This window comes from Paraburkholderia sp. RL17-381-BIF-C (assembly GCF_046026435.1).
Lineage (GTDB): Bacteria > Pseudomonadota > Gammaproteobacteria > Burkholderiales > Burkholderiaceae > Paraburkholderia.
Genome location: NZ_JARESX010000060.1, coordinates 1 through 45,297, shown reverse-complemented (window position 1 = coordinate 45,297; position 45,297 = coordinate 1). Strand labels below are relative to the sequence as shown.

Below are 45,297 nucleotides of genomic sequence, written 5' to 3'. Positions count from 1 at the left end.
CCCCCCCGCGCCCAAATCCCTCAAATCACCTGCGTTATGCCCCCCTCACAACCCCGGGGGGCCCGGGCCTGGCGGCCCCCCCGGCGTCCGGCGAGACTGGTCCAACTTCAATGTGGCGTAGGGCAAATACAGTATGGGGGAGAGTGAAGCGCCGTGATTAACGATCACGCCAGGTCTTCACATCATCTCCATTTCCCGCATCTGCCCCAGGCCGAAAAAACGGCCTAACTCCTTGGCCAATTCATTCAACACGCTCATTTCTTTCTGTGAGATACGGCGTGGCTCCTGACTATGCGACCAGTCGCCGTATAAGAGCGCCACGGTCGTGTCGCTCTCATCGACGACGGGTAGCAGCACGAAGGCGCGGGCGTCGTCGAATGAGCGGCGGAACCATTCGGGTAGCCTCGCGACCATCTTCGGATCGCGCGCGTTCTCGATAAAGATGCCCACCGAGTTCGCGATCGCGAGATGAAACACGTCGGGCTCGAAGGCGGTATTGAAGGTCAGCCTGGGTAACGCCGCGTCGATCTTCGGTCCGAGTCCCAAACGCGCCTTGAACGTGCCGTTGCTGTGCTTGACGAACACCACCGTGCGCGCGAAGCCGAGACCCGCCAGCAGCGTTTCCGCGGCCATGGCCAAAGCCGGCGCGAGCGGGCTGCCCTCGGGCAGGCCGCGCAGATCCTTGACCCCCACCGCAATGCGCGCCTCGGGATTGAGCGCCTCGCGCGCGATCGCGTCCGCGTTGGCGCGCAACTCGACGATTTCGCGCATTACGCCGTCGCCGCCTTCCTCGCGGGCGAGCGCGACGCTCATGCCGAGCAACACTTCGGGATCGGTATTCAGCGCGCCGCTATATTCGCGCGCCAGTTCGGCGATGCGCTGCTCGCGCTCCCAGTCCGGCATGTTCTGCTGGGTGAGCACGTCGGCGACCGCCGTCGAGTAATTCGTGATGGCGCGCAGCCACTGCACCTGGCGCGGCTGCGTGACGTCCTGCGGGTCGAACTCGCCCATACCGGAGCGGATCATGTCGGGCAGGCGCCAGCGCACGGCGGCTTCGGCGCCGATCTCGTCGAACGTGACGCCGAGCACCAGCACGCAGGCATCGGCTTCGAGCGCGCCGTCGTCGATGTGACGGCGAATCTGGTCCCATTCGGCGTCGAGATAGAACACCACCAGCAGCTTGCCGATCTGGCGCATCAGCGTGCAGACCACGGCTTCCTCGCCAGCACGCAGATCGCCGCGCTCGGTCAGCTTGCGCGCGACGCAACCCGACAGCAGCGTGCGGTTCAGTTCAAGTTTCGCGTCGATGCGGCGCGGCGCGCTGTGATGAAAGTGATCGACGATCTTCAGGCCGACCACGAGGTGGCCGACCGCGTCCATGCCGAGCACCATCAGCGCGCGCGACACGGTCGTGATGTTGCCGCCGAACGCAATGTACATGGCCGAGTTGGCGAGCCGCAGCACCTTTTGCGTCAGGGCGAAATCGGACAACACCACCTGCACGAGGCCGGTGAAGTCGAGGTCGTCGTTATTCATCGCCGCCATGGTGGTGCGCAGCGACTGCGACAGCATGGGGAAATCGCCGCGCTCGCTCATTCGCGTCCAGAGCCGGTCGAGCACCGCCGCCTTTACCATGTGAGTCCCGCAAAAGCCATACGTGTTCCAATGAGTGCCACGCCGGCCCGAGGCCGGCTTGTTCCGCTGCTAATCCACGCAAATGAGCACACACATGAGCCCGCACATGAGCCCGCATATGAGCGGGCGCGTGAGCCGTTACATGAGCGCTTTGCCTGCATCGCTATGCGGTATGCAGATGAAGCGTGCGCGCTTCGAACCGCAGCGCGAGTTCGTCGGAGGGCAGCGCCTTGCAGACGAGCCACCCCTGGATGTGGTCGCATCCCATCTCGGTGAGCAGGGTTCGTTGCGCTTCCGTTTCGACGCCCTCGGCCACCAGTTCGAGATCGAGTGTCTGCGCGAGGCCCACGACGGCGCTAACGATTGCCTGATCGTTTCGTGAGGTTAGCAGATTCTCGACAAAACTCCTGTCGATCTTAAGCTTGGCGAGCGGGAAGCGTTGCAGGTATGCCAGGCTCGAATAGCCGGTGCCGAAGTCGTCGACCGCAAAACGGATGCCCATCGCCGTCAGGTCTTCGAGCAGGCCCTTGGCGTGCGCCGGGTCGTGCATCAGCAGGCTTTCGGTGATCTCGAATACGAGGCGGCGCGGATCGATGCCGGTCAACGCGATCGCCTCGCGCACGGAGTCCTTGAAGCGCGGGTCGCGGAACTGCTGCGGCGACACGTTCACTGCTACATATTGCAGGGCGATACCTTTGGCGTCCCACTGGATCAACTGCATGCAGGCCACCTTCAACACCCAGTTGCCGAGGAAGTTGATCAGGCCGATCGACTCCGCAAGCGGGATGAACATGGACGGCGGCACCAGCCCGTGCACCGGATGCGACCAGCGGATCAAGGCCTCCACGCCGACCACGCCGTGCGTGCGGCTGCTCGTGATCGGCTGGAAGTGCAGCGAGAATTCGCCGTTGCGCACGCCGTCGTAGAGATCGGCCTCCAGCTTGAGGCGCTCGGCGTCGGCTGGGTTGTCGTCGGGGACGTAAAAGGCGAGCGTATTGCCGCCGGCCGCCTTGGCCTGCAAGAGGGCATGGTCGGCCCAGCGCAGCAGATGGGTGTCGTGCGCGGCGGTGTCGTTGGCGTGACGCACGTCGGGATAGAGCGCAATGCCGATGCTCGCCGACAGGTGCACCTGCTGGCCGTTGAACACATACGGCTGCTGGATCGCGGTCAACAGGCGCCGCGCCAGCGCTTCGGCGGCGGCCGCCGCGTCGGTGCGGCTGGCAGCGGGCTTGATGAGAATCGCGAACTCGTCGCTCGCCACGCGCGCCACGGTCTCGCTCGGGCTCGTCATGTTCAGAATGCGGCGCGAGGTGTCGCGCAGCATTTCGTCGCCGGCGTCGTAGCCGAGCGCGCGGTTCACGCGCTGATAGTCGTCGAGGTCGAGCAGCAGCAGCGCGGCTGGCGTGCCGTGCGCGTCGGCTTGCTGCTGGGCTTCGAGCAGCGCCGGGATCAGTGCCGGCTGGTTGGCCAGATTGGTCAGGCGGTCCAGATGCAGCGCCTGGGTCAGACGTTCCTCGGTGGCGCGCCAGGCCGACACGTCGAAGCCGGCGATCGCATAGCCTTCGGTGCCGTCGTGAGTGCTGCGCACCACGCGCAACTCGACGGTGATCGGGTAGGTGAGCGACTTGATCAGGCCGAGCGTCGCCTTTTCGACATTGCCGGAGACGGCCGCGCGCGTGAGCAGGGCGTCGAGGCGCGGCACGTCGGCCGGCGCGACGAGATCGTGCAGCGTGATGGTCTCGAGGTACTCGCGGTGATAACCGATGAAGCGCAGGCTGGCGTCGGACACATAGAGGAAGCGCAACTCGTCGTCGACGTGCGCCAGCAGGTCGACGGCGCCGACCACCTGTTCCAGTTGCGCAGTGCGGCTTGCTCCCGCCTGCGGTTTGCCATGCTCGCGCCGGCCGAGCGCACGAAGCCGGTCGATGACCGTGCGCAAGGAGCCCCGGCGGGGCGCGGTGATCCTGTTCGCTTCCATGTTTATCGCTGGCAACCTGTATTCGTCTGCAGGCGGGGCGGCTGTTTCCGCCTGGGTCGGCGGTCGAGAGGGTATCAGGCCGCCCCATCAGATCGAGATAACGGCCCAGGCCGGAAAATCTTTAGCGCGTGCTGAGAAAAACATCCGGTAAGGGATGTATGTGCGCCAAAGCGTCGCCTGGAGACCGAATCAGTTAAAGTGCCACGGCCCGACGTCCGTTAATATGGGAAACCCGTTGTGCAGTGCCGGCTATGACGCCGCTGCTGCGTAGCTTTCCGAACACTTGCACCGATGCTCATGTCTGACCGCCATCAAGCCGGGGCCCTTGCCCGGCACAGCGAGGTGCTCGAGTCGACTGCCGAAGGCTGCGAACCGCCGCCTCCCGTGCAGTTCGTCTATCTGGGCCGCCAGCCGATCCTCGATCGCGACGGCGCGCTCAATGCTTACGAGCTGTTGTTTAGAGCCGGCGCGCATAACTACGCCGAAGTCACCGACGACGCCCAGGCTACGGCGCAGGTCGTGGCGCGCGCGATCGGCGGGATCGGCGTGCCGACCGTGCTGGGCCGGCATCGCGGCTTCGTCAATATCGACCGTGCGCTGCTCTTTAGCGACATCGTCCATGTGATGCCGCCCGAGCGCTTCGTGCTTGAGATTCTCGAGACGGTGCGATTCGATGCGCAATTGGGCCGCCGTCTGGGCGAGTTGCGCCGCGCCGGCTTCCAGGTGGCGCTCGACGACGTCAGCGAACTGTCGGACGAGTTGCTCGCCGCGCTGCCCTACGCGGACATGGTCAAGATCGACTTCATGCAGACCGACCGCGCGGTGCTGCCAAAGCTCGCATGCCTGTTGCGCGGGCAGGGCAAGACGCTGATCGCCGAGAAGGTGGAGACGCGCGAAGACTTCGCGCTGGCTCGCGACCTCGGGTTCGATCTGTTTCAAGGCTATTTTTTCGCGCGCCCTCAGGTGCTGGCCGCGCCGCGCAACCGCTCGCCGCGGCCGGGCCTGCTGCGCCTGCTCGCGTTGCTGTCGAGAGATGCCGGCATTACCGAACTCGAAGCCGAACTCAAGCTGAATCCGAGCGTGGTGGTGCAACTGCTGCGCCTCGTCAATTCGAGCGCATTCGGCTTGGGGCGCAATATCGCGTCGCTGCGCGAGGCGATCATCGCCACCGGCACGCGGCAGATCGCGCGCTGGGCGCAGCTGCTGCTCTATGCCGATAGCGGCGAGCTGCCGCTGCGCGCCGATCCGCTGGTGCAACTGGCGGGCACGCGCTCGCGTTTCATGGAGCTGGCCGCGGCCTGGCTGCATCCGTCCGATGACGAGTTTGCCGATGCCGCGTTCATGACCGGTATTTTTTCTCTGATTCACGTGGTGCTCGGCAGCTCGCCAGGCGCGGCGCTGGAGAAGCTCGGCCTCGCGCCGCAGATTCGCGAAGCGATCGTGTTGCGGCAAGGCGAGCTGGGCACCTTGCTGCGCCTTGCCGAGGCGGCCGGCGCGGGCGTCGATGCGGCGTCGATCGCGCTCGGCCCCGATGCGCCGGCCGGCTTCGTGGCCTTCACGCCTGAAGTGTTGGCGGAGCTGAACCTGTCGGCCGCGGCCTGGTTCGGCGCGCATATCGGAGAAGTGGTGACCTGACGGGCGGCCGGCCGGTCTCGCACTGCTTTCCGTGCGGAGCAACGGGTTGGCGCGGGTTGCCGTAGGTTGTCGTTGTCGGACTGACGGCAACGACTTGCGCATCCTTTCGGCGGGTTCTTACGTACCTTGTGAGTACGTGGTCCAATAGCGAAGTCGGCTGGCGTTCTGATGAACGCGGCGGCCCCGTTTTCATTGGATGAACCGCGTGCATCAACGCCTGGAGGAACAGACAGATGAAGAAGAAACTCATATCGGCGGCACTGGCCGCAGCCGTGTCGGTGGGATTCGCGCTGCATTCGCTGACGGCCTCGGCGACCCTCAAGCCGGGCGACGTGGCGCCGGCTTTCACTGCGCAGGCTTCGCTGGGCGGCAAGACCTACACGTATTCGCTCGCGGACGAACTGAAGAAAGGGCCGGTGGTGCTGTACTTCTATCCGGCCGCCTTCACCACGGGCTGCACGATCGAAGCGCACGAATTCGCGGAAGCCGTCGACGAATACAAGAAATATGGCGCGACGGTGATCGGCGTGTCGCACGACAATATCGACACCTTGACGAAGTTTTCGGTGAGCGAATGCCGCAGCAAATTCCCGGTCGCGGCCGACGCCGATTCGAAGGTGATCGGCGCGTATGACGCCGGCATGCCGATGCATGCGTCGATGGCCAATCGCGTGTCGTATGTGATCGCGCCGGACGGGAAGATCATCTATGAGTACACGAGCCTGTCGCCGGAGAAGCATGTCGAGAACACGCTGAAGGCGGTGAAAGACTGGGCCGCGACACACAAGCCGTAAAGTCGAAAGCGGGCGCTCACGCATTTCCCGCCATGGTTTCTTGCGGTGAGAGGTGAGTGCCGCGCGTGCCAGGCTGAGTTTTTCGTCTAGTGAGCTTGCGATGCCAATTATCGTTGCGTTGATGGCGCTGGTCGCGCTGGTGTACGGCGCGGTCCGCGCGTTTTATGCCCTGCAGGCAGCGTTCGGACTGGCCGTTGCGCTGGGCGTTGCCGCGCTGGCCGTTTTCCTGGTGATGGCCGCTCTGGCTTATTGGTGGCGCCGCCGCAAGGAAGTGGCGCCGAATGTCCGCAATGGTGACTGGACTCACGAACTCCAGGGCAGTTGGGGATCGGTCCGGCTCGCGGCCGGCAAGCGCCTGTGTGAGATTCGGCTCGGCGAGCAGCACGGTGCCTATATCTTCGCCGATCTGCTGGAGGCCGAAGCGCAAGGCCGCGAGGCGCAAGCGCAGGTCGCCCTGAAGGTCAAGGACGCGGCGCGCGAGGTGTGGGTATTGCCCATGTCGAGCGAGCGGCAGGCGAGGCAATGGCAGCGGATTTTTCTGCTTGCGAGAGAGCAGAAGCTGTGAGGCCTCGCGTGCTCTAGCGCGTGCCTTGGGGGTGTTGGTCGTCAGTGCACAGCCCCATGGCGCCGCGTTGGCAAACCCTCAGGAAGAAGGCGCCACTCCCGTTCTGCGAGCCTTGCGCGACTCCCACCTGACGCGGATCCGGTCCATGTAGAGATACACCACCGGTGTCGTATAAAGCGTGAGCATCTGACTGACAATCAACCCACCGACAATCGCGATCCCGAGCGGCGCGCGCAGTTCCGCGCCTTCGCCGCGGCCGAACGCGAGCGGCAACGCGCCGAGCAGCGCAGCGAAAGTCGTCATCATGATCGGCCTGAAGCGCAGCACACATGCCTGAAAAATCGCATCGCGCGAGGACAGTCCTTGCCGCGATGCTTCGATCGCGAAGTCCACCATCATGATCGCGTTCTTCTTCACGATACCGATCAGCAGAATCACGCCGATCAGCGCGATGATGCTGAACTCGGTCCGGAAAAGCAGCAACGCCAGCAAAGCGCCCACGCCCGCTGAAGGGAGCGTCGACAGAATCGTGAGCGGGTGGATATAGCTCTCGTACAGCATTCCCAGCACGATATAGACGGCGGCCAACGCGGCCAGAATCAGGATCGGCTGATCGGACATGGACTGCTGGAACGCCTGCGCCGTGCCCTGGAAACTGCCGTGGATCGTGCCCGGCATGCCGATCTGCGCCATCGTGTCGTAGATCGCCTGGGTCGCTGTCGACAGGGAGACGCCCGGAGGCAGGTTGAACGAAATCGTCGAGGCCACGAACTGGCTCTGGTGATTCACGGAGAGCGGCGTATTGCCTGGTCCGAAGCTCGCGATCGCCGATAGCGGCACCATGGTTTCCTTCGAGGTCGAGACCGCCGCGCCCGACGAAGCGCTCGACTTGCCGCTCGCCGCGATCGAGTTGATCGCCTGGTTGCGCGCGGAGTCGGCGGCGATGCTCGCCGCGCTCGATGTGGTCGTGCCCGCCGTGCCGCCCGTCGTTGCGCTGGTGGACGAGGTCGTGGTGGCGGCGCTCGTCGCTGTCACCGTGCCCGCGGGCGCGTTGGTGGTCTGCGCGCCGCTCGCGCTGCCGCCCGAGGTGCTGATGTAGATCTGCTTCAGCATGTCCGGGCTCTGCCAGTACTTCGGCGCGACTTCCATCACCACGTGATACTGATTCAGCGGGTTGTAGATCGTCGACACCTGGCGCTGGCCGAACGCGTCGTACAAGGTGTTGTCGATCTGCGCCGGCTTGATGCCGAGGCGCGCGGCGGTGGCGCGGTCGATCGTCACCATCGCTTCCAGGCCGCCTTGCTGCTGGTCGGAATTGACGTCCGCCAGTTCGGGGCGCGCCTGCAACGCTTCGGTGAGCTTCGGCCCCCACAGGTACAGGTCGGGCGTCGAATCGGCCAGCAGCGTGAACTGGTACTGCGCGTTCGATTGCCGTCCGCCGACGCGAATGTCCTGCACCGCCTGCAGGAAGGTCCGCGCGCCGGCCACGTCGCCGAGCGGCGCGCGCAGTTGCTGGATCACCTGATCGGCGGAGGCTTTGCGCTCGGACTTCGGTTTCAGCGTCACGAACATGAAGCCGGAGTTGGTCTGCCGCCCGCCGGTGAAGCCGGCCACGCTGTCCACCGCCGGATTCTTGCCGACAATCTCCATCATCTGCGCGAACTTGCCTTTCATGGCCTGGAACGAGGTGCTCTGATCGGCCTGAATGCCGCCGATCAGTCGCCCCGTGTCCTGCTGCGGAAAGAAGCCTTTCGGCACGATGATGTACAGCCAGACGTTCAGGCCGATTGTCAGCAGAAGAGTCGTCACGATCAGGCGCGGATGCAGCAGCGCCCAGCCGAGCGTGCGCTCGTAGCCGCGCTGCATCGACGCGAAGCCGCGTTCGAGCCAGCGGCCAAAGCGGCCTTCTTCCTTCTGCTCGTGCGGCTCGCGCAAGAGGCGCGAGCACATCATCGGCGTGAGTGTGAGGGAGACGATCAGCGAAACACCGATCGCGAGCGAGAGCGTCAGCGCGAATTCGCGGAACAGGCGCCCGACAATGCCGCCCATCAGCAGAATCGGCAGAAACACGGCGACCAGCGAAATACTGATCGACAGCACGGTGAAGCCGACCTCGCGCGCGCCGAGAAAGGCGGCCTTCATGCGCGGCACGCCGTTCTCGATATGTCGGGAGATGTTCTCCAGCACCACGATCGCGTCATCCACCACGAAGCCGGTCGCGATGGTCAAGGCCATTAGCGAGAGGTTGTCGATCGAGAACCCCAGCATGTACATCGCGCCGAACGTGCCGATGATCGAGATCGGCACGGCCACGCTCGGAATCAGCGTGGCGCGCCAGTTGCGCAGGAACAGGAACACCACCATCACCACCAGCGCGACCGCGATCACCAGCGTGCGCTCGGTGTCTTTCAGCGAGGCGCGGATCGTGGTGGAGCGGTCGGCGGCCGGCGCGATGTCGACATCCGCGGGCAGCGACGCGTGCAGTTGCGGCAGCATTGCCGTCACCCGGTCGATGGTGTCGATGATGTTCGCGCCCGGCTGGCGATACAGGATGACCAGCACCGAATGCTTGCCGTTGAAGAGGCCGAGATTGCGCAGGTCTTCGACTGAATCGACCACCTCGGCCACGTCGGAGAGCTTCACCGCCGAGCCGTTGCGATAGGCGATGACCAGGTCCCGGTATTGCGACGCCTTGCTGGCCTGGTCGTTGGTGTAGATCTGCACCCGGTTCGGGCCGAATTCGATCGAGCCTTTCGGGCTGTTTGCGTTGGCCGCGGCGAGCGCCGCGCGCACGTCTTCGAGACCGATGCCGTAGTGCGACAGCGCGTTGGGCTCCAGCTCGACGCGCACCGCTGGATTGGCCGAGCCGCTCACATCCACTTCGCCGACGCCGTCCACCTGCGACAGCGACTGCTGCAGCACGGTGGCCGCGGAGTCGTACAACTGGCCGGCGGTGAGCGTTTTCGACGTGAGCGCCAGAATCAGGATCGGCGCGTCGGCCGGATTGACCTTGTGGTAGGTCGGGTTGCTGCGCAAGCTCGCCGGCAGATCGGCGCGCGCCGCGTTGATGGCGGCCTGCACGTCGCGCGCGGCGCCGTCGATGTCGCGGTTCAGGCCGAACTGCATGGTGATGCGCGTCGAGCCGACCGAGCTCATCGAGGTCATTTCGGTGACGTCCGCGATCGAGCCGAGATGCCGTTCGAGCGGGCTGGCGACGCTGGTCGCCACGGTATCGGGACTCGCGCCCGGCAGCGTGGCCTGCACCGAAATGGTCGGGAAGTCGACCTGCGGCAGCGGCGCCACCGGCAGCTTCGTGAACGCGAAGATGCCGGCCAGCGCGATGCCGACCGCGAGCAGCGTGGTGGCGACCGGGCGGGAGATAAACGGACGCGACAGGTTCATCGGTCAGGTCCCTGCATCGGTGGCGGGCGGCGTCGAGTCGCTGGACGAGCCGCCCCGATTGAAGCGCTCACGCGCGCGGCGGCCGAGCGAGTCGAACGCGAGGTAGATCACCGGCGTGGTGAACAGCGTCAGCAACTGGCTGACGATCAGGCCGCCCGCGATCGCGATACCGAGCGGGCGGCGCAATTCCGAGCCGGCGCCGGTGCCGAGCATGAGCGGCAGCGCGCCGAGCAGGGCGGCGAGCGTGGTCATCAGGATCGGCCGGAAGCGCAACAGACACGCCTGGTAGATCGCCTCGCGCGGGGGCTTGCCTTCCTCGCGCTCGGCATAGAGCGCGAAGTCGATCATCATGATCGCGTTCTTCTTCACGATACCGATCAGCAGCACGATGCCGATGATGCCGATGATGTCCAGATCATGCCCGGTGATGAGCAGCGCCAGCAACGCGCCGACACCGGCCGAGGGCAGCGTCGAGAGAATCGTGATCGGGTGAATGAAGCTCTCGTACAGCACGCCCAGCACGATATACATCGTGACGATCGCCGCGAGGATCAGGAACAGTTCGTTCGAGAGCGACGCCTGGAAGGCCAGCGCCGCGCCCTGATAGCGCGTCTGGAACGACGCGGGCAAACCGATGTCCTTCTCCGCCTGATCGATCGCCTTGACCGCCGCGCCGAGCGACGAACCCGGTGCGAGGTTGAACGACACGGTGGTGGCCGGGAACTGGCTCAGGTGCGTGACCAGCAGCGGCGCGGGCTTCTCGATGAAACGCGCGATCGAGGAGAGCGGCACTTGCCCGCCCGAGGACGTGGAAGAGGGCAGATAGATCGACTTCAGCGATTCGGTGTAATGCTGCATCTGCGGCTGCGCTTCCAGAATCACGCGGTACTGGTTCGACTGCGTGAAGATGGTCGAGATGATCCGCTGGCCGAACGCGTCGTACAGCGCGCTGTCCACGGTGGCCGGCGTGATGCCGTAACGCGATGCGGTGGCGCGGTCGATCTCGATGTAGACCGACTGGCCGTTGTCCTGCAGGTCGGTGGCGACGTCCGCCAGTTCGGGCGACTGCCGCAGGCGCTCGACGAGCTTCGGCACCCACGTCGTGAATTCGCCGATATTCGGATCGGTCAGCATGAACTGATACTGCGTCGGGCTCACCGTCGAATCGATTGTCAGGTCCTGAACCGGCTGCATGTATAGCGACGCGCCGGGAATATGCGCGACGTCGCGTTGCAACTGGCGGATCACTTCGCTTGCGGTGCTGCTGCGGTCGTCGCGCGGCTTCAGGTTGATCAGCATGCGGCCGCTGTTCAGCGTGATATTGCTGCCGTCCACGCCGATGAACGAAGTCAGGCTTTCCACGTCCGGATTCTTCAGGATCTGCGCGGCGAGTTCCTGTTGACGCTCGGCCATCGACGCATACGACACCGACTGCGGCGCCTGCGTGATCGCCTGGATCACGCCGGTGTCCTGTACCGGGAAGAAGCCCTTCGGAATGTACACGTACAGCAGTCCGGTCAGCACCAGCGTGAGGAGTGCGACGACCAGCGTGGAGCGCTGCCGGTTCAGCACCCACGTGAGCGCGACCGCGTAGCGCGCGATCACCCAGTCGATCGCGCGGTGCGCCTTGGCCTCGAAACGGTGGCTCTCGTGCGGTGGCGTGTGGCGCAGCAGCTTCGCGCACATCATCGGCACGAGCGTGAGCGACACGATCGCTGAGATCACGATCGTCACGGCGAGCGTAATGGCGAACTCGTGGAACAGGCGGCCGACCACGTCGCCCATGAAGAGCAGCGGAATCAGCACGGCGATCAGCGAGACCGTCAGCGAAATGATCGTGAAGCCGATCTGTTTCGAACCCTTGAGCGCGGCTTCGAGCGGCGACTCGCCTTCTTCCACGTAACGCGCGATGTTCTCGATCATCACGATCGCGTCGTCCACCACGAAGCCGGTCGCGATGGTCAGCGCCATTAAAGACAGGTTGTCGAGCGAGAAGCCGCACAGGTACATCACGGCGAGCGTGCCGATCAGCGACAGCGGCACCGAGAGACTCGGAATGATGGTCGCGTAGACGTTGGCGAGGAACAGGTACATCACCAGCACCACCAGCACGACCGACATGGCCAGTTCGAACTGCACGTCGCGCACGGAAGCGCGGATCGTGGTGGTGCGGTCGGTGACGATTTCCACGTCGAGCGCGGCGGGCAGCGACTGCTGCAATTGCGGCAGCAGCTTCTTGATGTTGTCCACCACCTGAATCACGTTCGCGCCCGGCTGGCGCTGCACGTTCAGAATGATCGCGGGCGTGCCGTTCACCCATGCGCCGAGCTTGGTATTTTCCGCGCCCTGCACGATGGTGGCGACGTCGGTCAGCATCACCGGACGGCCGTTCTTGTATGCGACCACCGCGCTCTTGTACGCCTCGGCGTCGGTCAACTGGTCGTTCGCGTTGATCGTGTAGTTGCGCGTGGGGCCGTCGAAGTTACCCTTCGGCGTGTTGACGTTCAGGTTCGAGATGGTGGTGCGCAGGTCGTCGAGATTCAGGCCATACGCGGCGAGCGCGCGGGGATTCGCCTGAATGCGCACGGCCGGACGCTGGCCCCCCGACAGGCTCACCAGACCCACACCCGCCACCTGCGAGATTTTCTGCGCGAGACGCGTATCGGCCAGATCCTGCACCTGCGTGAGCGGCAGCGTCTTCGAGGTGATCGCGAGCGTGATGATCGGCGCGTCGGCCGGATTGACCTTGGCGTAGATCGGCGGCGCGGGCAGGTCCGAAGGCAGCAGGTTGCCCGCCGCGTTGATGGCGGCCTGGACTTCCTGCTCGGCGATGTCGAGCGGCAGATCGAGGCTGAATTGCAGCGTGATGATCGACGAGCCGGCCGAGCTTTGCGACGACATCTGATTGAGCGACGGCATCTGCCCGAACTGGCGCTCGAGCGGCGCGGTGACCGACGAGGTCATCACATCCGGGCTCGCGCCCGGATAGAAGGTCTGCACCTGGATGGTCGGATAGTCGACTTCGGGCAGCGCGGAGAGCGGCAAAAAGCGCAGCGCGACGAGACCGACCAGCATGATCGCCGCCATCAGCAGCGCGGTGCCGACGGGGCGCAGAATAAAGGCGCGGGATGGATTCATGCGGTAGGTGCCGTGCCTTTATTGCGAGGCTTGCGCCGCGTGTTTGCCATGATGCCCGTGCGCGCCCGAGGCGCCCGAGGCCGCGGCCGCGCCGCGCGCACCCGAGGCGCTTGAAGCACCTGACGCACCTGAAGCGCCCCGAGGCTTGTCCGCCGGAATCGTGATTTTCGCGCCTTCCTTCAGGCGGTCCGAGCCGTCGATCACGACGCGCTCGCCCACCGCCAGTCCGGATTTGATACTGGTGCGCTCGCCATCCACGGGGCCGACCTTGACCGGACGCACGGTGACAGTGTTGTCCGCCTTCACGACGTACACGAACGGTCCCATCGAGCCGTTGAGCACGGCTGGCGTCGGCACGATCACGGCGTCCTTGATCGTGTCGACCAGCAGCCGCGTATTCACGAACTGATTCGGGAACAGCAGGTTCTTGCTGTTCTGGAAGATCGCGCGCAGCTTGACCGTGCCGGTGGTGGTGTCGATCTGGTTGTCCAGCGTTTCGAGCATGCCGCCTTCGAGCGAGGTGGTGTTGCTGCGGTCATACGCGGTGACCGAGAGCTTGGCGCCCGCCTGGGTCTGCTGGATGATTTGTTGCAGATTGTCTTCGGAGGTGGTGAAAATCACGCTGATCGGCTGCAGTTGCGTGATCACGACGATGCCGTTGGTCAGGCTCGGCGTCACGTAGTTGCCGGGATCGACCTGGCGCAGACCGACGCGCCCCGACACGGGTGCGGTGATGCGCGCGTAGATGAGGTCGAGCTTGTAGGTATCGATATTGGCCTTGTCGGACTTCACCGTGCCTTCGTATTGCCGCACGAGCGACGCCTGCGTATCGACCTGCTGGCTGGCAATGGAGTCTTGCGAGAGCAGCGTCTGATAACGCTTCAGGTCGAGGCGGGCGGTTTGCAGCAGCGCCTCGTCGCGCGCGAGCGTGCCTTGCGCGTTATCGAGCGAGATCTGATAGGGGCGCGGGTCGATCTGGGCCAGCACGTCGCCCTTCTTGACCATCTGGCCTTCCTTGAAATACACGTCCTGCAGCGTCCCGCTCAGCTGCGGCAGCACGGTGACGTTGGCAAGCGGCGTGACCGTGCCGAGGGCGGTCAGCACCACCGGCATCTCGCCCTGCGTGGCGGTCGCCACATGAACGGGTTGCGCCATATTGGCCATGCCGCCGGGACCGCCGCGGCCGGGCCGTCCGCCGCTCGCCGCGCTGGCGCCGGACGCGCCGCTTGCGCCGCCGCCGGGGCCGCCCCACGGATGCCAGCGCCACAGCACGAACCCGAGGATGACGAGCGCCGCGATGATCAGCGCGAGATTGCGGCCGCGGTGCCGCTTCACCATGCCGGGCGCGCTGGTCGGTGTGCCGGCCGGGCCGCCGCGGGAGGTCGGTTGGGAAGCCGGAGGGATGGGGCGTGTGGTTTCCGAATGCTTTTGTTGTTCGTCCATCGGTTCGGTCAGGTGACTGGCTTGGATGTGAGCCGCTCGCGCGTTCCTGCCGTTTCGACAGTTCGGCGGACCGGCATGCGAGTGGCGCGGCAGGCGGTTTCGACAACGGCTGCACCGCGCGCGTTCAGCGCGATGCTACCGGAGACGCGGGACAAGGATGCTAACGCAAGGCGGCATCCTGGCAGGCGGGCGCAACGTCGTTCAAAAGGAAGACGGCAAGCCGGGCGTGTGTCCCGCGACGGGAAGGCATGATCCTACGTCGCGGGCTCTGTAACAGTCCACCCGCGTATTTTTCTTTTGATTACGAAGGTTACAGGATGGGTTGCCATGGCCATGGCCGCCGACCGGCGAGCCGTTGACCGCTTCAGGTATCGAGGCGGCGCCCGGGTGTGCCGCCGATTTCGAGCACGATGTTGGCCACGCACTCGAGCAGCGCGGGGGCGGCGCGCGTGATCAGCCAGTCGCGCGGGCACTGGTCGGCCGAGCCGCCGCAGTTGACCGCGTAGCGTTCGCCCGACGGGCCGGTAAAGCCCAGCGCGATCGCGTTCAGGCCGTCGTACCATTCGCCGGTGGCGATGGCGAAGCCGCGCTCGATGGTTTCCTGCAACGCGCTCTCAAGCCGGCTGCCGACATGGCCCCAATCGTCGCCTTCCGCGGCTTGCAAGCCGATCAGCAATTTTTCCCGTTCCGGCGCTTCGAGCGCGGCGAGATAGGCACGGCCGATGGCGGTGCGGCTCAGATTCATGCGCGAGCCGATCTCGAGACGCGACACCAGCACAGCCGAGCGCGGCCGGATCGCGTCGATCACCACCATGTCGAGGCGGTCGCGCACGGCCAGATGCACGGACAACGCAGTGCGTTCCGCGAGTTCGATCAGGAACGGCCGCGCGCGAGCGCGAATGTCGAAGTTGCGCAGAAAACCGTTGCTCAACTCCAGTACCGACGAGGTCAGCACGAAACGCTCGCTATCGGGCAAGCGGAACAGGAAGCCCGCGCCGACGAGCGTGGCGGTGATTCGCGAAACGGTGGGCTTGGGAATGCCGGTCATTTCGGTCAGCTCGCGGTTGCTAAGCGGCGCGTCGGCAGCGGCCACGGCGCGCAGCACCGTCAAGCCGCGTGCGAGGGCGGTCACTTCCTCGCCGGAGCCGTCTTTTTCTTTGGCCGGATCAGCTGCGGTTCGCAAGGGGGTGGGTTGGGTCATGGAAATTTTTTGGAACTTTATTTCAGTTTTCTGCCCCCAGCCTTACTGGAGGCTGTCTCTCTCAGTGCCGCCGCAGGCCCCGAAGTGGGGCATGGATATGCTTTCCATCAGAAGATTTATTGTATCGGAACATTTTGCCGCAACGACTGATGTCCTTTATATTTTGCTTGACTTAGTCAGCATAACCATAAAAAATGGAATCCTATTTCGAAAGACGGTTTCAGGTTCAGTATTTTGAAGTTTTCTGAACCTGCCGTGGCCCGCGCAAAGTCTGGTCGAGTGTCTTCTCATAGTCCTCCGCAACAGTCCATGTCGTGCACCTTAACGGCGCCGCATCGCAGGCCAAACTTTCGAATACCGTCTCTCAGGTTCTAGCACGGCCCTCGGAATGGCTAGAACTTTTTAAGGCGTCACGGAAACGTGACGCCTTTTTTTTCGACTTTTTCGTCGAGTGGTCTCTCGCGCGCGATCCCGCGTTCCGCGACGCAATGCGTGAATCATGCGTGGCTATTCATACGACGCAACCCGCAATCATCAGACTGACGCAGCGAAACTTCCATTCGAACGCGCTATGTATCGTGCTATTTTTTCCTAAATTGCGCACAAAATACGAGACATGAAATCGATCCTGGACCTTCCCGGCAACGCTGCCGGTTTGCAGGCGCTCTTCGGAGCGCTCGAGGGTCCGCATGTCCTCGTGGGCGTGTACGATCCGGCCGATCGGCTCGACTTTGCAAACAGTACGTTCAGGACCGCGTTTCAGATCGACGAAGGCGGACGCGATATGACCTTCGCCGACGTCATTCTGCACGGCGTGCTCAAACAGTGCGGCGCACGCATCGATCGCGGCGATGCGCTGGAGTTCATCGCGGAAACCCAGGCGGCGCGGCGCGGCCAGCCGGGTCAGCGCAATTTCGCCGCCGATCTCGTGGACGGGCGCTGGTACTGGATGACCGAGACGCTGCTCGAATCCGGCTGGCTCGTCGTGATCGGCACGGAAATCTCGACGTTGCGCCACGGCGAACAGGCGTTGATCGCGTCACGCGACCGCGCCATTCAGGAGGCGCGCACCGACGCGTTGACGGGCCTCGCCAACCGGCGGCACGCCTTATCGTATCTGCAGCTGGCGATTTCGGCGTTCATGCATGCCACCGTGCCGCTTACGCTCGCGCTGGTCGACCTGGACCATTTCAAGAGCATCAACGACACCTACGGGCACGCTGCCGGCGACGCCGTGTTGCGCGACTTCGCCGAGCTAAGCCGCAAGGCGATGCGGCAGTCGGATCTGATCGGCCGGATCGGCGGGGAGGAGTTCCTGATGGTGTTTCCGGGCACCTCTGTCGACGAAGCCGTGGCGGCGGTCGAGCGAATCCGCTGCAGTTTGACCGGGCGGCGCGTGGCGATCGGCGCGGAGATTTCGATCGGCTACTCGTTTTCGTCCGGTGTATGCGGCGTGGAGTTGACCGACGACATCAACATCGCGCTCGAGCGCGCCGACCGTGCGTTGTACACGGCAAAACGCGCGGGCAGGAATCGCGTCGTGTCGCGACGGCAGGGACACGCCTGATGACCAACGCGTGAGCGGCAGGCGCGCCGGCGGCAGCCGCCCGCCGCGCTTTCAGCGTGACAGCAACGACACGGTCGCGATGCCGAGAATGGTCATGACGAGCGACGCACCCACGTGAATCACGATCTCGCCCGCGGCCCAGCCGAGCCGGCCGTCCTGCAGCCGCTGCACGACCTCTGCTGAAAAAGTCGAGAAGGTCGACAGGCCGCCCATCAAGCCGGTGATGACGAAGAGCCGCCATTCCGGCGCGATCTGCGGCGCCCGCGCGAACCCCGCGACGGCGACGCCGATGACATACCCTGCAATGACGTTGGCGGCGAAGGTGCCGAGCGGCAAGCCACTGAAGAGGCCGTTCAGGCGGATGCCAAGAAACCAGCGAAACAGCGAACCGAGCGCGCCGCCGATACCGACAGCGAGAATGGACCAATACATGGGGAGGCCTGACAAAACCGGAGTGTCGACAAACCGGGCTGAGTGTGGCGCGCGACGCCGCGTCCGCAATCATCCGGGCGAAGCAGGCATCATCAGCCACAGGGGCGGTTAATGGAGAATGCCATCTCCAGCGCAGAAGTCTAACACCGCCAGTTCATGTGGGGACAGTTCGGTGCCGGCGCGCGGAAGCAGGCTGGCCCGCGCCCGGCGCTCGAATCCGGCGCGCCCGCTGACAACGCGCAAGCGCCGGATGCAGCGCCGCCAGTGCGCTTGCGCGCGGCAAGACGGCCGTTGAAGCGTGCTTACTCGGACGTCGCCGAAATCTTGTGGATCGACAGATCGGCGCCGTTGTACTCGTCTTCCTGATCGAGTCGCAGGCCCACGGTCAGACGGATCGCGCCATATACGAGCGTGCCGCCGAGCGTCGCCACCACGATCCCGCCCAGAGTGCCGACCAGTTGCGCACCGAACGACACGCCACCCATGCCGCCGAGCGCGCGCAGGCCGAAAATGCCCGCCGCGAGCCCGCCCCACGCGCCGCACAGACCGTGCAAGGGCCATACGCCCAGCACGTCGTCGATACGCCAGCGGTTCTGCACGCAGGTGAACATGTAGACAAACAGCACGCCGGCGATGCCACCCGTCACCAGGGCGCCGAGCGGATGCATGATGTCGGAGCCGGCGCAGACCGCCACCAGTCCGGCAAGCGGGCCGTTATAGGTGAAGCCGGGGTCGTTGCGGCCGGCGAGCCACGCGGTCAGCGTGCCGCCGACCATCGCCATCAGCGAATTGACGGCGACGAGGCCGCTGATCTTGTCGATGGTCTGCGCGCTCATCACGTTAAAGCCGAACCAGCCCACCGCCAGCACCCAGGCACCCAGCGCGAGGAACGGAATATTCGACGGCGGATGCGCGGCGATGCCGCCGTCGCGGTGGTAGCGGCCGTGGCGCGCGCCTAGCAATAGCACAGCCGGCAGGGCGACCCAACCGCCGAACGCATGCACGACGACCGAACCGGCGAAGTCGTGGAACTGCGCGCCGAACACCTGGACCAGCCAGTTCTGGACGCCGAAGCGGCCATTCCAGGCAATCCCTTCGAAGAACGGATAGATGAAGCCGACCAGCACGAACGTCGCGAACAGTTGCGGATTGAATTTCGAACGTTCGGCGATGCCGCCCGACACGATCGCCGGAATCGCGGCGGCGAAGGTCAGCAGGAAGAAGAAGCGCACCAGTGCATAGCCGTTGTGCGCCGCCAGCGATTCGGCGCTGCCGAAAAACTGCACGCCGTATGCAATCGTGTAGCCGATAAAGAAGTACGCGATCGTCGAGACCGAGAAATCCACCAGAATCTTGACCAGCGCATTGACCTGATTCTTCTTGCGCACGGTACCGAGTTCGAGAAAGGCGAACCCTGCATGCATCGCCAGCACCATGGCGGCGCCGAGCAGAAGGAAGAGGGTATCGGTGCCCGTTTTCAGACTTTCCATCGATATGTCCTGCTTATGCCAAAAAAGCGGGCAATGGATGCAAGAAGCGGGCCAAATTTGTGCCGAGCCGCATCGAACCAGTGCAATTCGGCACCGGAATGGGATTCTGCGCGGGTTTCGTCCACTATCATCAGAATGGGTCTGCACAATCGAGTGGCGCGTAACAGCACAATAAATGTGCATGACGTTTCGATTACGGGCTGGTCGACCCAAATAGGGGCGAAATATTCGATTTGATTTACGTTTAATTCAAAATGCTGACGATTAATTGGCACTCGTTGCTTCCGTTCGACGCCGCCCGCCGGCGAATGGGCGGCCAATGCCGTGCCCTCTTTGTTTTCCCACGCAATCGCCGACATAATGTGCCGTCCCCGAGCATGATCTGCCGGCCACCGACCTCCAATGCGCATGCATGAGACTGACCACTAAAGGCCTGTTGCTGATCGCAATTCCGGCTGTCTTTGAACTGGCGCTCCTGTCCGGGTTGGTCAAGGCGCAGTCGGATGCGGCTCAGGCGGAACGCTGGGCCATCCATAGCGAAGACGTGCTGCGGCAGACCACCGCGATTCTCGATCCGGTGCTGGGCGAGTCCGTGGCGTTGCGCGGCGCGGTGCTCGCCAACGACACCCGCTTCGCCACCCCCGTGACGGTGTGGATGGATGTGGACCGGCGTATCGATCAACTGGCCGAACTGGTCGCGGACAACCCTGCGCAGGTCGAACGCGTGGTTCAGGTGCGTCAGTCGGTGCAAGGCTACCGGCAATGGTCCGATCGCATTCAGGACATGCTGCACTCGGGCCGACACCGCGATGTGCTGACGCGATTCCGCGACCTCGCCTCGACCGATGTGCTCGACCGCTTTCGTCAGCAGCTCGCCGCGTTCCAGGCCGAAGAGCGCCGTCTCGACACGCTGCGTTCCAATGCCGCCGACGCCGCGCGCGAGCGGCAGCAGACGTTGGTGGTCGCGGCCGTGTTCGGCTCGTTGCTATTCGTCGCGCTGGCTGTCTGGTTGTTCACGCGCGGCGTGCGTGGCCGGCTCGCGCTCCTCGCCGACAACGCCGGGCGCCTTGCGGGCAACGAGCCGCTGGCGCCGATCGGCCCCGGCGGCGATGAAATCGCGCGCCTCGATCTGACCTTGCACGAGACCAGTCGTCGCCTGCTCGAAGCCGAGCGCATCCAGGCGCGCTTCCGGGCGGACCTGGCGCGCCGCACCAGCGAGCTTGCGCGGATCAACGAGACCTTGCGCCAGCAGACCCAGGAAAACGAAATGTTCATTTACAGCGTGTCGCACGATCTGCGTGCGCCGCTCGTGAACCTGCAAGGCTTTTCGAAGGAACTGATCCGCGCGTGCGACGAACTGCGCGTCGCGGTGCGCGAGTCGTCGCTTACGGTCGAGACGCGACAGCGCATCGAACGGGTGGTCGATGAGGATATCGGCGAAGCGTTGCACTATCTGCAGACGGCGGTGCTGCGCGCCTCGCATATCATCGACGCGCTGTTGCGGCTGTCGCGCGTCGGCCGGGTGGAGTACCGGCAGCAGAAGGTCGAGGTGCGCGATATCGTGCCGCGCGTGATCGACGCGATGCAAGGCTCGATCCGGGCTCGGCATGCTCATGTCGACGTGCACGAATTACCCGCGGTATGGGGCGATCCCACCGCGCTTGAGCAGGTGTTCGCGAACCTGATTGGCAACGCGGTGAACTACCTGGATCCGTCGCGTGAGGGCAGGATCGAGATCGGTACCACGCCGGCGCCGCCGGGCGTGCACTCGCTACGGATCTTCTATGTGAGGGACAACGGTCTGGGCATTCCGGCGGTTGCGTTGCCGCGGCTATTCAATGCGTTTCAGCGGCTGCACGGCAATGTGGCGGCGGGCGAGGGCATCGGCCTCGCGCTCGTGCGCCGCGTGGTGGAGCGGCATGGCGGACGCGTGTGGGCGGAATCGAAAGAAGGGGCGGGCACGACGTTCTATCTGTCGTTGCCTGAGGCTGAGGTGCGGATCGCCCAATTGGCTGCCGGTACGCACGGGTCGCCGGCGGCGGGCAGTGTTCACGCCGTTCGCCATGGCCGCACGGGCCTGGAAGCTCTTGAACGAAAGAGCGGAAGTGGAAGGGGCAACGCAAGCGGCGGCGGCCCTGCCGCGCATACCGCGGATGCCGAACCCGGCGTCAGTGCGCCATAGCCGTCAGGCGGTAAAGAGACGGCGCGGTTTGAGCAACTGGCTGCCGCGAATCGACCAGTAGCAGCCGCAGGCGATGAGCACGGCGGAACTGGCCATGAATTGCATGGGCGTGGCCCGCAAGCCCGGCAGGCCGTCCAGCGCAAAGAGGCCGCGCGCGACGATCAGCAGCGCAGCCCATACCGAACACGCGGCCTGAACCAGCATGCGCATACCTGCGAGGCGCCGCGCGCGATTTTCCCGCGACCAGTTGGCGGGTGTGCGTCCGCAGAAAAAGGCAATTGCCATCAGCACGACGGCGAGAATGACGATCCAGTCGATCAGTTCCATCGAAAAACACTCCCAAGTCAGCCGGCGACTATAGGAAAGCCTTTCGTTGCAAACTATCGGACGAGTCTCAAATGCGGGGAGTTTTAGCGAGCGCGGGTTGCCGAAGCGGCGGCGCGCTCGCCGGTGGATCAGGCAAAAAGATCAAAGTTCGATGCGGGTGCCGAGCAGCACGAGGAATTGGCGCAGCCACTCGGGATGCGCGGGCCATGCCGGCGCGGTGACGAAATTGGCGTCCGTGATCGCGGCGTCGACCGGAATGTCGGCGTATTCGCCGCCCGCCATTTTCACTTCGGGTGCACAGGCCGGATAGGCCGAAATGCGCTTGCCGCGGATCACGTCGGCGGCGGCCAGCAGTTGCGCGGCATGGCAGATCGCGGCGATCGGCTTGCCCGCTTCGGCAAATTGCCGCACGACTTCGATCACCTTGTGATTCAACCTGAGATATTCCGGCGCGCGGCCGCCCGCGATCGCGAGCGCGTCGTACTGGCGCGGATCGGCGTCGTCGAAGGTGGCGTTGAGCGTGAATTGATGGCCGGGTTTTTCGGTATAGGTTTGATCGCCTTCGAAATCGTGAATCGCGGTCTTGATCCGGTCACCCGCCTTCTTGTTCGGGCAGACCGCGTCGACCACGTGGCCGACTGCCTGCAGCGCCTGAAACGGCACCATCGTTTCGTAATCCTCGGCGAAGTCGCCGGTCAGAAACAGAATCTTCTTTGCCGCCATCGTATGCCTCCAATTGATCAACGGAACACAGCGAATGCTCATTTGACGCTCGTATAAGCTCAAGCAGTCTACTCCACTACGTTTGACAGAACCGCGACGGATCACGCAATGCACATGTTCGAATGGCACACCTTTCGCGCCGGGGATGCGGCGCCGCTCGCCATGTTATTTCGCGCCGCGGTCACCGGGCTTGCCGCACCTCACTATGACGAGGGCGCGCGCCGCAGCTTCGAACGAGCGGGCTTCCAGATGCTCGTTGAGGAGCGGGTGCAGCGCAACGGCGTATCATTGGCGCGTTTTCGCATGCGGAAGCCGCTCGACGCGGCTCATACTCAAACATGACTTTATCTATTCGTTCATCCTTGCTGCGCCGTGCGGCGTTCGTGGCCGTCGTATTCGGCGGCCTCGCCGCCTGTCAGAAGAACGACGCGTCCGCGGGCCAGGTCGCCGGCAAGCTCAACGACGCCGCCCAGGTTGCCGGTCAGAAGCTCGATCAGGCGGCCAGCTATGTCGGCCAGCAGGTCGACGCGACCAGGTCCGCCGCGCAGCAGAACCTCGAATCGGCCTCCGCGCCGTCCATCAACATCGATCCCAACGCGCTTGCCTCGACCGCGCAAGCCAACCTGCAAAGCGCCGCGAGCGCGACCAATGCGCAACTCGGCAAGGCTGCTTCGCTGACCGGCCAGAGCCTCGAATCGGCGGGGCGCAAGCTGCAGGAGTGGTCGGCGCAAAGCTCGGCGTCTTCGGCGAATGCGGCGGCTTCGACCTCATCGGGCGAATCGGGCGATGCCCAAAAACAGATGGACAAGTGACATGCCGGCCGCACGACAAGGGCATTTGACAGCCGGATTAAATGTAATTACCATGGTTACACATTGTCGTCGCCGGGCGGATTTGTTGTGAACACGAGTAGCCGGTTTGCATTTGCGGTGCATGTGCTCGCGCTGCTGTCGTTGCAGGAGGGCGTGCCGCTTTCTTCGGAAATGATCGCGGGCAGCGTCAACACGAATCCCGCGCTGATCCGGCGGCTTCTCACCATGCTGGCGGAGGCGGGCCTGACCACGTCACAGCTTGGCGCGGGCGGCGGCGCGCTGCTGGCGCGGGCGCCCGAACAGATCACCTTGCTCGAGGTGTATCGTGCGGTGGACGACGCGCAGTTGTTCGCGCTGCATCGCGAGGAGCCGAATCCGGCGTGCATGGTCGGGCGCAACATTCAGGGCGTGCTGCGCGGCATCATCGACGAAGCGCAGCAGGCCATGGAGGCCTCGCTCGGCGCGCGCACGCTGGCCGACGCCACGGCCGACGTAGTGCGGGCCGAGAAGCTGCGCGAACGCAAGCGGCGCTCGCACGGGTGATTTGGCAGTAAAGCAGAACGGAAGGGCGCGTATCGGTTATTCGAAGCGCGTCTTTAGACAAACGGGGGCTCATGCCCCTCTTTTTTCCTCGTTATATGTAATCAATGTGGTTACATATATGTTAATGACAGGAGCAGTGAAAATGAGCAAACAGTTGAAGATCGCGTTGTTCGGCGCCACCGGCATGATCGGTTCGCGGGTCGCTGCGGAAGCCGCCCGCCGCGGGCATCAGGTTACAGCGCTGGCGCGCAATCCGGCGCGCGTGCCGGCCGACGTGGCGAATCTGAAAGCGGCGCAAGCCGATCTGCTCGACGCCGCGAGCGTGAGCGCCGCGGTGCGCGGTCACGACGTGGTGGCGAGCGCCTATGCGCCGCCGCAGGACGATCTCGCGGCGCTTGGCAAGGCGACGCGTGCGCTCGTCGAAGGCGTGCGCGCGGCGGGCCTGAAGCGCCTCGTCGTGGTGGGCGGCGCGGGTTCGCTGGAGGTGGCGCCGGGCAAGCAACTGGTCGATACGGAAGGCTTCCCGGACGCCTACAAGGCGATCGCGCTCGCGCACCGCGAGGCGTTCGAGTACTACCGTGGCGTCACCGACCTCGACTGGACTTTCTTCGCGCCGGCCGCGCTGATCGCGCCGGGCGAGCGCACAGGCAAATTCCGCACGGGTGCGAACACGCTGATTGCCGACGCCGAGGGCAATAGCCGCATTTCCGCGGAAGATTACGCGATTGCCTTCGTCGATGAACTCGAGCAGGGCCATTTCGTCCGTCAGATCGCGACGGTTGCCTATTGAGGGTGAAATGAGCCGGAAATGAGGCCTGAGCGAGGTTGAACAGGGCGCGCGCGGTGCTCGCCGCATGAAGTCCGCGCAAGCGTCCTAACATTCGGTTACGCATGTCAGGTTGCTCCTCGCGAAACTGCGGCTACACTGGCGTCTCCCGTTTTCCTACGGATTGCCATGCAGTCATGCCCGTTGCGGCGTGAGTCCGAGGCTGCGCCGTTCAACGGCGGGCAGCCGGCGACCCACGCCGCCGTTCACTTTTCTTCTGGCCGTAGCGGGCGCGATGTCCGCCGCGGCGTGCGCCCGCGGCTCGCGGCTTGGCTCGGCGCCTGGCTGGCCGCGGCCTGCTTTGCGCTGATTCTGTGCGTCGGCTGGATGCCCACGGCGGCTGTCGCGGCTGGCACCGCCACCGGCGCGCCGGTCATCCCGGCTTTGCAGAGCCTGATCAACAGCGCGACGGTGAGCGCGTCCCCCGCTTCCGGCGCCTCGGCGGCTGAGGCGGCGTCCGCACCCTCGCCGGCGAGCCAGGCGGAACTGACGCGCTCGCTCGACAGTGTGATCTCCACGCTCGACAACGACCGGCAGCGCAGCGCGCTCGTCGCCCAGCTCAAAAAGCTGCGCGACGTGTCGCAAAACGTCGCGCCGGCCGCACCCGCGCAACCGAGCCCCGGTTTGCTCGGCGCGATCGCGTCGGGCATCGCATCGTTCGAATCCGACGTGCATCAGGGCCGCACGCCGGTCCGCTATTGGGGCGGACGCTTCAATGCCGCCGGCAACGAGCTCTACACGATCATTTCAGGGCAGGGGCACGAGAGCTTCGGCCGCGTTCTGTTTTCGATGATCGCGATGCTGGTGGGCTGGGGCGCGTGCGCCGCCGCGCTGATCTATGTGCAGCACCGGCTGTACCGGCGTTTCGGCATCGTCATGGGGCTCAATCCGAATCCCACCACGCGCGAGCTGCTGATCTTCGCGCTGCGCCGTGTCGGGCCGTGGATCATCGCCTTTCTCGCCGCGCTGCTGTTCGTGCGCGCCATGCCCGATGCGCTCGGCCGCACGCTCGGCATGGTGGTCGCGTATGCGATCGTGGCGGGCGCGGTGTTCTCCGCGATCTGTCTGATCATGTTTTCACTGTTCGGCTCGGGGCATCGGCGGATCGCGGTGCGCCTGCTGATCGATCACGCGCGGCGCGTGCTGTTCGTGGTCGGCGTGTGCGGCGCGCTCGGCGACGCCGCCGTCAATTACGACGTCGCGCATCAGCTCGGACCGAACCTCGCCGCGCTGATTTCGACCGCTGCCAACATGACGGCCGCGGTCCTCACCGGCTATTTCGCGCTCGCGTTTCGCCGGCCGGTCGCGCATCTGATCCGCAACCGGCCTTACGAGCAGCGCACCCATCACAAAGCCGCGACCGACGCCTTCGACGTGCTCGCCGCGCTGTGGCACGTGCCTGTGCTGGTGCTCGCCACCGCGTCGGTGGTCGCCACGCTCGGCGGCTCGGGGTCGAACGAAAACGTGCTGCAGATTTCCGTGGTGACCGCGCTGCTGCTGGTGCTGGCCTTTTTCGTCTCGGCCATCGTGTTGCGCCTGACGCGTCCGCGCAGCGCGCGCACGCGTCGCCGCTCGCCGTATCTCACGCGCCTGCTGCGTTTTTCCGGCACCTTGCTGACGCTCTTCGTGTGGCTGTTCTTCTTTGAACTAGCGGCGCGTTTGTGGGGCGTCTCGCTTGCGGCCGTGGTCGAGGAAAACGTCGCGGCGCGTGGCATCGCGCACGCGGTGACGGCGATCATCGCCACCGTGTTCATCGCCTGGCTGCTGTGGATTCTGGTCGATACCGCGATCACTGAAGCGCTCAATCCGGGTGGCCCGCGCAACAAGGCGCGCGCGCCGAGCATGCGCGCCCGCACGATGCTGCCGCTCCTGCGCAACGTGCTGCTCGTCACGATCATGACGATCGCCGGCATCGTGACGGCGGCCAATCTCGGCATTAATGTCACGCCGCTGCTGGCGGGCGCCGGCGTGATTGGTCTTGCGATCGGTTTCGGCGCGCAGTCGCTCGTGACCGACCTGATCACGGGGCTTTTCATCATCATCGAAGATACGATTTCGGTGGGCGACTGGATCGATGTGGACGGCGGCCACGCGGGCACGGTCGAGCATCTGTCGATCCGCACGGTGCGCCTGCGCGACGGCCAAGGCGCGATTCACGCGATTCCGTTTTCGCAGATCAAGATCGTCAAGAACCTGTCGCGCGATTTCGCGTATGCGGTGTTCGAGGTGCGCATGTCGTTCTCCACCGACGTCGATGAAATCACGCAACTGATCCGTGAAGTCGGCGCCGATCTGATGGCCGACTTCCGCTACCGTCGCGAGATGCTCGGGCCGATCGAAGTGTGGGGGCTGGACCGTTTCGATCCGAACTGGATGGTCGTGAAAGGGCAGATCAAGACGCGGCCGCTACAGCAGTGGAGCGTGGCGCGCGCCTTCAATCTACGTCTCAAACGCAAGATGGACGAAGCGGGCATCGAGATTCCGGTGCCGCAGATGCGTGTGTATACGTCGTCGAAGGATAGCGAAGGTCAGCCTTTGCAGGACGACGAAGTGTCGGGGATGGGGCCGCATGGGCATGCGGAGGCGCCAGCAGCGTCATTGTCGGGGGCCGCGGCGGCGCGGACCGCGCATGCGCCTCTCGCCGTGGCGCGCGATGTTTCGCACGAACCGCGGCCGGCGCCGCCGCCCACCGGGCAGACAGCGCCGATTCCGCCGCAGATTCCTACGGCAGGCGAGGCGGGCGGGAAGAGTTGATGGCGCTCATGATCGCGACCGGAAGCCGGCAGGATCGGCTTTGGCGCGAGTCGATTTCCGGAGCAGGCGGATTGCCGGCGAGACGCGGGGTTTGGAATGCGCGCGTGAGATGGGGTGGTGTGTCGTCAGCTCGGCGAGCGGGGGTGCGAGGCACCCGTAACACGTCGTTTCAGGCCAGTGCAGATGTCTGCGCCACGCGCAAGACCTCGTTGACGTGCGTCGCGATCTGCGCGCCCGCAACGCCATAGATATGCAGCGACACGGCAGGCTCGGTGCTGCGATTGCCCAGTTGATGAATCCCGCCGCGGCCACCTCGCACGAACGACACGGCGCCCTGATTGCGCGCCTGGGTCCGTGTGGCGCTCGCGCAGTGCTGCGCGCCGTTCCATTCGAATATCGTTTCGCTCAGCGCTCCATCCACCACCGCGTAGCCGCACCACGTGTGATGCGCGTGCACGGGGCTCGCCTGCTGCGGCAGCCACACCAGCGCGGCGATCGCATAGCGGCCGTGCGGATCCGCAGCCAACAGATGACGCCGGTACTTCTCGACCGAGCCTTCGCGTTGCGCTGCCGTGAGCAAGTCGGGGTTCGCCGCCGCCTGGGCGAGCGCAATCCGCATGCTGCGCGCAAAGAAGGTCGAATCGGACGGTTCGGGGAAATGGGCGCAGGCTTCGAACATCGCGTCCAGGCTATCGCATAGTCGCGCGAGCGGCGCGTTGCGCCCGGCGCACGAGGGCGGGTCCGCAGGCTCGCGCGGCGCTGCCGGAGTCGCACCGGCAGGTTGCACACGTTGGACGGTGGCACGTTCCAGGGACGCTGATTGAAACTCTTGGCTCATGATCGTTGGGCAGCGGCGCGGGCTGCTTATCGTTAATTTCGGATAGCGATATTTATACCGGTTTGCCCGGAGAAAGAGTTTCCATATAATTCCCCCTGGAATCTGAAAAGTAGAATAATTTCCTATGGGGGTGTCATGGTGGGAATGGATATCATCGACCGGAAGCTGCTGGAACTGCTGCAGGAGGACGCGACCATGCCGATCGCCGAACTGGCGCAACGCGTGAATCTGTCGCAAACGCCTTGCTGGAAGCGGCTGCAGCGCCTGAAGGAGGCGGGCGTGATCCGCGCGCAGGTCGCCCTTTGCGATGCGCGCAAGCTCGGGGTGGGCACGACTGTGTTCGTCGCGGTACGCACCAATCAGCACACGGAGGAATGGGCGCAGACCTTCACGCGTGCGGTGCAGGATATTCCTGAGGTCGTGGAGGTGTACCGGATGAGCGGCGAAACCGATTACCTGTTGCGCGTGGTGGTGTCCGATATCGACGACTATGACCGCGTCTACAAGCTGCTGATCGCGGCCGTGCCGCTGTATGACGTGAGTTCGAGCTTCGCGATGGAGCAGATCAAGTATTCGACGGCGCTGCCGGTGCGGCCCGCCATGGTGAGGTAGGGCGAAAGGCCGCAGGTGCGTTGTTTGCTTTTCTGTTGTTTGCGTGTCTTCAGTCAGCGAATCGTGCAACGCGCAGGGGCCGGTGATGCTACGCGGCAACCTTGCGCGCCCGCGCTTACTGCCAGCCCGCTGCTCGCTCGTTCGTTGCGTCCATTGCAAGCCGCGTGCAAGCTCAGTGGGCGTAGAATGCCGCCTTCCCAGCCATCATCCGCGACTGCTTCGCGAACCGAGCCCGCCTCATGAACAAACCGCCGCGCAAGAAGAACCCGACCTTTGGCATTGCTGTCTTCATCGTGGTCGCGGTACTGCTGGTGATCGCCACGCTGTTCTATAACGCCATCAAGGAAAAGCACGATTTCGACAGCCAGAACGCAGCGGCGCCGTCGATTTCATCGGACGCGGCGGCAGCGGCCAATGCCGTGAAGCCGGCAAGCGGCGCGGCTCAGTAATACTGGGCGCAGCCCCGGTTCGAGCGTCACGCCCGATCTTTCGGCGACGCTCGCCGCCACGCAAAACGCTGGCGCACCCAACAGCGAGAAACACAACGCGCGCGCCACGCACAATGTCGGCCCACGCCGCCTCACTCGTCCGGCAGGCGAATCACACTCGCGTCCTTGCGAATCAACGCTGCCGCCGACAGCATCTGCTTGCATTGATGAGCAAGCAGTTTCATGTCGTGCACGGCGTCCGTCGAATAGTCGGGCGACTTTTCCGTCTCGACCACCATCGCATCGAGCTCACGGCCCAACTGCTTGATCTGCTCGCCCTGATCGGCGGGCGGCGGGGTGCCGGTTTCGGCCTCGGTGAGATTGTCACGCACCACGCTCAACGCGCGTTGCAGCGGCTGTAGCGAAACGCCGTCGGCCTGCTGTTGCGCCGAGGTGCGCAGCAGCGGCGCGGCCGCCGTGATCTGCGAGGCGAGCACGTGGCTGCGCACCAGCAGGCCGTTCAGTTCCGGCACGAACTTTTGCGCGGACTTCGGCTCCAGCATCATCCGCTGAAACGCCTGGCCCAGATTCGCGAACGCCACGTGAACATTCTTGCGGGCGAGCCGGTAGCGGTAATCGCGATCGAGCGCTGTCGCCGCGGCTGCGGCGGCAGCGGAGGCGCCCGAAGCCGGCCTCGCGGTCGGATTGCTGACCGTTGTGGTGCCGGCGCCGGCGTCGGCAACCGGTGGTGTCGTTGACGCGCCGGGACCTGCGGCGGCTTGAGCGCTTGCGCCGGCACTTACGCCACTACGTACGCCACTATTTGCACCGCCGCGTTGAGTAGCACCTGTGCCGCTGTCTGCAGCGCTTGCGCCACCATCAGCCGCCGCGAGCACCGGTTTGCCGAAGTCGAGCGCCGGATCGGCCATGGCCGCGGCCGGGGCGCGCGCACCGGCCTCGGTCACGGTGGCGACCACTGCGGCGGCCGGTTTGCCGCTCCACCACCAGCTTGCTTCGAGATACTGACGCGTCGCGTTGATCATGTTGTTGACGAGCTTGCCCATCAAACGATATTCCCAATACGGGAACAGGTGGCTTGCCGCAATCGCGATCGCGCAGCCCACCACGGTATCGATCGCACGCTCACCGATGATGCGCATGCTGCCCGGTGCGAGCAGATGGAACATCAGCAGCACATACGACGAGGTGAACACCACGCTCGCCGTGTAATTGAACAGCAGCAGACTGTAGCTCATGACCATCGAAGCGAACATCACGACCAGCAGGAAGTGCGGCTCCTTGACGAACATGATCAGCGCGATGCTCGCCGCACAGCCGATCAGCGTGCCGACGATCCGCTGCCCGTTGCGCTGTTTGGTGAGCGAATAGCCGGGCTTCAGAATGATGACGGTGGTCATCACGATCCAGTAGGCGTTGGTGAGCGGCAGCAAACGGCCGAGCCAGAAGCCCACGGCGACCGCGATCGTGACGCGCAACGCATGACGGAAGCTCGGCGAGGCCATCGTCAGGTTCGAGAAAATCTGCCCGAACGGCACGCGGCGGCTCGACACGAAACGCGTGAGCGCCTGGTCGAGGCGCAATTCGGTCTCGGTCGTGCTGGGTTCGCTCGAGAGACTCTTGCGCATCTTGTCGATCAGGCGCGTGGCGCTCCAGACGCGGCGGAAAGTCGACGAGATCGCCGAATAGGCCTCGTGGTTTTTGGCCGGCAGGTTCTGCTTGCGCATCAACTCGATTTCGAACTCGATAGCGCGCAGTTCCGCCTTGACGTTCACGCGCGTGCGCGGCGCCTGGTTCTGCAGCACCGCGAGCCCGATCTCCTCGAGGTCGGCGGCCGCCTTGCGAATCAGGTCGCGGTAGAACACGAGCAGATCGGAACCGCCGAAAGTGGTGCGTACCAGCGGGTAATCGGTGTGCGCGCCCACGAACAGTTCGTGCAGATCGACCGTGTTGATGAACAGATTGAACAGCATGGCGCGGCGCGGCTCGAGCTTGCCGCTCTTGAGCTTGGGCAGATTGCGCAGCACGATGTCGCGCGCGGCGTCCTGGCGATCCACCGCGGCGATCTGCTTGTCGACCAGGTTGCGATAACACTCGTCGAGGTCGTTATCCAGATCGTAGAACTCGGCGCGCGCGAGCAGATAGTCGGCGCACGCGAACACGCTTTCGGCCAGCGCCTGCTGTTCGATGCGGTGCATCATCCAGCGGCTGACGAAGGTCGACCAGTAGGTGTACCAGAGACCGCCCACCAGAATCCACGACGCGTTGACGAGCGCCTGCATTGGCGTGAAGCGCTCCTCCAGCGTCATGATCATCATGAACAGCGTGGCAAAGCTGATCTGCGGCCAGCGGTTGCCATACACGACGATCAGGGACAGCAGGAACGTAAGCGGCACGACGGTGCACCACAGCGCCACCGCGTTGACCGTGGCGAGTCCGGTGGCGAGCGCGGAGAGGAACCCGATCACCGTGCACGCCAGCATTTCGTTGTGCTTGTACTTGAGCGGGCCCGGCATGTCGACCACACATGCGCCGAGCGCGCCGGTCGCGATCGTGAAGCCGAGCTCGCGATCGTGAAACACGATCAGGCACAGTACGGCCGATAACGACACGCCGACCGCGATGCGCAGGCCGCCATAAAAGTACTGGCTATAGAGGAATTTTTTTATTTCGACCGAATAGCGCATCGACTGCCTGGATTCCGTTCACTGAGATAAACGCGGTTGAAGAGACAGACCCAAACTGCCGTCGAGTCTAACTGATTTTATGGGTGATCTGACCTCGTCCGTTTGGCCAGGTTCTGCGCGAGGGATGCGTTTGTTATGCTGTCGCTTCACTGTCTGTCGCGGCTTTGGCGTTCCGCTCCCACCGCGCGCAAACCCCAGGATCCATGCTCCAGCTCTTCTACTCGAACCGCTATGAAACCCTTGTCGGCGCGCTGCTCGACGACCTCGCGCAGGCGCCGTCCGACCCCTGGACCGCGCAGCCCGTGATCGTCTCGAGCGCGGCGGTGCGGCGTCGTCTCGAGCTCGATATCGCTGCGCGCCAGGGCATCTGCGCAAATGTCAACTTTGGTTATCTAGCGCAATGGCTGTGGGCGCAGATCGGCGGTGTGATCGAGGTGCCGAGGCACTCGCCGTTCGCGCCGGACCGGCTCGTGTGGCGCTGCTACCGGCTGCTGGGCCAGGTGAACGAAGGGGACGAAGCGCCGCCGTGGAATGCGTCGCCGCGTCTGCGCACGTATCTCGACGCGGCGGACGCGTCGATGCGCTACGAACTTGCGCGCCGCGTGGCGACCGTGCTCGACCACTATCTGACTTATCGCCCGGAATGGCTGCTGCAATGGCAGAAGGGCGGCTCGATTTTCGCGAGCGGTGCGGCTGACGACAGCGGGCCGCGTCTGGTCGGCGCGAGCGAAGCGGCGCGCGAGGACGAGCGCTGGCAAGCGGCATTGTGGCGCGCGGTGCTCACGGAGCTGTCGGGCAACGCGCAAACGCCCGCGGCCGCGTTGCCGCCTGCCTACCGTTTTCTGGACGAGATCGGCACGCTCGACCTCGAGGCCATCTCGAACGCGCAGTGGCCCGAAGCGGTCAGCGTATTCGCGCTGCCCACCATGCCGCCGTTGCACGTGGCATTGCTGCGGGCACTCTCGCGCTGGGTGGACGTGCGTCTGTACGTAATGAACCCGTGCCGCGAGTTCTGGTTCGACGTCGTCAGCGAAGGACGTGTCGAGGCGCTCGACGCCGCCGGCCAGCTCGACTATCAGCAAGTCGGCCATCCGCTGCTCGCCGAGTGGGGCCGTCAGACCCAGGCGCAGTTGCACATGCTGCACGAGCTGACCGAGAGCGCGGCCTCCGGCGAGACCGGCGATTTCACCGAGAACCCGGAACCGAGCTGGCTCGCCGCCGTGCAGAACGGCATCCTCGATCTGCGAACAGAAACCGACACCGACGAACTGCCCATCGAGCATGGCATTGAAGTCCACGTCTGCCACAGCCTGTCGCGCCAGCTCGAAGTGCTGCACGATCGCCTGCTCGGCTGGTTCGACGAGTTCGACGACCTGCAGCCGTCCGACGTGCTGGTCGCCGTGTCCGATCTCGCGGCGGCCGGTCCCCTGATCGACGCCGTGTTCGGCACCACGCCGCCAGGCGACACGCGCCGCATTCCGTATCGGATCACCGGCTTGCCGCCCTCGCAGGCCAATCCGGTCGCGCGTTTGCTGCTCGACTGGCTGGCCTTGCCCGAGCGCAGCGTGGGTGCGCCGGATCTGATCGAATGGTTGCGCGTCGACGCGATCGCCGTGCGCTACGGGATCGACGCGAGCTCGCTGGAAGCCGCGCAGGAGTGGCTGGCCGCGGCCGGCGCGCGTCGCGGGCTCGCACCGGTCGGGCCCACGGGCGAACATGTGCCGATCGCCCGTCATACCTTCGCGGATGCGCTCACGCGTCTCTACCTCGGCTATGCGATGCCGGACGGCGGCGAGCCGGTCGACGCCTGGCTGCCGGTCGAAGGCGCTGACGGCTCGGACGCGGAATTGCTCGGCCGCCTGTCGCGCTTCGTCGACGACATCGACAGCTTCGCGGCGAATTGCGTGATCGAGCGCACGCCCGTCGAGTGGACGCAACTGCTGCTCGATACGCTCGCGCAATGTTTCGACGGCGGCGTCGAGTTTGCCGATTCGCTCGCCGCCGTGCGCGACGCGATCGACAAGATGGGCGACGCGATGCAAGCCGGCGCACAAGAGATCGTGATGCCCGCCGCAGTGGTGCGCAGCGCGCTTACCGAAGCGCTCGACGACCCCGCGCGCGGCGGCGTGCCCTGGGGCAGCGTGACGTTTTCTTCGTTGACCAGCTTGCGCGGATTGCCGTATCGCGTCGTCTGCCTGCTCGGCATGGACGACGGTGTCCTGCCGAGTCTCGCGCGCGCGGACGAATTCGATCTGATGGCCGCGTTTGGCAAAGCCGGCGACCGCCAGCGCCGCGACGACGAACGCAATCTGTTCCTCGATCTGCTGCTCGCCGCGCGCGATCGTCTCTTCATCGCTTATACGGGCCGCAGCATTCGCGACAACGCGCCGTTGCCGCCGGCCGCGCTGGTCGACGAATTGCTCGACCATCTCGCGCGGGTGTCCGCGGGCGAGGGCGCGAGTCCGGCAGAAGTGGAGCGCGCGCGGCATGCGTTCGTCGTCGATCATCCGTTGCAGGCATTCGCATCGGACTATTTCTCGCCGCAATCCGGGCTGTTCAGCTACGACGCGGATCGCGCGGAGCTGGCGACATTACTCGCCGCGCCCACGCATTCCGTTGCCGCGCCCTTCTTCGATCAGCCGTTGCCTCCGGAAGATCCGGCGCCGATCGCCTTCGACGAGTTCGTGCGTTTCTGGCGCCATCCCGCGCGGGCATTGTTGCGCGACCGTCTGGGCATCGTGTTGTCGGACGTACAGGGCGAGTTGCTCGACACCGAACCGTTCGACCTGGATTACTCAGGGCGCGATGCATTGGCGGATCGTCTTTTGCCAGTGTTGCTCGACGCCGATACGGACGACGACGTCATTTTCGAACGCGTGCGCCGCGTGGCGGCAGCGAGCCCGGAACTGCCGGGCGGCGCGACCGGCGCGGTGTGGCGCGCACGCGAGCTCGGCGCGTTGCGCCAGCTCGCCGACAGCGTGCGCCGCGAAGTGGCTTCGGGTGTCGAGCGTTTGCCGTTCGTGCTCGACATCGCGCCGCGCTGGCCGGATAGCGCGGACATGGCCGGGGCGTTCTTTGGCCCCTACGACGCGCTGCTGCGGCAAGCGGCCGAAACGCCGCTGCAACTGCACGGCAGTCTGAATCTGCTCACCGAAACAGGACAAGTGATTTTCCGTTACGCCAAACCTACCGCACGCGACTATCTGTCGGCGTGGCTTGCGCACCTGGTGTATTGCGCCGCGCGACCGCAGGGTCCGCGCCGCACCGTATGGCATGGCAGCGGCGAGAGCTTCGAGCTCACGCCGGTCGCCGCGCCGCTCGACCAGCTCGCGCCGCTTGCCGCGTTGTTCAAGGCCGGGCGCAGGCTGCCGCTGCGCTTTTTCCCGAAGAGCGCGTGGACCAAAGTCAGCGAAAGCGATTCAGCGGCGCTCGGTGTCTGGATCAACGACCGCGTGCGCGGCGAGTCCGACGACCCCGCCTTGCGTATTGCCTTGCGCGGCACGCCGCTTACGCTCGACGAACCGTTCGGCAGTCTTGCCGCGATCGTGTTCAAGCCGCTCATCCAGCATCTGCGGAGCGCGTCATGAGCGGGGGCAAGCACAGTTACGCGCTGGTGGCGGAAGAGCTCGACGTCTTCGCCTGTTCGCTCGACGGCGTGAATCAGATCGAGGCCTCCGCGGGGACCGGTAAGACCTGGAATATTTGCGCCTTGTACGTGCGGCTGCTGCTCGAAAAAAATCTGAATGCGGATCAGATTCTCGTCGTCACGTTCACAAAGGCGGCGACCGCGGAACTGCATGAGCGCATTCGCGGCCGTCTCGCCGAACTGGACCGTGCAATCGAAATGGATGACGACGGCGGCGATCCGTTCATCCGCCGTCTCTTTGAAACGACGCTCGCGCCGGAGCGGGGCATCGAGCGCGAGGCCGCCTTGAAGGTGGTGCGGCGCGCGCTGCGCACCTTCGACCAGGCGGCGATCCACACCATTCACGCGTTCTGTCAGCGCGCGTTGCAGGAGGCGCCGTTCGCCGCTGCCATGCCGTTCGCGTTTGAAATGGAAGCCGACGACGCGGCCTTGCGCTTCGAAATGGCCGCTGATTTCTGGCGTGAACAGGTGGAGCCAGTGGCGCATGCGCATCCAGCGTTCGCCGCGTGGCTGGTGGGCAAACGCGCCGGTCCCGCTTCACTCGACGAGCAACTCGCGCGGCGTCTGAAAAAACCGCTGGCGCAGTTGCGCTGGGGCAAGCTCGACGCAACCGGCAATGGCGCCGATCCGCAAGCCGGTTTCGACGCAGCCTGCGACCTCTGGCATGCGGAACGAGACAGGATCGTCACTTTGCTCGCCGAGGCGCAAGACCGTCTGAGCAAGACGTCGCACAAGCCCGACCATGTGAGCGCCGCCATCGCCGCATGGACCGAGTACTTCGCGCAGGGCGACTGCCATGCGCCGCCGCCGAAAGCCGCGTTGAAGCTCACGGTTTCAGCTTTGAAGAAAGCCACCAAGGTCAAGTTCGAACCGCCTGAGCATCCGTTCTTCGAGCACGCCGAAGCGCTGGCCGCGGCCGTGGTCGCGGCCGAAGCCGCGCAACGCGCGCGCTGGCTTTCGCTCGTGCAAAGCTGGCTCGACTACGCACCCGCGGAGCTGGTGGCGCGCAAGCGCACGCGCCGGGTCGTGTCGTTCGACGATCTGCTGTCCAACCTGTACCGCGCGCTCGCCGCGCACCCCTGGCTTGCCGATGCTTTGCGCACACGTTATCCCGCAGCGCTGATCGACGAGTTTCAGGACACCGATCCGCTGCAGTTCGCGATCTTCAGCCGCATCTTCGCGCCGGCCGGTCCGCTGTTTCTGGTCGGCGATCCCAAGCAGGCGATCTACAGTTTCCGCGCGGCGGATCTGCATACCTATCTGAAGGCGCGCGAGGCGGCATCCGCGCGCTACACGCTGGCCGTCAATCAGCGCTCGACCGCGCCTATCGTTCAGGCGTGCAACCGGCTCTTCGAAGCCAATCGTCAGGCATTCGTGCTGGAGGGGCTCGACTATCAGCCGGTGCGTGCGGGCGAACGGCGCCGGCCACCGTTCGCCGATCCGGGCACGAGCACGGGCGACTTCCGTATCTGGACCTTGCCGCAAGGCGACGCCGCCTTGACCAAGCGCGAGGCCCAGCGCGAAGCGAGCGAGGCGTGCGCCGCCGAGATCGTGCGCCTGCTGCGCGGCGCGCGCGAAGGCGCGGTGACGATCGGCGACGCGCCGCTCGCGCCGGGCAACATCGCGGTGCTGGTGCAAACGCATAAGCAAGGCAGTCTGATCAAACGCGTGCTGGCCGCATGGGGTGTCGGCAGCGTGGAACTGGCGCAGGCGTCGGTATTCGCGACGCTCGACGCCGAGCAGATCGAACGCGTACTGGCCGCAGTCGATACGCCGGGCGATCTGCGCCGTTTGCGCGCCGCGCTGGCAACCGACTGGTTGGGTCTCGACGCCGCGGCGCTGTGGCGCCTCGAGCAGGTCGCCGACGCGCCGTCGGCCGCCGACGATCCCGCGCACGCCGCCGATGCGATGGGTTGGGTCGAGCGTTTTTCACGCTACCGCACGCTGTGGCATGAGCGCGGCTTCGCGGTGATGTGGCGCACGCTGATGCGCGAGCTGCGCGTCGCGCAACGGCTGGTTGCCGGGCAGGACGGCGAGCGTCGTTTGACGAACGTGAACCACCTGGCCGAACTCGTGCAGGCGCGTGCCGCGACGCAGCCGGGCATCGCGCCCACCTTGCGCTGGCTCGCCGCGCAACGCGCGCAGGGCGGCGGCGAAGACGCGCAATTGCGGCTCGAATCGGATCGCAATCTCGTGCAGATCGTCACGGTCCACAAATCGAAAGGGCTCGAATATGCGGTGGTGTTCTGTCCGTTCCTGAACGACGGCGCGTTGCGTGAGCCACCGTCGTCCGGTTTGCCGGATGCGCGCGAGTACCACGACGAAGCAGGCGCCGCGGTGCTGCACTACGGTTGCGACGACGAAGAGGCCGAGCATGCGTCGCGTTACGCGGTGCGCGAGCAGGCCGCGGAGCGGGCGCGGCTCGTCTACGTGGCGTTGACGCGCGCGGTGTACCGCTGCTATCTCGTCGCCGGCACGTACCTGTCGTCGCGCTCCACCAAGGAGTCGCGCCGCAGCGTGTTGAACTGGCTCGTGGGCGGCGACGGCCATAGCTTCGACGGCTGGCTCGCCGAGCCGCCCGACGAGGCGGCGTTGTCGGCGCGCTGGCAAGCGCTGGCGGGCGGCCCGATCACGCTGCAGACACTGCCGCGGCCCGAACGTCGCGTGCCGCTGGAAAGCCTTCAGGACCGCGAGGCGCACATGCAGGCGCGGGCCAATCGCAGGCCGCTGCGCGATCAATGGCGCATGGCGAGTTTCAGTGGGCTGATTGCCGCGGGCAGTAAAGCCGAGGCAGCGCACACGCCGGTCGAAGAGGTGCGCCCGGATCATGACGAGATTGCCGATGCGCTCGTCGTCACGCCGGTGCCCGCGCCGCACGCCGAGGCCCATGCGGAAGACGACATTCTCGCGTTCCCGCGCGGCGCGGCGGCCGGCGACTGTCTGCATCGTATGTTCGAACTCGCCGACTTCACCGACCCGCATACTTGGAGCGACGCCATTCGCGGTGCGCTGCGCGAGCGTCCGGCGCCGGCAGTGCCCGAACTCGCCGCACGCCTGCCCGCGATGATGCACAACCTGCTCAAGGACGTGGTCACCACCGAACTGCAGCCCGGCATGAGGCTGGCCAATCTGAATCCGCGCCGGCGTCTGAACGAACTCGAGTTTCTGTTCGCGGCACCGTCGCTCGATTTTCCCGCGTTGCGCGAGTTGCTGATCGAATACGGCTATCCCGACGTTGCACTGGAACCCGGCGTATTGCGCGGGTTCGTCAAAGGATTCATCGACATGATCGTCGAGCACGACGGACGTTTCTGGATCGTCGACTGGAAGTCGAACCATCTGGGCGCCACGGCCGCCGACTACGCCGCCGCGCCGCTCGAAGCGGCCATGGCGAGTCATGCCTATCACCTGCAGGCGCTGCTTTATACGGTCGCGCTGCATCGCTATCTGAAAACGCGGGTGCGTGATTATTCGTACCACACGCATATTGGCGGCTATCTGTATCTGTTCGTGCGAGGCGTGCGTCCGCACTGGCACGACGCCGATGGACCGGCGGGCGTGCATATGCGGCGGCCCGCATTCGAACTGGTCGCGCTGCTCGATGCGGCCATGATCGGAGGTGTCGCATGAGCACGTTCGAACAGAGCGCATCGGCGCCGCCGGAGTTCGACGATATCGGCGTGAGTTTGCCCGCGCCGGCCGATTTCAGCATCGCGCTCGCGGAAGGTTTCGCGCGTCGCATCGGCACGCTGGCGCGGCGCGGCGGCGCATCGGCGGAAGCAGTCAAGTGGGCGGCGCGAGCCGCGTTCGCGGCGAGCCGCGCGACGGCTGAAGGCCACGTGTGTGTGCCGCTTGCATTGCTGGCCAGACGCTTCGCGGCATCGAGCGCCGAGGCGCGTGCGGCGCTGTTCGCCAGCGGCATGGCGAGCGACGGTTCGCAAAGCGCGGCGGCGTTGCGGCCGTTGGTGGTCGATGGGCAAGGGCGGCTGTATCTGGCTCGCTACTACGACTACGAGCGGCGGCTTGCGCGCGCGTTGGTCGCGCATGCTGAAGTGGCTGCGGTGGCTGCGGTGGCTGCGGGCGCTGATGCCACTGCTGGAGCTGAAGCGGGCGTCGGCGCCCAAACGCTGCGCGAGCGTCTGCTGCGCTACTTCGGGGCGCCGAAGGATAATGAGGTCGACTGGCAGCGTGTCGCGGCGGTCATGGCGTTGTCGGGGCAACTCACCATCGTCAGCGGCGGACCCGGCACCGGCAAGACCACTACCGTGGTCGGCGTGCTTGCCTGCCTGCTCGATGCGCGCGCGGACTTGCGAATCGCGCTGGCGGCGCCCACCGGCAAAGCGGCGCAGCGCATGCAGGAAGCCTTGCTCGCGCGCGCCGGCGATCTGCCGCCCGAACTCGCCGCGCGTTTGCCGCAGACGTCGTACACGTTGCACCGTTTGCTCGGGTCCGGGCCGGGAGGGCGCTTCCGGCATCATCGGGACAATCCGTTGCCTTACGACGTCGTGGTGATCGACGAGGCTTCCATGATCGACGTCGCCATGGCAGCGCACCTGCTCGATGCCATTGCACCGCAGACGCGTCTCGTGATGCTCGGCGACAAGGACCAACTCGCCGCAGTCGAAGCCGGCGCGGTGTTCGCCGAACTCAGCGCTCGTCCGGCTTTTACGCAAGAGGGTTTGCATCGGATCGCCGCGGCGCTTGGCATCGACGAAACGCGGCTCAGGCAGGCGCTGCCGGGCGCATCGCGTAGTTTCAGTGAAGAGGCCGCCGGTTTGCCCGCGCAAGCCGATGTACCGGACGACTTCGAAGCGCGGCCCGACGATCTGTTTGCATACGCGGATTCGTCGGACACCTTCGATGAATCGCGCGCCGGTGAGCTGTTCGACAGCGCCGCGTCACCGCCTGGGTCGGCAGCGCACACGCAAAGCCCACTCGCCGATTGCGTCGTCTGGCTCGAGCGCAACTACCGGTTCGGTCTCGAATCGCCGATCGGCCGCCTGTCGCTCGCGATCCGTAACGGCTCGGCAAGCGCGGCGCTCGACGTCCTGCGCATCGATCCCGTGGAATCTTGCGCGGCGGCGCTACACGAAGACATGCATGCGACGCTTGCCGAGCGCACCGTCGCGCGCCTTGCGGCGGGTTTCGCACCCTACGCCGACGCGCTTGCCGCGGCGCTCGCGGCCGATACGCCCAACCCGCTGCCGCTTTTCGACGCGTTGAACCGTTTCCGCATTCTGTGCGCGACCCGGTCCGGTCCGCGCGGCGTCGACCAGGTGAATGCGGCGATGGCGGCGCAAGTGCGGCGCGCGGCTGGCGTGACTCTGGCAGTGGGCGCGCATTGGTTCGCCGGGCGCGCCGTGATGGTGACGCGTAATGATTACGCACTCGGTCTTTTCAACGGCGACATCGGCATTGCGCTGCCGGGCGTGAACGGCACGTTGCGGGTGTATTTCCGTACCGGCGATGGCGGTCTGCGAGCGGTATCGCCGGCGGCGCTTCCACCGCACGACACCGCATTCGCGCTCACGGTTCACAAGTCGCAGGGCTCGGAGTTCGAGCATGCGGTGTTGATGCTGCCGTCGGTGTTTAGCCGGGTGTTGTCGCGCGAACTGGTGTACACGGCGATCACCCGCGCGCGCGAACGGGTGGAAGTGGTCGGCGCTCGCGCCGTGCTGGCGCAGGCAATTGCGACGCCAACGCAGCGCGATTCGGGGTTGGCCGCGCGGATAGCGCAGGCGTGGCGCGGCGCTGAATAGAATGATGCGCGGGCAGCGGCACTGCTTCGAGGTCCGCTGCCAACATTGAGCGGCAGAGCGGCAGAGCGGCAGAGCGGCAGGGCGGCAGGGCGGCAGAACGGCAGAACGGCAGAACGGCAGAACGGCAGAACGGCAGAACGGCAGAACGGCAGAACGGCAGCCCCACGCACTGCGCGTGGAACCTGCTCAACTAACCGCGCCACCCGATTGCACGCGCGCGTCGACCCGCCCGCGCATGGTCTTCCGATACCACAGCGTCCACAGCGTCAGCCCGCCATAGATCCCGTAGCCGATGAACGGCGAAACGACCAGAAAGCGCTCGATCGGCCAGGTGAGCGCCATCCACGCACGCAGCGCCGTTTCGCCGGTCAGGCCGACGCCCCACACCAGCGTCATCAGACGGATCGCGGCGACCAGCGCGGGCCGCTCCTGCCACAGCGCTTCGAAGCGCGCGGCGCCGCCCTCCATTTCGCGGGCAACGGTGGCGCGTGCGAGATAGAAGATCAGCGGACGGCGCATGGGCAGCGAGAGCAGAAACACCACGCCGACCGCGCCGGACACGAGCGACTCGCGCAACAGCAGCATGCGCGGACTGCCGCCGAGCGCCATTGCCGCGACCGAGAGCGCGATGCCGGTCACCACCATCACGCTCAACGCGTCGACGCGCCGAAACCGCACGAGTTCAACCAGGCTCCAGACGATCGGCGGCACGGCGGACGCGATCAACGCGCCGGTCTCGCCCAGATGCGGCAACGCGAGACGGTAGGCGAGCCATGGCAACAGAAAGTTGACGGCCAGTTCGAGCACAAAAGCCGGACGAAGCTTCATGTTAATTTACGCCGTAAGCGAAAAACGCAGTATCGATGACGCGGCGGTGCGGATGCAAATAGTTTTTCGCATCGGCCGCCGCGCCCGATAGCCGATAATCGGCGTTCGGGCGCACTGTGTACACTCATGTCTCCCAGCCCAATCTCGTGTCATGACATCCCGCTATCCGATCCCGTCGAACGAAATCGAACTGACTGCCGTGCGCGCGCAAGGAGCGGGCGGCCAGAACGTCAACAAAGTCTCGAGCGCCATCCACCTGCGCTTCGACGTGCGCGCTTCATCGTTGCCGGAAGTGTTGAAAATGCGCCTGCTTGCGCTGTCCGATCACCGGCTCACGCGTGACGGCGTCGTGATCATCAAGGCGCAGGAGCATCGGACTCAGGACATGAACCGCGCGGCGGCGCTGGCGCGGCTCGATCAGCTGATCGAAAGCGTCAGCGTGACGCGCAAGCAGCGCGTGGCGACCCGGCCGACGCGCGCGTCGAACCTGCGGCGCCTCGACAGCAAGGCCAAGCGCAGCGAGGTCAAATCCGGCCGCGGCCGGGTGGACGATTAGCGCTTGCTGCCGCGTCCCGCGGGGCGCACGTCGGGGAGGGTGGCGCTCGGCACGAAGTCGACGCAAAGCACATGCGTGCCGTCACGCTCGAATGCAAGGGCGGCGGTGTAGCAGTCCTGAGCGTCGGCAAGCGAATAGTGCGGACCCATCATCGCGACGCGCCCCGGCGCGGCGAGTGCGTGCTTGAAGTAGGCGCGCCGCGACCAGTTGCTGCGCGTGTCGGTATAGAGCGGCGCGAGCCGCAGCGGAGGCGGCGGCACAGAGGCGGCCGTGACCGAGGGCAGGGTTTGTTCGCCTTGTCCGTCGGTGATGAACACGCGGCGGGCCTCCGGCAAATGCCACACCTTTTGCGCCGCCTGGCGCAGATCGCCGGTGGTTTTGTAGGTCTCGGCGGCGGCCAGCACTGCTTCGGCGAAACCCTCGAAACCCAGCCGCTGGTGGCCGGCATGCTCGCGCTCGTAGTCGGCGAACTTGCTCCACATCGATTCGATCAGCGCCGGCACGCCGGCGCACGCCGCCTGCACGGAGCTCTTCGGCTGACCGAGCCAGAAACCCTGGACGAAATCCACATCGGCTTCCATCAGGATCATCAATTCTTCGTCGGTTTCGACGCCTTCAGCCAGTACCAGCGTGCCTGATTGATGAAGCATCGCGATCAGGTGGCTGATCATCGAATCGTCGCCTTCGCGCCTGCCGGCGCGCGCGACCAGCGAACGGTCGAGTTTGACGATGTCGGGGCGGAAGCGCCATACGCGGTCGAAGTTCGAGAAGCCGGTGCCGAAGTCGTCGATCGCGATCAGGAAGTCGCGCGGCTGCGAGGCGGCGAGCATGCTGGCGACGGCGGACTCGTCGTCGGCGGGTTGCTCGAGCACTTCGATCACGATGCGCTCCTGAGGCAATCCGAAGTGCGCCGACAGTTCGTCGATGAACGCGCGCTGCGGCCAGCCGGTTTCGAACACCTGTGGACGCGTATTCAGAAACAGCCACCCGGTGCTGATGCCTTGCTCCATGAAGTTCGCCACATGCAGGCAGCGCGCGATACGGTCGAGTTCACGAGCGTCGGCGGCCGAGCGGGTGCCCGAGAAGAGCACTTCTGGCGAGACCGGCAAACCGACCGGATCGAAGGCGCGCAGCAGTCCTTCATAACCGACGATGCGCTGGTGCGTGACCGAGAGCACCGGCTGGAACACGCTGTGCAAAGTCAGCGCGCGCCACGTCGCGCTCCAGCCGGACTCGTGCCGGACCAGATGCGGGAGCAGGCCGCTCAGGGTCAATTCGCTGACGGATGGCATAAAGGCGGGCATGAGTGCGGACATGGCGGCATCGCGGTAAGCGGGTGACGGGGCGCGTCAGACGATTCGGCGCGCAACGGAGGCACGGCCCCCACGTGTGCAGGGCGGGTCGGATAAAGCCCGGGAACGCGGAGAGCAATGCCAGCCATGCTGGACTCCGGCGGATTAGTCAAAACCAGTCTAGCAGTTTGCAATTCGCGTGAATGTGCGGGTAATCACAGACGCGGGGTCGTACTCGCGCACATGTCGGGCGCCCCGCAAACCCTTTCCCCGAGGCCCATCCAGCACGATGCCGCCGGCCCGCCGCGCGAGTTTTGCGCCCATACGCCGCGCGCAAAACCGATTGCCTTCATCGCAATCTTTTGCATGTATGAAATCGAGCGTAACAGGGCGCTGAGCGGACACCCGCCAAACTCCAGGCGAGGGCGGCTTAGACGTTTGAATGCGTGGGCGCGTTATCGGGTCAGCAGGGCGCAGGCATGGACCGCGAAGCCGGCGCCTTGAAGCCGCGTCCTGCAGGTTTGGTGGGCGCCCGGTATGCTGCTGCTTTTAATGAAACGGAGGTTAGGCATGTCGGAAATCGCGGTGGTCGCAATCTCGGTGGCGAAGCCGGGGCACGAAGAGCAACTGCGTCAGGCGCTCGAAGGTCTGGTCGGGCCGACGCGCAAGGAGCAGGGAGCGCTTCAATACGACTTGCACCGCGACGTGCAGGAGCCGCGCCGGTTCGTGTTTGTCGAGCGTTGGGAAAGCCAGGAAGCACTGGCAGCGCATGCGAAATCCGAGCACATCGCGACCTACAGGAAAGCGGTGGCGGATTGGGTGGAGCACGCTGAAATTCGCGTCGTGTCGAAGATCGCCTGAACGGGCGGACACGTTGCATAACGGCGAGGGGGGGGGGGGGGCGGGGGGGGGCCGGGGGTGGGGGGGGGGGGGGGGGGGTGGGCGCCGGGCGGGGGGGGGGGGGGGCCCCCCCCCCCCCCCCCCCCCCCCGCGGGGGGGGGGGGGGGGGGGGGCGGGGCGGGCGGGGGGGGGGGGGGGGGGGGGGGGGCCCGGGGCGGGGGGGGGGGGGGGGGGGGGGGCGAGGGGGGGGGGGGGGGGGGGCGGCCGGGGCGGGCGGGGGGGGGGGGGGGGGGTGGGGGTGGGGGGGGGGGGGGGTGGGGCGGGGGGGGGGGGGGGGGGGGGGGGT

Annotated in this window: 32 protein-coding genes and 1 riboswitch; of the genes, 17 read left to right on the top strand and 15 right to left on the bottom strand. The window is 65.4% G+C overall.

Features of this window, described 5'->3' with window-relative positions; translation table 11 throughout:
- Positions 1–177: 177 nt before the first annotated feature.
- The gene (locus P0D70_RS27885) at positions 178–1,635 is read right to left on the bottom strand and encodes an HDOD domain-containing protein (RefSeq protein ID WP_091795002.1); all 1,458 of its coding nucleotides are present in this window, start codon (positions 1,633–1,635) and stop codon (positions 178–180) included.
- Positions 1,636–1,798: 163 nt separating this feature from the next.
- Complete coding sequence (locus P0D70_RS27880) at positions 1,799–3,613, bottom strand: putative bifunctional diguanylate cyclase/phosphodiesterase (protein ID WP_408186836.1); 1,815 nt, start codon at positions 3,611–3,613, stop codon at positions 1,799–1,801.
- Between the two features lie 297 nt (positions 3,614–3,910).
- Between P0D70_RS27880 and P0D70_RS27875 the strand changes: the two genes are divergently transcribed.
- From P0D70_RS27875 to P0D70_RS27865, 3 genes are all read left to right on the top strand, one after another.
- The gene (locus P0D70_RS27875; protein WP_091800600.1) at positions 3,911–5,248 is read left to right on the top strand and encodes an EAL and HDOD domain-containing protein; all 1,338 of its coding nucleotides are present in this window, start codon (positions 3,911–3,913) and stop codon (positions 5,246–5,248) included.
- 233 nt (positions 5,249–5,481) lie between these two features.
- Complete coding sequence (locus P0D70_RS27870) at positions 5,482–6,042, top strand: peroxiredoxin (RefSeq protein WP_408186835.1); 561 nt, start codon at positions 5,482–5,484, stop codon at positions 6,040–6,042.
- A 100-nt stretch (positions 6,043–6,142) separates the two neighbouring features.
- A complete protein-coding gene (locus P0D70_RS27865; protein ID WP_408186834.1) occupies positions 6,143–6,607 on the top strand; it encodes a hypothetical protein in 465 nt (154 codons plus the stop codon).
- A 78-nt stretch (positions 6,608–6,685) separates the two neighbouring features.
- Here P0D70_RS27865 and P0D70_RS27860 read toward each other — a convergent pair whose 3' ends face one another.
- The 4 genes from P0D70_RS27860 to P0D70_RS27845 all read right to left on the bottom strand — a co-directional run bounded on the left by P0D70_RS27860 (position 6,686) and on the right by P0D70_RS27845 (position 15,791).
- Entirely contained in the window at positions 6,686–10,009 is a 3,324-nt protein-coding gene (locus P0D70_RS27860; protein WP_408186833.1) for an efflux RND transporter permease subunit, read from the bottom strand.
- A gap of 3 nt (positions 10,010–10,012) precedes the next feature.
- Complete coding sequence (locus P0D70_RS27855) at positions 10,013–13,147, bottom strand: MdtB/MuxB family multidrug efflux RND transporter permease subunit (protein ID WP_408186832.1); 3,135 nt, start codon at positions 13,145–13,147, stop codon at positions 10,013–10,015.
- A gap of 18 nt (positions 13,148–13,165) precedes the next feature.
- Positions 13,166–14,590, bottom strand: a complete 1,425-nt coding sequence (locus P0D70_RS27850) for an MdtA/MuxA family multidrug efflux RND transporter periplasmic adaptor subunit (protein WP_408186831.1) — start codon at positions 14,588–14,590, stop codon at positions 13,166–13,168.
- 364 nt (positions 14,591–14,954) lie between these two features.
- Positions 14,955–15,791 (bottom strand): IclR family transcriptional regulator, encoded by an 837-nt coding sequence (locus P0D70_RS27845; RefSeq protein WP_408186830.1) that lies wholly within the window; start codon positions 15,789–15,791, stop codon positions 14,955–14,957.
- A gap of 616 nt (positions 15,792–16,407) precedes the next feature.
- Here P0D70_RS27845 and P0D70_RS27840 point away from each other — a divergent pair.
- Entirely contained in the window at positions 16,408–17,358 is a 951-nt protein-coding gene (locus P0D70_RS27840; protein ID WP_408186829.1) for a GGDEF domain-containing protein, read from the top strand.
- 51 nt (positions 17,359–17,409) lie between these two features.
- On the opposite strand, the gene crcB is transcribed toward P0D70_RS27840, so the two are convergent.
- From crcB to P0D70_RS27825, 3 genes are all read right to left on the bottom strand, one after another.
- Positions 17,410–17,790 (bottom strand): fluoride efflux transporter CrcB, encoded by a 381-nt coding sequence (gene crcB, locus P0D70_RS27835; protein ID WP_038456463.1) that lies wholly within the window; start codon positions 17,788–17,790, stop codon positions 17,410–17,412.
- A gap of 76 nt (positions 17,791–17,866) precedes the next feature.
- Positions 17,867–17,928, bottom strand: a riboswitch (Fluoride riboswitch).
- A 164-nt stretch (positions 17,929–18,092) separates the two neighbouring features.
- On the bottom strand, positions 18,093–19,280 hold the full coding sequence (locus tag P0D70_RS27830) for an ammonium transporter (protein ID WP_091794976.1): 1,188 nt from the start codon (positions 19,278–19,280) through the stop codon (positions 18,093–18,095).
- Positions 19,268–19,639, bottom strand: coding sequence for a hypothetical protein (locus P0D70_RS27825; RefSeq protein WP_408186828.1), 372 nt, complete (start codon positions 19,637–19,639; stop codon positions 19,268–19,270). The genes P0D70_RS27830 and P0D70_RS27825 overlap by 13 nt, the downstream gene beginning before the upstream one ends.
- Before the next feature lie 53 nt (positions 19,640–19,692).
- On the opposite strand from P0D70_RS27825, the gene P0D70_RS27820 reads away from it, so the two are divergent.
- Complete coding sequence (locus tag P0D70_RS27820; protein ID WP_408186827.1) at positions 19,693–21,462, top strand: sensor histidine kinase; 1,770 nt, start codon at positions 19,693–19,695, stop codon at positions 21,460–21,462.
- A 3-nt stretch (positions 21,463–21,465) separates the two neighbouring features.
- On the opposite strand, the gene P0D70_RS27815 is transcribed toward P0D70_RS27820, so the two are convergent.
- The gene (locus tag P0D70_RS27815; protein ID WP_408186826.1) at positions 21,466–21,789 is read right to left on the bottom strand and encodes a hypothetical protein; all 324 of its coding nucleotides are present in this window, start codon (positions 21,787–21,789) and stop codon (positions 21,466–21,468) included.
- A gap of 141 nt (positions 21,790–21,930) precedes the next feature.
- Positions 21,931–22,512, bottom strand: a complete 582-nt coding sequence (locus tag P0D70_RS27810) for a DJ-1/PfpI family protein (protein ID WP_091794967.1) — start codon at positions 22,510–22,512, stop codon at positions 21,931–21,933.
- 108 nt (positions 22,513–22,620) lie between these two features.
- Between P0D70_RS27810 and P0D70_RS27805 the strand changes: the two genes are divergently transcribed.
- From P0D70_RS27805 to P0D70_RS27785, 5 genes are all read left to right on the top strand, one after another.
- A complete protein-coding gene (locus P0D70_RS27805) occupies positions 22,621–22,854 on the top strand; it encodes a hypothetical protein (RefSeq protein WP_286161950.1) in 234 nt (77 codons plus the stop codon).
- The gene (locus P0D70_RS27800; protein ID WP_408186825.1) at positions 22,851–23,324 is read left to right on the top strand and encodes a BCAL1086 family glycoprotein; all 474 of its coding nucleotides are present in this window, start codon (positions 22,851–22,853) and stop codon (positions 23,322–23,324) included. The genes P0D70_RS27805 and P0D70_RS27800 overlap by 4 nt, the downstream gene beginning before the upstream one ends.
- Positions 23,325–23,411: 87 nt before the next feature.
- Positions 23,412–23,867 carry an Rrf2 family transcriptional regulator gene (locus P0D70_RS27795; protein ID WP_408186824.1) on the top strand — a complete coding sequence of 152 codons (456 nt, stop codon included), beginning with the start codon at positions 23,412–23,414 and terminating at the stop codon, positions 23,865–23,867.
- Between the two features lie 142 nt (positions 23,868–24,009).
- Positions 24,010–24,657, top strand: coding sequence for an NAD(P)-dependent oxidoreductase (locus tag P0D70_RS27790; RefSeq protein WP_408186823.1), 648 nt, complete (start codon positions 24,010–24,012; stop codon positions 24,655–24,657).
- Between the two features lie 165 nt (positions 24,658–24,822).
- On the top strand, positions 24,823–27,447 hold the full coding sequence (locus P0D70_RS27785) for a mechanosensitive ion channel domain-containing protein (RefSeq protein WP_408186822.1): 2,625 nt from the start codon (positions 24,823–24,825) through the stop codon (positions 27,445–27,447).
- A 169-nt stretch (positions 27,448–27,616) separates the two neighbouring features.
- On the opposite strand, the gene P0D70_RS27780 is transcribed toward P0D70_RS27785, so the two are convergent.
- Positions 27,617–28,285, bottom strand: a complete 669-nt coding sequence (locus P0D70_RS27780; protein WP_408186821.1) for a cysteine dioxygenase family protein — start codon at positions 28,283–28,285, stop codon at positions 27,617–27,619.
- Between the two features lie 138 nt (positions 28,286–28,423).
- On the opposite strand from P0D70_RS27780, the gene P0D70_RS27775 reads away from it, so the two are divergent.
- Together P0D70_RS27775 and P0D70_RS27770 are read left to right on the top strand one after the other, a co-directional pair.
- Positions 28,424–28,897 (top strand): Lrp/AsnC family transcriptional regulator, encoded by a 474-nt coding sequence (locus P0D70_RS27775; protein WP_091800594.1) that lies wholly within the window; start codon positions 28,424–28,426, stop codon positions 28,895–28,897.
- A 239-nt stretch (positions 28,898–29,136) separates the two neighbouring features.
- The gene (locus tag P0D70_RS27770; protein ID WP_091794952.1) at positions 29,137–29,346 is read left to right on the top strand and encodes a hypothetical protein; all 210 of its coding nucleotides are present in this window, start codon (positions 29,137–29,139) and stop codon (positions 29,344–29,346) included.
- 131 nt (positions 29,347–29,477) lie between these two features.
- Here the strand turns inward: P0D70_RS27770 and P0D70_RS27765 are convergent, their stop codons facing one another.
- Positions 29,478–32,030 (bottom strand): FUSC family protein, encoded by a 2,553-nt coding sequence (locus tag P0D70_RS27765; protein WP_408186820.1) that lies wholly within the window; start codon positions 32,028–32,030, stop codon positions 29,478–29,480.
- A 203-nt stretch (positions 32,031–32,233) separates the two neighbouring features.
- On the opposite strand from P0D70_RS27765, the gene recC reads away from it, so the two are divergent.
- Genes recC through P0D70_RS27750 form a run of 3 tightly spaced genes read left to right on the top strand, consistent with a single transcriptional unit; the run spans position 32,234 to position 41,435 of the window.
- Entirely contained in the window at positions 32,234–35,617 is a 3,384-nt protein-coding gene (recC, locus tag P0D70_RS27760) for an exodeoxyribonuclease V subunit gamma (protein ID WP_408186819.1), read from the top strand.
- Positions 35,614–39,306: an exodeoxyribonuclease V subunit beta gene (recB, locus tag P0D70_RS27755; RefSeq protein WP_408186818.1), complete on the top strand. Its 3,693-nt coding sequence runs from the start codon at positions 35,614–35,616 to the stop codon at positions 39,304–39,306. Before recC ends, recB begins: the two co-directional genes overlap by 4 nt.
- Entirely contained in the window at positions 39,303–41,435 is a 2,133-nt protein-coding gene (locus tag P0D70_RS27750) for an AAA family ATPase (RefSeq protein ID WP_408186817.1), read from the top strand. Before recB ends, P0D70_RS27750 begins: the two co-directional genes overlap by 4 nt.
- A gap of 186 nt (positions 41,436–41,621) precedes the next feature.
- Here the strand turns inward: P0D70_RS27750 and P0D70_RS27745 are convergent, their stop codons facing one another.
- Positions 41,622–42,263 (bottom strand): VC0807 family protein, encoded by a 642-nt coding sequence (locus P0D70_RS27745; protein ID WP_408186816.1) that lies wholly within the window; start codon positions 42,261–42,263, stop codon positions 41,622–41,624.
- A gap of 151 nt (positions 42,264–42,414) precedes the next feature.
- Here P0D70_RS27745 and arfB point away from each other — a divergent pair, with 151 nt between their 5' ends.
- A complete protein-coding gene (arfB, locus tag P0D70_RS27740) occupies positions 42,415–42,819 on the top strand; it encodes an alternative ribosome rescue aminoacyl-tRNA hydrolase ArfB (RefSeq protein WP_091794934.1) in 405 nt (134 codons plus the stop codon).
- On the opposite strand, the gene P0D70_RS27735 is transcribed toward arfB, so the two are convergent.
- Positions 42,816–44,135, bottom strand: a complete 1,320-nt coding sequence (locus P0D70_RS27735; RefSeq protein WP_408186815.1) for an EAL domain-containing protein — start codon at positions 44,133–44,135, stop codon at positions 42,816–42,818. The two genes, arfB and P0D70_RS27735, sit on opposite strands and share 4 nt — an antisense overlap.
- 546 nt (positions 44,136–44,681) lie before the next feature.
- Here P0D70_RS27735 and P0D70_RS27730 point away from each other — a divergent pair.
- Entirely contained in the window at positions 44,682–44,972 is a 291-nt protein-coding gene (locus P0D70_RS27730; protein ID WP_408186814.1) for a putative quinol monooxygenase, read from the top strand.
- Positions 44,973–45,297: the final 325 nt, after the last annotated feature.

Bases quoted from the DNA above. Each gene is read 5' to 3' on its own strand.
- P0D70_RS27885 (WP_091795002.1), bottom strand. From the start codon at position 1,635: ATGGTAAAGGCGGCGGTGCTCGACCGGCTCTGGACGCGAATGAGCGAG.
- P0D70_RS27880 (WP_408186836.1), bottom strand. From the start codon at position 3,613: ATGGAAGCGAACAGGATCACCGCGCCCCGCCGGGGCTCCTTGCGCACG.
- P0D70_RS27875 (WP_091800600.1), top strand. From the start codon at position 3,911: ATGTCTGACCGCCATCAAGCCGGGGCCCTTGCCCGGCACAGCGAGGTG.
- P0D70_RS27870 (WP_408186835.1), top strand. From the start codon at position 5,482: ATGAAGAAGAAACTCATATCGGCGGCACTGGCCGCAGCCGTGTCGGTG.
- P0D70_RS27865 (WP_408186834.1), top strand. From the start codon at position 6,143: ATGCCAATTATCGTTGCGTTGATGGCGCTGGTCGCGCTGGTGTACGGC.
- P0D70_RS27860 (WP_408186833.1), bottom strand. From the start codon at position 10,009: ATGAACCTGTCGCGTCCGTTTATCTCCCGCCCGGTCGCCACCACGCTG.
- P0D70_RS27855 (WP_408186832.1), bottom strand. From the start codon at position 13,147: ATGAATCCATCCCGCGCCTTTATTCTGCGCCCCGTCGGCACCGCGCTG.
- P0D70_RS27850 (WP_408186831.1), bottom strand. From the start codon at position 14,590: ATGGACGAACAACAAAAGCATTCGGAAACCACACGCCCCATCCCTCCG.
- P0D70_RS27845 (WP_408186830.1), bottom strand. From the start codon at position 15,791: ATGACCCAACCCACCCCCTTGCGAACCGCAGCTGATCCGGCCAAAGAA.
- P0D70_RS27840 (WP_408186829.1), top strand. From the start codon at position 16,408: ATGAAATCGATCCTGGACCTTCCCGGCAACGCTGCCGGTTTGCAGGCG.
- crcB (WP_038456463.1), bottom strand. From the start codon at position 17,790: ATGTATTGGTCCATTCTCGCTGTCGGTATCGGCGGCGCGCTCGGTTCG.
- P0D70_RS27830 (WP_091794976.1), bottom strand. From the start codon at position 19,280: ATGGAAAGTCTGAAAACGGGCACCGATACCCTCTTCCTTCTGCTCGGC.
- P0D70_RS27825 (WP_408186828.1), bottom strand. From the start codon at position 19,639: ATGTCGGCGATTGCGTGGGAAAACAAAGAGGGCACGGCATTGGCCGCC.
- P0D70_RS27820 (WP_408186827.1), top strand. From the start codon at position 19,693: ATGAGACTGACCACTAAAGGCCTGTTGCTGATCGCAATTCCGGCTGTC.
- P0D70_RS27815 (WP_408186826.1), bottom strand. From the start codon at position 21,789: ATGGAACTGATCGACTGGATCGTCATTCTCGCCGTCGTGCTGATGGCA.
- P0D70_RS27810 (WP_091794967.1), bottom strand. From the start codon at position 22,512: ATGGCGGCAAAGAAGATTCTGTTTCTGACCGGCGACTTCGCCGAGGAT.
- P0D70_RS27805 (WP_286161950.1), top strand. From the start codon at position 22,621: ATGCACATGTTCGAATGGCACACCTTTCGCGCCGGGGATGCGGCGCCG.
- P0D70_RS27800 (WP_408186825.1), top strand. From the start codon at position 22,851: ATGACTTTATCTATTCGTTCATCCTTGCTGCGCCGTGCGGCGTTCGTG.
- P0D70_RS27790 (WP_408186823.1), top strand. From the start codon at position 24,010: ATGAGCAAACAGTTGAAGATCGCGTTGTTCGGCGCCACCGGCATGATC.
- P0D70_RS27785 (WP_408186822.1), top strand. From the start codon at position 24,823: ATGCAGTCATGCCCGTTGCGGCGTGAGTCCGAGGCTGCGCCGTTCAAC.
- P0D70_RS27780 (WP_408186821.1), bottom strand. From the start codon at position 28,285: ATGAGCCAAGAGTTTCAATCAGCGTCCCTGGAACGTGCCACCGTCCAA.
- P0D70_RS27770 (WP_091794952.1), top strand. From the start codon at position 29,137: ATGAACAAACCGCCGCGCAAGAAGAACCCGACCTTTGGCATTGCTGTC.
- P0D70_RS27765 (WP_408186820.1), bottom strand. From the start codon at position 32,030: ATGCGCTATTCGGTCGAAATAAAAAAATTCCTCTATAGCCAGTACTTT.
- recC (WP_408186819.1), top strand. From the start codon at position 32,234: ATGCTCCAGCTCTTCTACTCGAACCGCTATGAAACCCTTGTCGGCGCG.
- recB (WP_408186818.1), top strand. From the start codon at position 35,614: ATGAGCGGGGGCAAGCACAGTTACGCGCTGGTGGCGGAAGAGCTCGAC.
- P0D70_RS27750 (WP_408186817.1), top strand. From the start codon at position 39,303: ATGAGCACGTTCGAACAGAGCGCATCGGCGCCGCCGGAGTTCGACGAT.
- P0D70_RS27745 (WP_408186816.1), bottom strand. From the start codon at position 42,263: ATGAAGCTTCGTCCGGCTTTTGTGCTCGAACTGGCCGTCAACTTTCTG.
- arfB (WP_091794934.1), top strand. From the start codon at position 42,415: ATGACATCCCGCTATCCGATCCCGTCGAACGAAATCGAACTGACTGCC.
- P0D70_RS27735 (WP_408186815.1), bottom strand. From the start codon at position 44,135: ATGTCCGCACTCATGCCCGCCTTTATGCCATCCGTCAGCGAATTGACC.
- P0D70_RS27730 (WP_408186814.1), top strand. From the start codon at position 44,682: ATGTCGGAAATCGCGGTGGTCGCAATCTCGGTGGCGAAGCCGGGGCAC.